Genomic DNA, 56,287 nt, shown 5'->3' on the forward strand with positions numbered 1-56,287 from the left:
TGTTTTTCGACGACGTGCGCGTGCCGCAGCGCAATCGTATCGGCCACGAAGGCGCCGGGTTCATGATGCAGATGTTGCAGTTTCAGGAAGAACGTCTGTTCGGCGCGGCGAACATGATCAAGGGCCTGGAATATTGCGTCGACAGCACCATCGAGTACTGCAAGGAGCGCAAGACCTTCGGCAATGCGCTGATCGACAACCAGGTGATCCACTTCCGCCTCGCCGAATTGCAGACCGAAATCGAATGCCTGCGCGCGCTGGTCTATCAGGCGACCGAGCAGTACGTGAAGGGTCAGGACGTCACGCGCCTGGCATCGATGGCCAAGCTCAAGGCCGGGCGCCTCGGCCGCGAAGTCAGCGACAGCTGCCTGCAATATTGGGGCGGCATGGGTTTCATGTGGGACAACCCGGTGGCCCGCGCCTATCGCGATGTGCGGCTGGTATCGATCGGCGGCGGTGCCGACGAAATCATGCTGGGGATCATCTGCAAACTGATGGGCATTCTGCCGGGGAAAAAGAAATGAGCAACCTGCCCGACTGCCAGACGCTGCTGCTGGAAACGCATGGCGGCGTGTTGCACATCACCCTCAATCGCCCGGACAGCCGCAATGCGATGAGCCTGCAAATGGTCGCCGAATTGCGCGCGGTGTTCGCGGCAGTACGTGACGACCGCACGGTTCGCGCCTTGGTCCTCAGCGGCGCCGGCGGGCATTTCTGCGCGGGTGGTGACATCAAGGACATGGCCAATGCGCGCGCGCAGGGCGCCGACGCCTACCGAGAGTTGAATCGCGCGTTCGGCGCCTTGCTCGAAGAAGCGCAGCACGCGCCGCAAGTATTGATCACGCTGTTGCAGGGCGCCGTGCTCGGTGGCGGCTTCGGTCTGGCGTGTGTCAGCGACATCGCCATCGCCGATCATCAGGCGCAATTCGGTTTGCCGGAAACCAGTCTTGGTCTGTTGCCGGCGCAGATCGCGCCATTTGTCGTGCAGCGCATCGGCCTGACCGAGACCCGCCGGCTGGCGCTCACCGCTGCGCGTTTCGATGGTCACCAGGCGCGGCGTCTGGACCTGGTGCATTTTGTCGAGCAGGATGCGCAGGCATTGGCCGAGCGCCTCGATGAGGTACTGCAACATGTGCTGTGTTGTGCGCCGGAGGCGAATGCAATGACCAAGAAATTGTTGTTGGCGAGTGCCGGGCAGCCGTCGAGTGAATTGCTCGATGAAGCGGCTCGATGGTTCAGCGAAGCGGTAACGGGGGACGAAGGAATCGAGGGCACGATGGCTTTTGTGCAAAAACGCAGACCGCGGTGGGCCACCTGAAAAGCTTCGCGAGCAAGCCCGCTCCCACATTGGATCTGTATCGTGCACAAATCTCCTGTGGGAGCGGGCTTGCTCGCGAAGAGGCCTGTAAATCCACCGCCAAAACCTCAGGAAACTCACCATGCCCGCCATCCAGAAAATCCTGATCGCCAACCGCGGTGAAATCGCCTGCCGCATCCAGCGCACCGCTCAGGCTCTCGGCTACCGCACCGTCGCCGTCTACAGCGATGCCGACGCCGATGCCCTGCACGTAAAAATGGCTGATCAAGCCGTGCACATCGGCCCGGCGCCCGTGCAAGAGTCCTACCTGAACATCCCGGCAATCCTCGATGCCGCCCGCCGCAGCGGTGCCGACGCGATCCATCCCGGTTACGGCTTTCTCTCGGAAAACGCCGGGTTCGCCCGCGCCTGCCAACAGGCCGGCCTGACGTTCATCGGCCCCAGCGCTGCAGCCATCGAACTGATGGGCAGCAAACGCCTGTCGAAAATCGCCATGCTCGACGCTGGCGTGCCGTGCATCGCCGGCTATCAAGGCGCCGAACAGGACGACGCAACCCTGTTGCGCGAAGCCGCACGCATCGGTTATCCGCTGATGATCAAGGCCAGCGCCGGCGGTGGTGGACGCGGCATGCGCCTGGTGCACGACGCATCCGAGTTGCCCGCGCAACTTCGCACTGCGCGCTCCGAAGCCCTGAACGGTTTTGGCAGCGACGAATTGATTCTCGAACAGGCATTGATCGAACCGCGCCACGTTGAAGTGCAACTGTTCGGCGATCAACACGGCAATCTGATTTACCTCGGCGAACGCGATTGCTCGATCCAGCGCCGCCACCAGAAGGTCATTGAAGAAGCGCCCTGCCCGGTGATGACTGCCGAACTGCGCCAGGCGATGGGCGAAGCGGCGTTGCAGGCCGGGCGCGCAGTGAACTACGTGGGCGCCGGCACCGTGGAGTTTCTGCTCGATGCGCGTGGACAGTTCTACTTTCTGGAGATGAATACCCGTCTGCAGGTCGAACACCCGGTGACTGAACTCATCACCGGGCTGGATCTGGTCGCCTGGCAACTGCTCGTTGCCGAAGGGCAGCCGTTGCCACTGACGCAAGATCAAGTGCAGCTCAGTGGCCATGCGATGGAGGTACGCCTTTACGCTGAAGATCCGGCGGCAGGTTTCCTCCCGCAAACCGGTCGCATACACGCCTGGGAACCCGCGCAGCAGCATGGTGTGCGCATCGACCATGGCTTGCTTGAAGGTCAGGCTGTCAGCCCGTTCTACGACCCGATGCTGGGAAAACTGATTGCCCATGGCGCGACCCGCGAGGAGGCGCGGCGCAAACTTCTGCGCGCAGTGCAGGACACGGTGTTGCTGGGTGTACAAAGCAATCAGCGTCTGTTGGTCAGCTTGTTGCAGCATCCGCAATTCGTCAGTGGCGAATTCAGTACAGCGTTCATCGCGCAACACTTCAGCGAGCATCCCTGCTTGCAGGCGCATGTGCCAAGTGCCGAGGCGCTGACCGTGGCGGCCATATTGTTCTACCAGACCGGCGCCCAGATGCATCGGCCCGCATTGAACGGATGGCGCAATAACGCCAGTGTTGCGCTGCATTATCGCCTCGGACTGGACGAACAGAATTGGCCCTTGCAACTGCTCGCGCGCGCCGATGGCAACGTTCAGGTGCAGGTGGCAGAACAACGTTTCGAAGTGCGGATCATCGACTGCAGCCCCTACGCGGTGACACTCGAAATCGACGGCCTGCGCCAGCGTCACGCCTACCGTATCGAAGGCGAGCAACTGTGGCTGTTCACCCATCCTGGCAACTTGCGGCTGGAGGACCGAACTCACGCCATCATCAGCAGTCAGACCAGCGTCAGTTCCGGCACCTTGAAAGCGCCAATGGACGGTGCCATCGTCGACGTGCTGGTCAGCGAAGGCAGCCCGGTCAGCAAAGGTCAGTTGCTGGTGGTACTGGAGGCAATGAAAATGGAGCACCCGCTCAAGGCCGGCATCGATGGCGTGCTCAAGCGGGTGCAGGTCAAGGTTGGCGATCAGGTAAAAAATCGTCAGGTTCTGTTGCAGGTCGAGTAGTCACCCACACACAAGCGCTGGGTTTGACTACGCTCTGAATAATCAGGACGCGGAAATCAGGAACCCTGCGATGCCACATTGGCTGGTCATAGATCTGGAAGCCACCACCGACGAGGGTGGCTGGCCGGTCACGGAAATGGAAATAATCGAGATCGGCGCGACGCTGGTCGATCGTGCCGGGCGCGAGCAGGATCACTTTCAACGCTTCGTCAAACCGACGCGGCGCCCATTGCTGACACCGTTTTGTCGTGAACTCACGCACATCACCCAGGCCAATATCGATTCGGCGCAGCCGTTGAGTGAGGTCTGGCCGGCGTTCGAGCGTTGGCTTGCCCAGCATCAGAGCCGCCTCGAAGGCTGGGCCAGTTGGGGCGATTACGATCGCAAGCAGTTGTTGCAGGAATGGCAACGCCTGCACATCGACAGCGGTTTGAGCAAAGTGGCGCACATGAATCTCAAGCAGCGCTTCGCCAAGGCCCGACGCCTGGAGCGACCGTTGGGGCTGAACGGCGCGTTGCAACTCGCCGGGATGCAATTCAGCGGTCAGCAACACCGGGCGCTGGAGGATGCGCGCAATACGGCGCGGTTACTGCCACTGGTTCTGCCACTTTAGGCGCGTGACGGCGCCAAAAGCCTTGTGCATACTGGCCGCCCCCTTTTTAGCCCTTTTCGAGGAATCGCCCATGTTTAAAGTCAACGAGTACTTCGACGGCACCGTCAAGTCGATCGCCTTTGGCACTGCTGAAGGCCCTGCGACCATCGGCGTCATGGCCCCGGGCGAATACGAATTCGGCACCAGCCAACGTGAAATCATGCACGTGGTGTCCGGCGCACTGACGGTCAAACTGCCGGACAGCAGCGACTGGGAAACCTTCGCCGCCGGCAGCCAGTTCAACGTTCCGGCCAACAGCAAGTTCCAGCTGAAAGTCGCGGTCGAAACCGCTTACCTGTGCGAATACCGCGGCTAAACCCGCGGGTTCCACAGCGCAAAAAAATGCCCGTGGCGTAAAGACACGGGCATTTTTTATGGCAACGACGTTTACTCGAGCACTTCCACCGACATGCCCACTTCAAGTCGGCCATTACTGTCATTCACCAGGTTCTGACCGAACATCGCGCCATCGGCCTGAGCACGGTACTTCTGCAGCGTCGCCAGCGGCTCGCGGTCAGCACTGCGCTCGCCGGTTTGCGGATCAATGGTGGTGAGAATGCAGCGCGAGCAGGATTTGACGATGCGGAACTCGACATCGCCAATGCGAATACGCTTCCAGCCATCTTCGGCGTAAGCCTCGCTGCCTTCGATCACCAGATTCGGTCGGAAACGCAGCATTTCCAACGGTCGCCCGACCTTTTGCGCAAGGTCCTGCAGTGACGCCTCGCCGATCAGAAGCAGCGGAAAGCCGTCGGCGAACGCGACCTGATCGTCATCCTTGCCGAAACCTGCCTGCGTCATCCGCGCGCGCGCCATCGGCACTTGAACCAGACGAGTTGGCTTGCCGATGAAATCACTGACCCAGCGCGCAGCCTCATCGCCAGCGTCTGGCACGCGCAGGGTGTCACGCCAAATGGTCACGCCGCGCAGTTCGGCGTCATCGCCGGGCAAGGCAATGTCGATGGCAGACTGTTCAGGAGCGCGCAGGGTCAGCCCACCCTGAGCATTCCACAGGGCCGACAACTGGCTCATTTTCGCTTCAGCGCGCTGGGTCAGGAAGCGGCCGCTGGCTTCATCCACGAGCATCCAGCGTCGGTCGCCATCAAGCCCCAGCTTGTCGAGATCGACGCTTTGCAGCACATCGACTTTGCCGGATTTCAACGGGTAACGATAAAGCGCGCTCAGACGCAGCATGGCCAGCTCCCTGGAGGATAAAGACGCCACCCTATACGAGCTGGTTCAGGGAATCAAAGAGCAAAGACTGTAGGAGTGAGCCCGCTCGCGATAGCGGTGTAGCAAGCAATGACTGGGGGCTGACACCCCGCTATCGCGAGCAGGCTCACTCCTGCACAGTGTGTGTCAGGCCGGGACTTCGTCGAGCATCAGGCGCTGGCGCACCACGTCGACCAGTTTGTCCGGCTGGAACTTGGAGAGGAAATTGTCGCAACCGACCTTCTTCACCATCGAGTCGTTGAAGCTGCCGGACAGCGAGGTATGCAACACCACATACAGGCCGCGCAGACGCGGATCGTTGCGAATTTCGGTGGTCAGACGGTAACCGTCCATTTCCGGCATTTCCGCGTCGGTGAAGATCATCAGCAGCTTGTCGGTCATGTTCACGCCGGTGTCGGCCCAGGCCTTGAGCATGTTCAACGCCTTCAGGCCGTCGCTGGCGATGTGCATTTTCACCCCGAGCTGGCCAAGGGTGTCGCGCAATTGCGAAAGCGCCACATTGGAATCGTCCACCAACAGCACTTCGCGGCCACGGGCACGCTCCAGCACTGGATCTTCGAGCTTTTCGCGGGAGACTTTGGCGTTGTACGGAACGATCTCGGCGAGAACTTTTTCGACGTCGATGATTTCCACCAGTTGATCGTCAACCTTGCTGATCGCGGTCAGGTAGTGCTGACGGCCAGCGCTGGTTGGCGGCGGCAGAATGGCTTCCCAGTTCATGTTGACGATGCGATCCACACCACCGACCAGGAAAGCCTGCACCGAGCGGTTGTATTCGGTGACGATGATCGTGCTGTTCGGCCCCGGCACCAGCGGGCGCATGCCGATCGCCTGAGACAGGTCAATCACCGGCAACGTCTGCCCGCGCAGATTGACCACACCACAGACAAACGGGTGCCGCTGAGGCATCAGGGTCAGTTTCGGCAACTGCAGCACTTCCTGCACCTTGAACACGTTGATCGCGAACAATTGGCGCCCGGCCAGTCGAAACATGAGAATTTCCAGGCGATTCTCACCCACCAGTTGCGTGCGTTGGTCTACCGTGTCGAGAATGCCGGCCATCAATGACTCCTGGGCTTGTTCTGTTGAATTCACTAAGAGGGTTTATCGGCTGCGTGCGGCGAATCTTGATGACTGCTAAATTCGCATAGCAAAATGCCACAACCGGCCATTGATGTCACATTAACATCATGGTTTACTGGCCCCCGTGATTTCATCTGCTACAGTCCTTGCGGCGCGACCTCGGTTTGCGTCCCAGGTTCCCGCGTCTAGGGGATTCCCCTACCCACAATCAGGCCCAACCTGATATTCGCGATATCCAATAGCCATTAATGTGACGCCATTCTCATTGCATGAACGGAGTCAGGCTATTGTGTGCGATCGCAGTTCAGTGGAAACACATCCTCTTGAAACCCCGAACTTGTGCACCTGCGCACCGGGGCGCGATCTCGCGACGGTTCATCATCGTCGACACACACGGCATTCCCTCATCAGACATGACGTGGTGGAGATAAGCATGCCAATCGACCGTAAAGAGTGGGCCCAGCGGTTCCCCGAATTTCTCGTCGAGGCTGAAACGCTGCTGGCCAAGTCCGAAGAGTGCCTCAGCCACCTGCAATTGATCAGCAACGACAAAGATGCCATCGATTGCATGCTTACTACCCTCCTCAAGCTCGCGGGCAGAGCCCAGGCCTTGGCCCTGGAAGCTGTTTCCGAGTTTTCCCTGCACATTTACGGCTTGCTCAACCTCGCGCAGGATCATGTCGACCTGCACGAACAGGCGCTCGCGGCCTTGAAAGACTGCTTCACGCTGATGGCCTGGCAGCTCGAACTGGTTGATCAGAACACCGGGCAACTGGGCCTGGATGACAGTGAACAGACCTCGTTGCTCGAGGCCTTTGCCTTTCAGGTCGGCCAGACTCGTTTTCAACCGGTACCCGCGTCACAGCCTTTGTCACTTATGTCCTATTCAGAGCGACAGGCCTGACGAACGCGCATGTCGTAATTGAAATGTTCATACCTGCCAGCGACAAGACCCATTAAATAACCCACCTGACCAGAGCGGATATTTTCCAGCAGGCCTCAGGGTTTTCCTGTGTCCAGGTAACCCAACTTCGGACACGTAACGATATCTATCGAACTCGATAAACTGACTTTTTCCATTATGGAACTTACGTCCAACATGTCGTATTTCCTGACTTATTGGACATATATGGCAAACGCGACCAACGGTATCTTAAGTGGTATTATGCCGACCGTTAGTTGCTTTCAATTTAATGGCACTGTGACTTCAGAGATCGACATCCAGCGAAGTTGACGGTCAATACCGCGCACTGAAGCCTGTTGAAATCAATAATATATTTGTCAGCATTTCCAGACAGAGACCCGTCAGCCTTCGGCAGGTCTACCCGCAGCGAACATCCATTGGCTCCATCCGTTATGTACGCCAGCCTCAAGTCAATCTCTACATGGCCACCCTCCCGGGAAAATGCCCGCCGGTTCACCCTCATATTGTGTGTGCTCGCGGCACTGGGCAGTCTGCTGACCTATGGTTTTTCCCTGCCACTTTACTTCGGGTTGCTGTCGCTCAACATCGCGGCCACGGCTTGTGTATGGGTGCAATATCGGCTGTCGCGCAAATCGATCAAGTTTCAGCCGCAAGAACTCGCTGATCGCTTGCTCGAAGTCCAGGAAAACGAGCGCCATCGCCTCAGCCGCGAATTGCACGACGACATTGGCCAGTTGCTGACCGCCGCCAAACTGCAAAGCGAGTGGCTCAAGCGGCGCCTGCCGGAAGATTTGCAAGAGCACTGCACAACGCTCTGCGACACGCTCGAAGAAACCCTCAACAAGGTGCGCGATGTTTCGGCGATCCTTAACCCGCGCCAATTGACCAGCCTTGGCCTGGAGGCCAGCCTGCGCGCGCACCTGCTCAAGACACTGGCCAACACCCCGGTGCACTGGAGCCTCGATTGCCAGCAGCGCCTCAACGGTATTCCTGAAGAAATGGCGGTCGCCGCGTTCCGTATCGCGCAGGAAGCCGTAACCAATATCCTGCGTCACGCCCAGGCGAAGAACCTGCTGATACGCGTGCAGCGACTGCCTCAGGGACTGACGCTGATGATCACCGATGATGGCCAGGGATTTGCGCCAGCCGCCAATCCGGGGCGAGAAGGACAACGGGGCATGGCCGGGATGGCCGAACGTATCGAGCAATTGGGTGGCACGCTGAGCGTCACCAGTGAGCCTGGCAATGGCACTCGGATCGAAGCACTTTTCCCCTGGGCGCCCCGGGCACTCGAGCGGGCCAGTACGAATAAGGTTATGCGTTGACTTGTAACTTACTTCTGGTGGATGACCACTCGCTGATCAGGGCCGGCGTTCGCGCTCTGGTATTGGATATTCCCGGTTACGCAGTAATCGGCGAAGCCAATGACGGCTCGCAACTGCTCGAAATGGTCGAGCAGTTGAGTCCCGACATCGTGCTTCTGGATATTTCCATGAAGGAAACCGGCGGCCTCGAAGCCCTGCAACGGCTCAAACGTGTGCGCCCACAAAGCAAAGTGCTGATCCTGTCGATGCACACCGATCCTGCGCTGATCATGCAGGCACTGGAGTCCGGCGCCCACGGTTATCTTCTGAAGGACACCACTGCCACCGAACTCGAACACGCGCTGGAAGCCTTGCGCAACGGCGAGCGTTATTTGAGTCCGGCGATCGCCCACACGGTGATCACCCAGGCGCTGACCCGGAATCAGAAGCAGCAACCGGAAGTGGCCGACTCGCATAATCTGACGGCGCGTCAGCTGGAAATTCTCCGGCTGATCGTGCGCGGCAAATCCACCCGGGAAATTGCCAACGGCCTCGGCCTGAGCATCAAGACTGTCGAGACCCACCGCTCGCAGATCATGAAACGCCTGCAAATCTACGATGTGGCGGGCCTGGTGCTGTTCGCCGTGCGCGAGCAGATCATCAGCCTTGATGATTGACCGACGGTTTGCCGCCCAACAGCGGTGAACCCTTGGGCAAATGCACCCGCAACGCCGCCCGACGCGCTTCAAAGCGCATGCTGTCGCCCTCCAGCGGTTCGCCGTCAAGATTGATATAAAGCCCCTCGGCCACCTTGATCTCGACCCACGGCAAGCGAGTGCGGACGAACATGTTGTCGATGCCGAAGCCGTCGCTGAGCAGGTTCTTCAATGTCCCGACCAACTCCTGTGGCGCCGGCAGGATACTGATATCGAGCATCCCGTCATCGACCAACGCCTGGGGACACAACACGTGCCCGCCACCGGCCTGGCGACCGTTACCGATGCCCAACGCCAGCAGGTCGCCACGCCAGTGGAAATCCGGCCCTTGCAGCTCACCATGGGCGGCGTGCAGCTCACTGAATCGCGACAATCCGGTGAACAGGTAGGCAGCGCCACCCAAGACCTTTTTCAGGTCTTCCGAGGTGTTGGCGGTGACCTGACTACCGAAACCGCCCGTGGCCATATTAAGGAAGATCTGCCCGCCCACTTCGCCCAGATCGATAGCCGATGGCGGTGTATCGAGCAGTTCAAGCGCCTCGGCCGGTTCCAGCGGAATACCCGCCGCACGAGAAAAATCGTTGGCCGTGCCCAGCGGCAATAGCACCAGGCTGGCCTTATGGGGTTGTTGCGCAAGGGCTTCGGCGATGTCGCGCAAGGTGCCATCACCGCCGCCGGCAATAATTTGCGTGTACCCCGCCTCCAGCGCCTCCGTCACCAGACGTTGCGCATCGCCGGCTTCCCAGGTCAGTCGAACCGCCAGCTCCCAGCCTTTCTCGCGCTTGGCCTCGACGGCGGCACGTACGGACTCGTTGAGTGCCTGCTTGCCATGCAGAATCAATAGCGCCCTTTGCTCACTCATAACAGTCACTCCGACAATGGTTGGGTCATGAGATATCCGACCCTCGAAGCGCACAAAAAAGTCGCGGGAGTCGCAATTAATTCAGGCGTCTGGCCGCGACGTCCTACAGGGTGGTATTTATTCTTACAAAAAATGCGGAAACGGCTTAATTGACCAGACTTTGTGTCTAGTCCACCGTGTGTCGGCGCTATCAATCTGCAACCCAACAATACACAAGGATGTGCATGTAATGAGTGGATACACCTTCACGACTATCGACAATCAATCGGGCGACATCCGTTGCCAACGTCAACTCGAAGCAGAAGGCGGATGCGCTCATGCAAAGCGTTGATGCCAGAAAGCCAGTGAGTCAGACCGTACCCGCCAGTGACTGTCACCTGTTGCATAAAACCGATACCAAAGACCGCGCCAAAACCACTGGAGACATTGCTATGGAACCTCGATTTGCCGAGCTTGAAACCCATCTCAAGTACATTCGACGCGACATGGACGAAGTCAGAGGTGACGTCAAATCGATCAAGCATCGTCTTGCCTATGCGGCAGGGGCAACCGCAGTGGTATTGGGTCTGCTGGGCTGGGTGGCCAACAGCCGTTTTGATCAGTTGGTGACGCTCGTGGGCTGAATGTCCGGAGTGCTGGCGCCGGTTGTTTGCAACCGGCACGGCACTCACAACAGCGAGTTTCAACCGAGAAGATCACTCAACGGGATGAAACTCACCTCATCACCGGCCACCAACGTTCTTCCTTCCAGCACCTCTACAAGACCATCGGCCCAGGCAGCACTGCGCAGAACACCGGAGCTTTGATTGCGGTAAATGATTGCCCGCCCCTGCTCAAGACGACCGCGCAAATATTCCCGCCGGTTGCCGGCTTGCGGCCAGTCGAAGCCCGCAGGCACCTTGAACTTCAGCGGTTCGAGATCCTGCACACCTTGCCGGCGCAACAGATAAGGGCGAGTCAGCAAGGCGAACGTCACCAGCGTCGACGCCGGATTCCCTGGCAAACCGATCACTGGCACATTGCGAAAATGGCCGACGGTCAATGGTTTGCCTGGCTTGATCGCGAGCTTCCACAACGCCAGCTCTCCCTCCTCCCGCAACGCGATGCCAAGAAAGTCGGCCTCGCCGACCGACACGCCACCGGTGGAAAGAATCAGGTCAACGTCCTGCAGTTCGCCCAGGCGGGTTCGGGTGGTGGCCAGATCATCCGGAAGAATGCCGGCATCGATCACCTCGCACCCAAGCCGCTGCAGCCAGCTGCACAGCACCACGCGATTGCTGTTGTAGATCTGCCCCGGGCCTAACGCCTGCCCCGGTTCGACCAGCTCATCCCCGGTCGAGAGCACCGCCACACGGACCTTGCGCACGACATTGAGTCCGGCACAACCCAACGATGCAGACAAGCCCTGCTCGATCGGGCCGAGCCGGGTTCCAGCCTCAAGGATCAATTCACCAACGGTGGTTTCCTGACCTTGCGGGCGGATGTTCTGTCCTGCGGCCATCGTCTCGATGAAACGTACCCGGCCATCGGCCTGGACCTCGGCGTTTTCTTGCATCTCGACGCAATCTGCACCCGCTGGAACCGGCGCACCGGTAAAAATCCGCGCGCAGGTTCCCCGCTGCAAAGGCTCGGGCGCCTGACCGGCAAAAACTTTCTGGCTGACCGGCAGCGGTGCGCCCGTCCAGTCCGCCAGATTCAGGGCATAGCCATCCATGGCGCTGTTCGGCCACGGTGGCAGATCAAGGGTCGAAATCAGATCCTCGGCCAGCACCCGTCCCTGAACCTCGGCCAGCGGCAAGTATTCACGCTCGCTGATGGGTGAGGCCGTGGCCAGTTCCAGCAAGCGCGCCAGCGCCGCCTCGACGGGCATCAGGCTAGCGGTCTTGCCCGGCTTACCCACGGGATTCACAAGGTGCCGCCTGTTTCAGATGCGTAACGAAATTGCACGGACGGTGCCGAGCATCGAGCTGTTCGCCAAGAATGCCGTCCCAACCTGTACGCACCGCGTTGGTCGAGCCCGGCAAGCAGCAAACCAGCGTACCGTTGGCCAGCCCGGCCAGTGCGCGCGATTGCACGGTCGAAGTGCCGATGTCGGCTACCGAAATCTGCCGGAACAGTTCGCCGAAACCATCCACTTGCTTGTCGAGCAGGCACGCTACCGCTTCCGGCGTGCTGTCGCGGCCGGTGAAACCGGTGCCGCCAGTGATCAGCACCACTTGCACGACATCGTCGGCAATCCAGTTGGCGACTTGCGCACGAATTTTGTAGAGATCATCTTTGAGCAAGACCCGCTCCGCCAGAAGGTGACCAGCCGCCGTCAAGCGGTCGACGAAGACCTGGCCTGAGGTGTCGGTTTCCAGGGTACGGGTATCACTGACAGTCAGTACCGCTATATTGAGCGGCACGAAAGGTACATCAGCCTTGGCTTTCATAGGCTCGTCCAGTTGTAGGAGAAACAGCCCGGTGTTATATCACAGCGCCCCATTTTTTCGCCGCCCCCGTGGAGAGCTGCCATGACCCTGAATACGCAATTGCCACCCTGCTCCATTCTGCTCCTGGCAGGCGGACGCGGCCAACGCATGGGCGGCCAGGACAAAGGACTGGTGGAGTGGCTGGGCGAACCGTTGATTGCCCATCTGCACCGCAAGGTGCGGGCGCTGACTGATGACCTGATCATCTCGTGCAACCGCAATAGTGAGCGTTATGCACCGTTTGCCGATCAGTTGGTCACAGATGACGAAGGCGATTTTCCCGGGCCGTTGGCCGGTATCCTTGCGGGCCTGAACGCCGCCCGCCATTCGCACCTGCTGGTGTTGCCGTGCGATGTTCCGCGGATTGACGCAGCACTGCTGCAAAGCATGCGCGAGACCGCCAGGCAGAATCCTGAAAAACCTTTAATGTTGCGCCATGACGGCCATTGGGAACCGCTGCTGTGTGTTATTCCGGCCGCCCTTTTGCCTGCATTCGAAGAGGCCTGGAACAGCGGTGAGCGCAGCCCTGGCCGGGTCATGCGCAACCTTGGCGCCTGTGCACTGGAATGCCCTGACAATGACTCGCGACTGGCCAACCTCAATACCCCCGAACTGTTAAATTCGCACAACACTGTGTCAGACTGACAGCACTCAAGGAACTCTCACGCCTTGTATACGTCTCAAGCTCAGTAACCAAAAGAATTCCCATTCGGAGACACACCCATGACTCAACGGACCCTCGCCACTTTCATGCTCGCACTGGGCCTGGCTACCCTCGCTGGTTGCTCGTCGCCTACAGTGATCACCTTGAATGACGGTCGCGAAATCCAGGCCGTCGACACCCCGAAATACGATGACGATTCGGGCTTCTACGAGTTCAAACAGCTGGACGGCAAAGAAACTCGCATCAACAAGGATCAGGTTCGTACCGTTAAAGAGCTGTAAGCTCTGGGTCGACACCGGATACAGAAAAGCCCGCATTATTGCGGGCTTTTTCATGGGCGCTGAAAAATGGACTCACCTCACCACTGCAAAGTGATCCGGCTCTCGAATTGCCGTTCTTCACCCGTCACCGGATCGATAAATCGTAGCCCCTGCGCCAATAGTTTGAGCGGATTGGCGTAGTCATCCTCGACGTCTTTCAGCACATCCGGATAAAACGGATCGTTGCAGATGCTCGCGCCAAGGGCGGTCATGTGCACACGCAGTTGATGCTTCTTGCCGGTCACCGGGAACAGCCCATAACGCCAGAGTTCACCGTTTTTTTCACGGACTTCCACCGCTGTTTCGGTATTGCTGACACCCGGCCCTTCCTGCATGCGAAAGAACGGCTGGCCATCGACCAGGCGGCTTTTGTGGATCAGTGGAAAATCAAGATCGGGCAAGGCCGGGGCAATCGCCTCGTAACGCTTGTCGATCTGCCGTGTCGGGAACAGCGACTGGTAGGCCGAGCGGGTTTGCGGATTGGCCGAGAAAATCACCAACCCCGCCGTGTGCCGATCGATCCGGTGCAGCGGCACCAGATGGGGGTTGTCCAACCGCCGAATCAAGCGCCGCAGCAGGGTTTGCTCGACATACTCGCCGGCGGGTGTCACCGGCAGAAAATGCGGCTTGTCGGCGACCACCAGATGTTCATCGGCATAGAGAATCGACTCGACCACCGGAATCGGTTTTTCGTCCGGCACTTCGCGGAAGTAGTGAATCCGCAGACCTTCCTTGTACGGCAGATCCAGCGCGATCGGCTGGCCCTGACCATCGAGTACCCGACCGCGGGCAATCCGGTCCAGCCATTGCTCGCGGCCAATCGCACTGAAATGCTCGCACAGGCAATCGAGTACGGTCAGCCAGGAACCGGGCGGCAGGTACAGCGTGCTGGCCTGATTGTGAGCAGCAGAGAAAGTAGAGGTGGACATACGCGAATTCGAATCCTCAAGACAGGGCGGCATTATCCAACACCGACGGAAACGAACCTAGCGCAGAATCCTCAGGCGGGAATCGATTTGAGCGCCGCGGCCTCGGTGAACTCCTTGAGCCAGCGCAGCACATCGACGGCCTCCCAGCGTCCCGGATCATACAAGGCGTACAGCAAACCCTGATAGCCGACCACATCGAGTTGCCGGTGGTAACCGGCACGCTGAAACAAGGCTTCGATCTCGGCAAAACAGGTGTTGAAATGCAGCTTGTTGAACGGCGTCTTGCCTTCCGTGACCAGCCCGTCCAGGCGCAATTCGAGGACGGCCTCGCGCACCACGTCAACCGACATCCGGTTCACGCTGTTCTTCAACTGTTCGACATTGACCACGGTTCATCCCTCTGACGCAATTACTGTATGAACATACAGTAACCGAATAAACCGCAAAGTGCCAAGGGATGGATGCACGGTGACGACCAGCGGGGCAACGTTGCGAAAATCGCTCAGCGCAGGAACGCCACGACTTGATCGGCGCTGAACGGCCAGTCCAGTTCCGCACCGGTATCGACCCGACGCAGTACCGGGATGCGCAGGCTGTAAGCCTCGAACCAGCGCTCGTCTTCAGCGATGTCTACCAGCTCGACCAGCAGACCATGCTCGACAAAAGGCATCAGCTCGGCTTCAGCCACTTCACAGAGATGGCACCCCAGGGTGCCGAACAGCTGACATTCAGGAGGCATGTGCGCTCAACCAACAATTAATTCGCCCATTCTAGGCCCCCCTCCAAAAGCCGTCGACCCGCTACTGCCCAAAGGCTCGAGCGCTGCACGCGCAAAACCCTGACGCACATCAGTTGGCAGAAATGGCAATTACGCGATCCTCCCGGACTTTTTGCCTCTACGCTTGAGAAGCTTGAGCCTGACATCGGAGTGTCCCGTGTTTGCCAATCTGTTGATCATCCTCGCCTCGTCCCTCGTGGTGATTGCCCTGTTCCGGCGCCTGCGCCTGCCACCGGTTCTGGGTTACCTGTGCGTCGGATTACTGGTCGGGCCGAGTGCCTTCGACTGGGTCAATGAGAGTGAACACCTGCCCGATGTGGCTGAACTGGGCGTGGTGTTCCTGCTGTTTTCGCTGGGGTTGGAGTTCTCCCTGTCGAAGATGATTGCACTGCGTCAGGTGGTGTTTCGTCTGGGCAGTCAGCAGGTGTTGATCAGCACCGCGTTGCTGGGTTCGCTGCTGATGCTGCTGGGCATGCCGCTGACGCCTGCGCTGTTGCTGGGCGCAGGGCTGTCGTTGTCGTCCACGGCCATCGTCACCAAGGAATTGGGTAGCCTTGGTGAGGTGTTCAGCAGTCACGGCCAGAATGCGGTCGGCGTTTTACTGTTTCAGGATGTCGTCGCCGTGTTGCTGCTGACGCTGGTCCCGGTATTCGCCGGCAGCAGCGACCAGGCCTGGTATTGGGCTTTACCGCTGACCCTGGCAAAAACCGTGGTGCTGTTTGTCGGGCTGCTGCTGGCCAGTCGCTGGTTGCTACCACGGCTGTTCCATGAAGTTGCCGCGTCGCGCTCGGCGGAGTTGTTCGTGCTGCTGGCGTTGGTGATCGTACTGCTGACAGCATGGCTCACGCATTTGCTGGGTTTGTCGCCTGCTCTGGGGGCCTTCCTCGCTGGCATGTTGCTGGGTGAAAGCCACTATCGGCATCAGATCGAGGCGGACATTCGGCCGTTCCGCGACATTCTGCTCGGGGTGTTTTTTGTCAGCATCGGCATGCTGATCGATCTGCAATTGTTCGTCAGCCACAGTCTGTTGATCCTCGGCCTCACGCTGGGACTGATGATCATCAAGGGCATCGTCGTCGCGCTGCTGGTGAAGTGGCGCGGCAGTGACAGTGAAACGGCATGGCGCAGTGGCCTGGCGTTGGCGCAGGGTGGCGAATTCTGTTTTGCCTTGATGGCACAGATGCAGCAGAACAGCCTGATGCCCAATGAACTGGGCGCGCTGCTGCTCGCAGCGACATTCTGCTCGATGCTGCTGACCCCGCTGTTATTGCGCGCCGCGCCACGCCTCGCTGCGGCCTTGCACCGCAAGCCCAATCAGGAAGCGCAGATCGAGGAGATCAGCGCGCTCAATGCTGGCCTCGATAAACATGTGGTTATTTGCGGGTACGGCCGGGTCGGCCAATCCATCGGCCGTTTCATGCGCAACGCCAGCCAACCTTTCATTGCGCTGGACAATGATCCGGTACGAATACAGGAAGCCGCCTCGGGCGAAAGCGACGTGCACTACGGCGACTCATCGCGCGGCGATCTGTTGACCGCCGTCGGCCTGTTGCGCGCGAGGTTACTGGTGATCGCCGTCGACCAGAGTGATGTGGCCCTGCGCATCCTCAAGGAGGCGCGCCGGCTCAACGCGCACGTGCCGATTCTGGTGCGCACCCGCGACGACAGCCAATGGGCTGAACTGAAAGCCGCCGGCGCCACCGAAGTGGTGCCGGAGCTGCTGGAATCGAGCCTGATGCTCGCCTCTCACGCGCTGATCATGCTCGGACTGCCGGCGCATCAGGTGCAGGAGAAAGTCGATCAGGTGCGTATCGATCGCTATCGCCTGCTGCACGGCTTCTACCCGGGAGCCGTCGATGAGGAGACTTAATCCTGGCTCACCGCGCCGATCTTGTGCAGTGAAAGATCGGCGCCGTAATACTCTTGTTCCTGACTCAGGCGCAGCCCGTGCAGCGCCTTGATCGCGCCGTAGACCACGAACCCGCCGAGCAGCGCCACGGCGACACCCAGCGCGGTGCCGAGCAACTGGCTGATGAGGCTGACGCCGCCGATGCCACCCAGCGCAGTCTGGCCGAAGATACCGCAGGCAATCCCGCCCCACACGCCACACAAACCGTGCAATGGCCAGACACCCAGCACATCGTCGATGCGCCATTTGACCTGCGCAGCGGTAAAGCACCAGACGAACAATGCACCGGCAATCGCTCCGGTCACCAAGGCGCCGACCGGGTGCATCAAATCAGAACCGGCACAGATCGCCACCAGGCCAGCCAACGGGCCGTTGTGCAGAAAACCCGGGTCATTGCGCCCGACGAGCAATGCCGCCATGGTGCCGCCGACCATCGCCATCAACGAGTTGACCGCGACCAGACCACTGACGCCTTGCAACGTCTGCGCACTCATCACGTTGAAACCGAACCAGCCGACAATCAGAATCCACGAACCGAGCGCCAGAAACGGAATGCTCGACGGCGCGAATGCGACCAGTCGTCCATCGCGATAGCGGCCATTGCGCGGGCCCAGCAACAGCACGGCAGCCAGCGCCAGCCAGCCGCCCATGGCGTGCACCACCACCGATCCGGCGAAATCATGGAAGGCAGCACCGAACTGCAACGTCAGCCAGGCTTGCAGGCCATAGTTGCCATTCCAGATCATGCCTTCGAAAAACGGGTAGATGAAGGCCACGATCAATGCCGTGGCGCACAGCTGCGGAACGAAGCGCGCTCGTTCGGCAATGCCGCCGGAAATGATCGCCGGAATCGCCGCAGCAAAGGTCAGCAGGAAGAAAAACTTCACCAACCCGTAACCATGATCGGCACTCAGTACAGCCGCCGGCTGCATGAACGTCACGCCGTAGGAGATCCAATAGCCTATAAAGAAATAGGCCAGCGTCGAGACGGCGAAATCACTGAGGATTTTCGACAATGCGTTGACCTGGTTCTTCTGCCGGACGGTTCCGACCTCGAGAAAGGCGAAGCCGGCATGCATGGCCAGGACCATCACCGCGCCGATCAGAATGAACAACGTATTGGAGCTGTGAACCAGCGTGTCCACAGCGCTTTGCAGATTTTCCATGAATAGGCAGACCTGAAGGCTAAAAAGGCACCAAAGCGGTTCGTGCGCACATTTCATGCACCAAGTTGCGACCGCGCGGTCACCGAATGGAATTTCGGCTGAACCGTTTTGGCGCACGAGGTCGATGTGCTGACACCCACCGGGATTATTTGAGTTAAGGTTTTCCTGCATGCGCGCCCGGCAACAGCGCACGACTTGCGAGCGACGCACCACGACACAGCAAAAGTTGTACCAGTCATTTCTACTGAACCTTCGCGCAAGGCTCATACTCGAACGCTTCAGACGTCACTTACGGAGATCCACCCATGGCCAGCATCAAGGCAAAGACTGCTCAAGAAATCCTCATGAACGACTTCCAGACCCTGGTCGCCGACACCGAACGGTTGCTCGAGCACACCGCCACCCTGGCCGGCGATCAGGCGGATGAACTGCGCGAACAGATTCACGACAGCCTGCTGCGTGCCCGGGAAACTTTGAAGTTGACCGAAGACACCTTGCGCGAACGCGGTCAGGCTGCTGTCAGCGCCACTGAAGATTATGTCTCGGCCAATCCATGGCAATCGGTGGGCATCGCGGCCGGTGTCGGCTTTCTGATTGGCCTGCTGGCCACGCGGCGCTGATCATGTCGATCGGTGAATCCGGCCCGACTGCGGGCACCGCCTCCTCCACCCGGCGCCTGGGCGCAGCCGTTCTCGGTCTGCTGCACAGCCATGTCGAATTGTTCGGCATCGAATTACAGGAGCAAAAATCACGCACCGTCAGCCTGTTGCTGTTCGCAGGCCTGGCGCTGGTGTTTGCTCTGCTGTTGCTGGTGGGTTTATCGACACTGGTCATGATCATCTTCTGGGACACTTATCGCCTTGCCGCGATCATCGGCCTGTGCGTGTTTTATACCCTGGCTTCGATCTTCTGCGGGCTGCGCCTCAAGGCTGCGATTTTCGATGAGTCCTCGCCCTTCCACGGCACGCTCGAAGAGCTCGCCAACGACCGGGAGCGCCTGCTGCCATGAGCCTGCCTGAACTTCCACACAACAGCTCACGCCGGGAAATGCGCAAGGCACTGATTCGCTTGCGCATGGAAATGCATCGCCAGGAAATCCGTCATGAAGTCGGGCAAGTGCTGCAGCCATTGCAGCGCGTGCGCGGCATGACGCAGAACCTGCACGACGGTTTTGGTATCAAGCACGCGCCGTTGTGGGGCGTGGCCGCTGTCACGCTACTGGGCTTTCTCACCGGCAAAGGCGCAAAAAGCGGCGGCGTCGGTGGTCTGACCCGGTTGGTTCGACTGGGCACCAGCCTTGGCCCGTTGATCAAACTGGTGATGCAGAGTTCAAGCAAACGCTAAGCCGATACATCTGGCTACATTCTTGCACTGTCGCTGGGATGAACCTCTTTACCCGGAGGTTCAATCCCGCGCGCCTACCCGGTCGGCGGGGTTCAACCAGAACAAGAACGACTAAGGAGGCCTCGTGATCGACGGGCAACCGCTCGCCTGCTTTCAGCCTTTCATCGATACCGCCACCGGACGTATTGCAGGCGTCGAAGCATTGGGCCGCCTGCGCCAGCCTGATGGTCAACTGACGTCGGTCGGGCCGCTGTTCGCCGACCCGCGCATGCCAGCCATCGCCTTACGCCGCCTCGACCGGCAGATCCGCGCCAATGCCATAAGCCGTCTGCATGAAGCGCCGGCAGACTGGTTTCTCAGCCTCAACATGTCGCCGCGCTGGATCAGCCGTCTGCGCCCGGACCAGGCCCTGCCCAGTCTCAAGCAACTGGCGCGACACAACGTCGATCCGCAACGCATCGTGTTCGAAATCACTGAACTGGGCGGCAACGGCCAACGTCTGGCCGAGGTCGTTGCGCGTTATCGCGATGCTGGCGCGAGAATCGCCATTGACGATTTTGGTGCCGGCTATTCACAACTTGATCGCGTACTGGCGCTGCAACCGGACATCCTCAAACTCGACATGCGCCTGTTCCAGGCCGCCGCCCTTGGCGGGCCGAGCAGTGAGGTGGTCAAGGCACTCGCGCAGATGGCCGAGAAAACCGGCTGCTGGATCATCGCCGAAGGGGTAGAGACCGAAGCGCAACTGAATTTCGCCCTCGAATGCGGATCACGTTACGTGCAGGGTTTTCTCTTCGCCCGCGCGCAGGAAGCGTTCTTTGCCACCGATGCTTTCGTGCCGCGCTTCGCCGAACTGCGCCAGCGCTATGTGCAACAGAAACTCGCCGAGCGCGGACGTTTGATGCAGATGCGCCAGCAACTCGGCGAATTGATGGCCATCCTGCAAGGCTGGGCCGGGGCGCATGCACCGCTCAGTGCACTGCCGCAACTGGAAGCCTTTCCCTGGCTGCTGCGCTTTTACCAGTGCGACCGCCACGGCACGCAACTGACCCCAAACCTGGAGTGGCGACACAACGGCTGGGTCGCCGATAACCGCTATCTGGGCCACAACTGGTCATGGCGTCCGTACTTCTATCACCTGCTCGCCGAGGGCTGGGAGGAGCGGCGCCTGACGCTGTCCAACACCTACCGCGACGCCACCAGCAATCAGTATTGCCTGACGGCCGGGCAGTTTTTCGATAACGGCGAGCGGCTGCTGTTGATCGACATTGACGCCGCAGGGTTGTAGTTCCGCTTGCAGGCATGCGCACGAACCGGGAAGCTAGGGCAACAGTCATCCTGACGGAGAGAATCAGCCTTGGATTGGCAAACCCTGCTCAACCGCGAACGCCTCGGCAAGCCGCTGCACAGCCCGCAAGAACTCGGCCGCAGCCCTTTTCACAAAGACCACGACCGCATCATCTTCTCCGGTGCCTTCCGCCGCCTGGGCCGCAAGACCCAAGTGCACCCGGTGTCGAGCAACGACCATATTCACACGCGTCTGACCCACTCGCTGGAAGTCAGTTGCGTGGGTCGTTCGCTGGGCATGCGGGTCGGCGAAACCCTGCGCAGCGCCCTGCCCGACTGGTGCGACCCGAGTGATCTGGGCATGGTGGTGCAATCGGCGTGTCTGGCCCACGACATCGGCAACCCGCCCTTCGGTCACTCCGGTGAAGATGCCATTCGCCACTGGTTCCAACAGGCGGCCGGGCGTGGCTGGCTCGATGCAATGAGCGAAGCCGAGCGCGGTGACTTCCTCAATTTCGAAGGCAACGCTCAAGGCTTTCGGGTACTGACTCAACTGGAATATCACCAGTTCGACGGTGGCACTCGCCTGACCTACGCGACCCTCGGCACGTATTTGAAGTATCCGTGGACGGCACGTCACGCTGACTCGCTCGGTTACAAGAAGCACAAGTTCGGCTGCTACCAGAGCGAGCTGCCGCTGCTCGAACAGATCGCCCACAAACTGGGTCTGCCGCAACTGGAAGATCAACGTTGGGCACGCCATCCGCTGGTTTATCTGATGGAGGCCGCCGACGACATCTGCTATGCGCTGATCGATCTGGAAGACGGTCTGGAAATGGAGTTGCTCGAGTACGCCGAAGTCGAGTCGCTGCTGCTCGGGCTGGTCGGCGATGACCTGCCGGAGACTTACCGTCAGCTCGGCCCGCAGGATTCCCGCCGGCGCAAACTGGCGATTCTGCGCGGCAAGGCCATCGAGCATTTGACCAATGCGGCGGCGCGAGCATTCGTCGAGCAACAAGACGCACTGCTCGCCGGTACTCTGCACGGCGATCTGGTCGAACACATGCACGGTCCGGCCAAACGCTGCGTGTTGAACGCCAAGGACATTGCCCGCAAGAAGATCTTTCAGGATAAACGCAAGACGCTGCATGAAATCGGCGCCTACACCACGCTGGAGATCCTCCTCAACGCGTTTTGCGGTGCGGCACTCGAGCAGCACAATGGTCGTACGCCGTCGTTCAAGAGCCGCCGCATCCTCGACCTGCTGGGAAACAACGCACCTGACCCGCATGGGCCGCTGCACGCGTCGTTCCTGCGCATGATCGATTTCATCGCCGGCATGACCGACAGTTACGCCAGCGACATGGCGCTGGAAATGACCGGTCGCTCCAGTCACTGACAATGTTCGTCTCGACCGTCCAGCCTGCGCTGGTCGGTTGAGTGCGGGTGTCGTGAGTAGTCATCGCCCGCCCAGGAACCCATGTGTCTCTCAAAAAGCTTTCAAAAACTTTCCTGAAACATTAATAAACATCTACCCGATATCTTTAAACAATTTAGAACAGCCCTATAAACATACAAACCCCACACTTCCTAATGCTACACCTAGTTCAACCGTAGTCGAATTCCCTTAAGTGTGTAGGAATAATCCTATATTGCCGCTAGAGCCACCTCAGTTCATGCGAGCGCTCATTCATCTGAGCTAAGGTGCGCGCTTTATTCGCGTACGTATGGGATTTGATTATGAACTCCGTTTTTATTGTCGATGATCACCCCGTCATCCGACTTGCCGTTCGAATGCTGCTGGAGCACGAAGGCTACAAGGTCGTTGGCGAAACCGATAATGGGGTCGATGCCATGCAAATGGTCCGCGAATGCATGCCCGATCTGGTCATTCTCGACATCAGTATCCCCAAGCTCGATGGGCTGGAGGTTCTCGCTCGTTTCAACGCCATGAGCACCCCGCTCAAGACCCTCGTACTGACCGCCCAGTGCCCGACTCTCTTCGGTATTCGCTGCATGCAGTCCGGCGCATCCGGTTACGTGTGCAAGGAAGAAGACCTCAGTGAACTGGTCAGCGCCATCAAGGCAGTTCTTTCCGGTTACAACTATTTCCCCAGCCAGGCACTCAATCCGGTACGCAGCGACGATATACGTTATGCCGAACTTGAACTGTTCAAATCCGTCAATGACCGCGAACTTATGGTCTTGCAGTTATTTGCCCAAGGCCGTACTAACAAGGAAATTGCCAAAGGCATGTTCCTCAGTAACAAGACCGTCAGCACTTACAAAAAACGCCTGATGCAAAAACTCAAAGCCAAGTCTCTGGTGGAACTTATCGAGATGGCCAAACGTAACGCATTAGTGTGAGAGCCCGCATGCCCATTCGCTTTGTCCATCTTGCCGGACTGATTGCAGGCCTGTTTCTGAGTACACAGGTTCTGGCCTCCCTCCTCACCCCGCACAGCTATGTCCTGCGGAGCCGGTCGACGTTCGAATTGATGCCAGTGCCCCTCGATGCCTCACAACGGCAATGGTTGCAGGGACGGCATGAACTGATCCTGGGCACCTCCGCCCCGGATTATCCACCGTTCGACATGACATCAAGCGGGCGCGACTACGAGGGCTTCACCGCGGACTACGCCGGTTTCCTCGGCCAGGCCACCGGCCTGCCGATCCGCATCGAGCGCTTCGCCTCCCGGGATGCGGCCCTGGAGGCGCTGCTGGCGGGCCAGGTCGACATGCTCGGCAGCGCCAACGGATTCGAAGCGAGCAACCCCGACATCGTCCTTTCCATCCCCTACGCCATCGATCAACCGGTGCTGGTGACCCGGGAAGACGAGACCCGTTCGCTGACCGAAGGGCTGGCCGGATTGCGTCTGAGCATGGTCTATCACTACTTGCCGCAAGAAGAAGTCAAAGCCCTGTACCCGAAGGCCATTCTCACTTCCTACCCGTCCTATCAGAATGCGATCAACGCGGTAGCATTTGACCAGGCCGACGTGTTTCTCGGCGACACCATTTCCACCCACTACATGATCAACAAGGGTTACCTGAACAACATTCGCATGGCCAACTTCGGCAAACAGGAAGCCCATGGCTTCAGCTTTGCCGTACACACTGGCAACGGGCAACTGCTGAACATCATCAACACCGTACTCAATGCTGTTCCGCGCAGTGAACGCGACAGTATTGCGAAACGCTGGAGTGCCGGCAGCGATATCCTGCTGACCGACCAGAAGTTGCAATTGACCCGTAATGAAGAAGAATGGCTCAAACAGCACCCGGTGATTCGAGTGGTGGTGAACGACGCCCTCGCTCCGCTGACATTTTTCGACAGCGACGGCAATTTCCGGGGCATCACCGCCGACCTGCTCGAACTGCTGCGCCTGCGCACCGGACTACGCTTCGACATTCGCCGCAGTCGCAGCGACGACGCAATGATCGAGCAGGTCAGGCTGCATCAAGCCGATCTGATCGCTGCCCTGCTACCGAGTCCGCAACGTGAGAAGCGCCTGCAATTCAGCCGCCCCTACCTGGAAAACTCCTATGTTTTACTGACGCGCAAAGCCGCTGACAGCCCTTCGCATCTGAGTCAGCTCAAGGATAAGTACCTGGCGATCGCCCAGGGCAGTCCCTTGACCGATTACCTGCGCCGCGAGTTTCCACACATCGAAGTCATTGAAACGTCCGATACCTTCAGCGCCGCGACCTTGCTTGCCGAGGGCAAGGTTGATGGCGCCGTCAGTTCGCTGGTGATTGCCAACTATCTGATTTCATCGCGCATCTTCGAACACCCCTTGCAGATCACTACCACCCTTGGCACACGTCAGGCAGCGTTTTCACTGGCCATCGCGCGAGGCAATACCGAGCTGGGATCGATCCTCGACAAGGCACTGCTGAGCATCACGCCCGAAGAACTGGGCGTGATCAACAGTCGCTGGCGGGGTTTCTCGACAGCGGCGCAAAGTAACTGGCGGCATTACCAGCGCCTGTTCTATCAAGTGATTGGTGGTGCCTGCCTGCTGCTGTTGTTGTCATTGCTCTGGAACGCTTACATGCGTCGACAGATCAAGCAACGCAAGATGGCCGAACGGGCCTTGAATGATCAATTCGAATTCATGAGTTCGCTGGTCAACGGCACGCCCCATCCCATCTATGTGCGTGATTGCCAGGGTTTGCTGCAGAGCTGCAACGACAGCTACCTTGATGCGTTCAATGCCAAACGCGAAGACGTCATCGGCAAAAATGTCATGCAAGGCACGCTGAGCAACGCGTTCGAAGCCCAGACATATCAGGCGGACTACCAACGGGTGGTAGCTGAAGGTACGCCGCTGGTACTTGATCGTCCGTTGCATATCGGTACCCGACGCTTGACGATCTATCACTGGATATTGCCCTACCGCGACTCCAGCGGCGAAGTCAAAGGCATCATCGGTGGCTGGATCGACATCAGCGAGCGCCGCCAACTGTTCGATGAACTGCGCCTGGCCAAGGAACAGGCGGATGACGCCAATCGCGCCAAAAGCACCTTTCTGGCGACCATGAGCCACGAGATCCGCACGCCGATGAATGCGGTGATCGGCATGCTCGAACTGACCCTCAAGCGCATGGACCAACAGCACCCGGACCGATCGTCAATCGATACCGCCTACCACTCGGCCAAGGATCTGCTGGGACTGATCGGCGATATCCTCGATATCGCCAGAATCGAGTCTGGCCGCCTGAGCCTGAGCCCGGAACGGGTCAACCTGGTTGAAACGGTGGCGTCGGTGGCGAGAATCTTCGATGGCCTCGCCCGACAGAAAAACCTCCCCCTGACACTGACCGTCAATCCACCCGAACTGGACGTCGACGTTCATCTGGACCCGATGCGCTTCAAGCAGGTGCTGTCGAACCTGATCAGCAACGCCATCAAGTTCACCGAACACGGACGCATCCGTATCGACCTCGACATACTGCCCGGCGGCACACCCGAACTCTCACTGATCCAGTTGACGATTCAGGACACCGGCGTCGGTATCAGCGCCGAAGACCAGCAACGACTGTTCGAACCTTTTTCCCAGGCCGACAACGCTCAACAGCAAAGCCGTGGCGGCGCAGGCCTCGGCCTGTTCATCAGTCGCAGCCTCTGCGAAATGATGGGTGGCCGGTTGCAATTGTGCAGTCAGCCCGGCATCGGCACCCAGGTCTGCCTGTCCATGCCGCTACAGACGCTACCCAGCGAAGTGAGCACCGCACGGCGCGAGCCGCCGATCCGGGTGACTTTCGCGCCGTTGAACATATTGGTGGTCGATGACCATCCGGCCAATCGCCTATTGATGTGCCAGCAACTGGAGTACCTGGGGCACCGCTTCAGCCTGGCCGAAGAGGGTCGAAGCGGTCTGGAGAAATGGCAGACCGGCAATTTCGATCTGGTCATCGCCGACTGCAATATGCCGGTAATGAACGGCTATGAGCTGACCCGAGCGATTCGCCAGCAGGAGCAACTGACCGGGAAACCACCGTGTACCGTGCTGGGTTTCACGGCCAACGCGCAACCCGAGGAAATCCAGCGCTGCAAACAGGCCGGCATGAACGACTGCCTGTTCAAACCGCTGAGCCTTAGCGCGCTGAGCCACTGGGTCAACGAACTCAAGCCGGCCTTCCCGGCACCAACCTTCAACCTTGAAGGCTTCAGTCAGCTCACGGGGGATAACCCGGTGCAGATCCAGCGTCTGCTCCGCGAACTGCTCAACAGCAGCCGGCTTGATCGCCAGGAACTGCTGGCCTTGTCGCCGCACTCCGACCGCGAGGCGTTGATCGTGACGGCGCACAAGATCAAGGGCGCCGCGCGGATCGCCCAGGCCTCGCGCCTGATCGCCTGTTGCGAAGCACTGGAGCAAGCCTGCGTACAAGTGCAGTCCGCAGCCACCATCGCTCAACACTGCAAAACCACCGACGCGGCGATACTTGAACTGGAGCAGGCATTGCAGCAACAGCTGGAGCAGAACCATAAAAGCAGAATGACCGAGCCTTAACTATGCTTGGGCGCTGAGCAGTGTGTTTATCCCCCATGGAGAGTCAGCAATGCCCAGCCCACTGCGCACGGATCAACGCCGGTTCCCTCTGCACGTGCATATCAGCGTGATGTTCACCTTCCTGATGTTGCTGACCGCAGTGGTGCTGGGGCTGTTCAATTACAGCCAGACGACCCGCATCATTCTTTCGAGCAGTGAGCATCTGTTCAATCGCATCGAACAGGATGTGCGCCTGGATCTGCACGCCACGTACCAGCCGATCCGCCACTTGTTGAGCCTTTTGGCCGACTACCCCGCGGCCCAGGCAACTGATCTGCAACAGCGTCTGACTCTGCTCAAACCCTTCAGCCAGTCGCTCAAGGACAACCCTGACCTCGCCTCGCTTTACCTCGGCTATGGCAATGGCGACTTCTTCATGGTGCGGGCCTTGCGCAGCGAGGCCTTGAAGACCCAGCTCAAGGCGCCGCCGGCAGCGGTGTATCAAGTCTGGAGCATCGAGCACGACGGCAGCGCCGGCACCCGCTCGCAGTCATTGTTTTTCGATCAGGGCCTGTCGCTCCTCGCCCGCCAGGACAACCCCGATGACAGTTACGATCCACGCAGCCGCGATTGGTACAGCAACGCCCGGGAAAGTGGCGACCAGATCACCACCGAACCCTATGTGTTTTTCTCCACTCACAATGTCGGTACCACCCTGGCCCGGCGCAGCGCTGACACGACGGTCATCGGCGCCGACCTGACCCTCGCCGCGCTCTCGGCGACGCTGATCAAGCACGTGGTGACGCCGAACACCGAGATCATCCTGTTCGACGCCGAAGGCAATGCCGTGGCCTGGCCGGACAGCAGCCGACTGATCGTCGACGACCGCACCGCGCGCCTGGCCAAGGCTGCCGACTTGAGCCCGCGCCTGCGTGCCTTGTTGTCCGGCGAGCAGCACGGCAATCGCATAAAAGTCGATGGCCGCCCCTGGATCGTCGCCCGCAGCAGCTTGCAGGAGGGCGGGCCGCAAGGCCTGCAAATGGCCTTGCTGGTGCCGGAGGATGAATTGCTCGTCGACGCTTATCGCATGCGCTGGCAAGGCGCGCTGATAACCCTGGCAACGTTGCTGTTGTGCCTGCCGTTGGGCTGGCTGATTTCGCGCACACTGGTCAAACCCTTGCACGCTCTGGTCAAGGAAGCCGATGCGATTCGCAGTTTCGACTTCAATTTCCCGGTGACCCGGCGCTCGCCCGTGCTGGAAGTTGACCAACTGAGTCTGTCGATGGCGCGCATGAAGGACACCCTGGCGAGCTTCTTCCGCATCACCGACAGTCTGTGCGCCGAAACCCGCTTCGCGCCGTTGCTGCAACGGGTGCTGTTCGAGACGGTGCAGATCGCCCAGGCACAGGCGGGCCTGATTTATTTGCGCGAGAGCGATGGCAGCCGCATGGAGCCTTACGGATTGGTGATCGATGACACCCCGCAAACCCTGGAAACTTTCGACATTCAGGGCCACGACCTGCAAACGAGCCAGGGCCCGGCATGGTTCGAGGAACTGGTGCACGCCGACAATGTGGTCACCAACCTCGGTTTCGAGCAGGCCAGAGACCTGCAAAAAGTATTGCTCGCGATGACGTCCCCGCGCGTGCATCTGATCGGCATACGCCTGCGCAACCGCCACAACGAAACGATTGGCCTGTTGATTTTGCTGGTCAATGACAGCGGCACGCCTGCCGATCTGGAAAAACTGCGCCCCGACCGTATCGCCTTCCTGCAAGCGGTATCCGGCGCGGCGGCAGTGAGTATCGAAAGCCAGCGCCTGCAAGCGAAACAGAAACAGTTGCTGGACGCTTTCATTCAATTGCTCGCCGGCGCTATCGATGCCAAAAGTCCGTACACCGGCGGCCACTGTCAGCGCGTGCCGGAGCTGACCCTGATGCTCGCCCAGGCTGCGGCGGCCAGCCAGGCACCGGCGTTCAGCACCTACCAGCCCACCGAGGATGACTGGGAAGCCTTGCACATTGCGGCGTGGCTGCACGATTGCGGCAAGGTCACGACGCCGGAATACGTGGTCGACAAAGCCACCAAGCTGGAAACCATCAACGACCGCATCCACGAGATTCGCACCCGCTTCGAGGTGCTCAAGCGCGATGCCTGGATCGATTACTGGCAAGCGCTGGCCAAGGGCGCAGACGAGGTGGCATTGCGCGACCTGCGGGATGCCACACTGGCTGCGCTGGACGCAGACTTCGCCTTTGTCGCCCGTTGCAATCTGGGCGGCGAAGCCATGGCCGAAGCCGATCTGCAACGCCTCGATAAGCTTGCCCGACGGACCTGGACGCGCACGCTGGATGATCGATTGGGCGTGTCGTGGGACGAAAACCGCCGTCAGGCCCGCACGCCTGCGCCGACCCTGCCGGTCAGCGAATCGCTGCTGGCAGACAAGCCCGAACATCTGCTTGAACGAGACAAGAACGAGTTGATACCCGAAGACAATCCATGGGGTTTCAAACTGGATGTACCGCGCTACAAATACAATCGTGGCGAGCTGTACAACCTGAGCATCACCCGTGGCACGCTGACCCGCGAAGAGCGCTACATCATCAATCACCACATGGTGCAGACGATCATGATGCTCAGTCACTTGCCCTTCCCCGGCCACCTCGAGAGCATCGCCGAAATCGCCGGCGGCCATCATGAAAAGATGGACGGCAGTGGTTACCCGAAACGCTTGAAACGCGAAGAAATGAGCCTGCCGGCAAGGATGATGGCGATCGCCGATATTTTCGAAGCGCTGACCGCAGCCGATCGGCCCTACAAGAAGGCCAAGTCGCTGAGCGAAGCGTTAGGGATCATGGCGACGATGTGCCGCGAGGCGCACATCGATGCACAACTGTTCGGCTTGTTCGTCAACGAGGGTGTGTACCTGCAATACGCCGCACGTTTTCTCGACCCACAGCAAATCGACGCAGTGGATCCGGCCAGCCTGTTGCACAAGGCTGGCCTCACCGCATGATCAGCAGTCGGTCAGACGCAGGAAGATCGACGCCAGTTGTTCGATGCCGGCCTGATCGTCGGCGCCGAAACGCGCCAGTTTCGGGCTGTCCAGATCGAGAACAGCGACCAGGCGGCCGTCCTTGACCAACGGCACGACCAACTCACTGTTCGACGCGCTGTCGCAGGCGATGTGCCCGGGAAACGCGTGCACATCTTCGACCCGCTGGGTTTGCCGAGTGGCCGCCGCCGCGCCGCACACGCCACGACCGAATGGAATGCGCACGCAGGCGATTTGCCCCTGAAACGGGCCGAGCACCAGTTCTTCGTTGCGATTGAGGTAGAAACCGGCCCAGTTCAGATCATCGAGCTGGTTGAACAGGAACGCCGAAAACTGCGCAGCGTTGGCGATAAAATCGCGCTCGTCAGCCAGCAGCGACTCCAGTTGAGCGGCCAACATGCCATAGCCTTCGAGGCCCTGGCCGCTTTGTTGCAAATCAATCATGCCTTGTGCTCCAACAATTTCAGTCCCACCCAGTATCGGGCGAATTGATACGCGCAACGTCCGTTGCGATTACCGCGGCCGGTGGCCCAACGCACGGCAAGGATGTCCAGCTCTTCGTCGCGCTGCCAGCTCAGGCCGGCCTTGGCGGCCAGTTGGCCGATCCAGTGTTCGACGACGTCGAGGAAGTGTTCTTGAGTAAACGGGTAAAACGACAGCCACAAGCCGAATCGATCCGACAGGGCGATCTTGTCTTCGACGGCTTCGCTTGGGTGCAGCTCGCCATCTACACGTTTCCAGTTTTCGTTGTCGCTTTCCTTTTCCGGCACCAGATGGCGGCGGTTGGAGGTCGCGTAGAGCAAAACGTTATCCGGCGCCTGCTCGAGCGAACCGTCGAGCACGCTTTTCAGGACGCGGTAATCGCCTTCACCGGACTCGAACGACAAGTCATCGCAAAACAGCACGAAGCGTTGTGGCAGTTTACCGATCTGCTCGACCACGCGGGGCAGGTCAGCCAGATGGTCGCGCTCGATTTCGATCAGGCGCAGGCCGGATTTGGCGTGTTCGGCGAGCAGCGCCCGTACCAGCGAGGATTTGCCGGTACCGCGCGAGCCCCAGAGCAATGCGTGGTTGGCCGGCATGCCGTCAAGGAATTGCTGAGTGTTGCGGCCCAATTGCTCAAGTTGACGGTCGACACCAATCAGGTCGGACAGACGCATGTCGAGGCTGACTTCCAGCGGCAGCAGATACCCGCTGCGCCCGTCACGCTGCCAGCGCGCAGCCAGGCAGGTGCCCCAGTCAATGACGGGACGCGATGCCGGCAACAGCGGTTCGATTCGCGCCAGAACCGATTCGGCGCGCTCAAGAAAAGCATTCAATCGGGAATCCACGTCTTCTCCTCGGGCATTTTCAAAGTGATGATGGTAACCCTGCGACGGCAAACGGATTTAAACCCCCGCGCCGGGCCTTGTTACAAGGCGATTCGGGAACCTCGGTATCCATACATGATCGACTATGCTTGAGCAGCGAAGGGAAACGGAAGTGGTTCAACACCCCATGGATATCAAATTCACCCACCGGCTGTCTTACAAGCAAGCCAGGCTTACTGTGCTGGTCGGGTTCATTTTGGGCACGCTGCTCAGCCTGCTGCAAATCGGCATCGATTATGCCAGTGAAGACGCCTCCATCAATCGTGAAATCCTGTCTTTGCTGGAAATCAGCCATAACCCGGCATCGCGCATTGCCTACAACATCGACGCCGAACTGGCACAGGAACTCACGCTGGGTTTGCTACGTTCGCCGGCGATCATCTCTGCGCAACTGACCGACAACAACGGTACGGTGCTGGCCAGTGTCAAACGCCCCGAACTGCAGAGCAGCTATCGGGTGATCAGCGACTTCCTGTTTGGCGCCAAGCGGCAGTTCGAAGACCGCCTCTATCTTGATCACTTGCCCAACGAATCTCTGGGTGTCTTGAGCCTTGAAGTCGACACTTATGCTTTCGGCAGCCGTTTTCTGCGCCGCGCGGAAATCACCCTCCTCAACGGTTTTGCCCGCAGCCTGATCCTGACCGGAATCCTGCTCGCGCTGTTTTACGTCATGTTGACCAAACCACTGGTGCGGGTGATCCGCGAACTCAGCGGGCGTGACCCTCGCTCCGCCGAGCCAACAACTCTGGAGTGTCCGGCCGGGCACGGCAATGACGAGATCGGCGTGCTGGTCAAAGTTGCCAACCAGCAGTTCGAAAACATTGCCACCGAGATCCAGCAACGCCGCAACGCCGAAAATCGCCTGACCGACTATCTCGGCCAACTGGAAAACATCGTCTCGGCGCGCACCGCTGAACTCAAGGCGATCAACGCCCGGCTCAGCCAGTCCAACCAGGAACTCGAAGTTGCGCGCAGCACCGCGCTGGAAATGGCCGAAGCGCGCTCGGCCTTCCTCGCCAACATGAGCCATGAAATCCGCACGCCGCTCAACGGTTTACTGGGGATGATCGCGCTGTCGCTCGACGGCCCGCTGAACGCCGAGCAACAGCAACAGCTGTCGATTGCCCATGACTCCGGCAAGGTGCTGGTGGAGTTGCTCAACGATATTCTCGACCTGTCCAAGTTCGACGCCGGGCAACTGGAGCTGGAAAATATTCCGTTCGATCTCGGCTCACTGATCGAAGACACGGCCAACCTGCTGTCGCAGAATGCCGCGCCGAGCGTTGAGCTGACTTGCCTGATCGATCCGCACTTCCCCGCTCTGGTACTGGGCGATCCGACCCGGGTTCGGCAGATTGTCAGCAACCTGCTGTCCAACGCGCTGAAGTTCACCCGTTTCGGCCGCGTCGATGTGCGCCTGTCGGCATACAAGGACGGCGTGCGCATCGAAGTCTGCGACACCGGGATCGGCATCGCCCAGGATGCGCAGGTGAAAATATTCCAGCCGTTCACCCAGGCCGGCGCCGGGATTACCCGCCAGTACGGCGGCACCGGGCTGGGACTGGCGCTGACCTACAACCTCTGCGAGGCCATGCAGGGACGTCTGACCATCAGCTCCGAGACCGGTTTTGGCAGTCAGTTCTGCGCCGAGTTGCCACTTCCCTGCCACACCCGCGCGCTGGCCCCGGCGCCACTGCACGGCAAAGTACTGGCAATCACGGCGGGCAGCAGCGGCCTGGCCGAGTTGCTGCAAAGCGTGCTGCCGGTTTGGGGCCTCGAGTATGAACAGCGGACCATCGACGATTCGCTCCTGGGCCTGACGCCAGACGTGCTGATTACCGACTGTCCGGAATGTCTGTTCGGCTTGCGACCGACCCTCGTCGCGCCGATTCTGCTGGTGACCGCCTACGGCAGTTTCCTGCCCAGCGAAGAGGCTGCCGCCCTCGCGCCTTTGCAGCAACAGGCACGACCGTTGGCGCGTAATGCGCTCTATCAGAATCTGCGTCGCACCCTGCAACCGGACACCACCACGATCAACGATGCGCGTCTGGAGTCTTCACCCAGCGTGCGGCGTGGGCGGGTGTTGCTGGTCGAGGACAACCCGGTCAATCAATTGGTGGCCAAGGGCATGCTCGGCAAGCTCGGCTGCGAGGTCGTGGTCGCCGCGCATGGCGCCGAAGCGCTGGATCAGTTGGAGTATCACGAGTTCGACATGGTCCTGATGGACTGCAACATGCCGGTCATGGACGGCTACGAAGCCAGCCGGCAGATTCGCCAGAGCGGACGCTGGCCGAGTCTGCCGATTGTCGCCCTGACCGCCAACGCCATGTCCGAAGAGCGCGAACGCTGCCGGGCGGCGGGCATGAGCGACTATCTGGCGAAACCGTTCCGCCGCGAGGAACTGGCGGCACTGCTGGATCAATGGATTCCGTCTACGACAGCGCTTTGATCTGCCCCAACAGTTGATCGAGGCCGTTGCGCAGGTCATTGAGCCGGTCCAGATCCACACCGCTGTCGCACAGCAGCCGGGCTTTCAGCGGCCCGACCTGCTCGCGCAACGCCTGGCCGGCAGACGTCAGACTCAAATGCACTTCCCGCTCATCACGGGCCGAGCGCCGCCGTTGCACCAGTTGCAACTGCTCAAGGCGCTTGAGCAATGGCGTCAGTGTGCCGGAGTCGAGCGCCAGGCGTTCGCCCAAAGCCTTGACCGTCGGTTGCTCCGGCGCGGCGTCCTGCCACTCCCACAACACCAGCATCGCCAGATATTGCGGATAGGTCAGGCCGAGTTGATCGAGCATCGGCTTGTACGCACGAATCACTGCCCGGGACGCGGCATACAATTTGAAGCACAACTGACTGTCGAGCTTCAGCGAATCGACCGACAGATTGTTCATTTGAGCAGGGCTTCGATCTCGCGGCTCAGGTCCTGCGGCTTGGTTGCCGGGGCGAAGCGCTTGACCAACTGGCCGTCCTTGCCGATCAGGAACTTGGTGAAATTCCACTTGATGCCTTGAGAGCCGAGTACGCCCGGCGCACGTTTCTTCAACTGCACGAACAGCGGATGGGCTCCGGCACCGTTGACGTCGATCTTCTTGAACAGCGGGAAGCTGACACCGAAGTTCAACTCGCAGAATTCGCTGATTGCGCCTTCGTTGCCCGGCTCCTGCTTGCCGAACTGGTTGCAAGGAAAGCCCAGCACCACCAGACCCTGATCCTTGTAGGTCTGCCAGAGTTGTTCAAGGCCTTTGTACTGTGGGGTGAAACCGCATTTGCTCGCCGTGTTGACCACCAGCACGGCTTTGCCGGCGAAATCGGCCAGGGTCTTTTGCTCGCCTTTGATGGTGGTGCACGGAATATTCAGCAGGTTGTCGCTCATGAGACAGGCTCCGCAGATAATCGGGAAAGGCCAAACATAGCGAGCAATTAAATTGTGTGCAATTTAATTAATAGGAACACCCTCGTGTAGGAGCTGCCGAAGGCTGCGATCTTTTGATCCTGTCTTTAAAAAGCAAATCAAAAGATCGCAGCCTTCGGCAGCTCCTACAGGGGTCGATCGAACGGTCCGACAGGCGTGCGATCGTCGAATTGATCGCACCGTCCGAAAGGCGTGCGATCGTGGAGTTGATCGCACCGTCCGGCGGAATGCGATGGTGGGATTGATCGGACCGCCCGACAGGCGTGCGATTGTGGGTTTATTCGCGCGGTTCGAGGTTCAGGCACACCGAGTTGATGCAATAACGCAGGCCGGTGGGCGGCGGGCCGTCCGGGAACACATGACCCAGATGCGCGTCGCAGCGGGCGCACTTCACTTCGGTACGGATCATGCCGTGGCTGACATCGCGGATTTCGGTCATCGCGCTTTTGCCGATCGGCTCATAAAAGCTCGGCCAGCCACAACCGGAGTCGAATTTGGCTTTGGAGTCGAACAATGCTTCGTTGCAGCAGACGCAGTGGTAAACACCGTCGGTTTTGGTGGCGTTGTATTTGCCGGAGAACGGTCGCTCGGTCGCACTGAGGCGGCAAACCTCGTACTGCTGCGGATCGAGCATGGCTTTCCATTCTTCCAGGGTTTTTTCCAACTTTTCCATCATCACACCTCAGCGGCTGAAAAAGCCCGATCTGTACCTTTTCCACGGATCGGGTGGCACGTATGATTGCGCCTTGTTTTGACGCCAGTCTGGCAGCCACGTTACACGCACTCAAACGGATTTTTTGCAGCGTTGAGTGCCGGCAACCGATTGGCGTGCATATGCAGGATTCCCAGTACGGTAGTTCATACAGCGTCTGGATCGTTCATTTTCGGGATCACATCGCCATGCAGTTCAGCAAATCGAACAAGCTCGCCAACGTCTGCTACGACATTCGCGGCCCGGTGCTCAAGCACGCCAAACGACTGGAAGAGGAAGGCCAGCGCATCCTCAAGCTGAACATCGGCAACCCGGCGCCGTTTGGTTTCGAGGCGCCGGACGAAATTCTTCAGGATGTGATCCGCAACCTGCCGACCGCGCAAGGCTACAGCGACTCCAAAGGTCTGTTCAGCGCGCGCAAGGCGGTGATGCAGTATTACCAGCAAAAGAATGTTGAAGGTGTCGGCATCGAAGACATCTATCTGGGCAACGGCGTGTCCGAGCTGATCGTGATGTCGTTGCAGGCGCTGCTCAACAACGGCGACGAAGTGCTGGTTCCGGCGCCGGATTATCCACTGTGGACCGCCGCCGTCAGTCTGGCCGGTGGTAATGCCGTGCATTACCTGTGCGACGAAGGCGCCGACTGGTTCCCGGATCTGGCCGACATCAAGGCCAAGATCACCCCGAACACCAAAGCCATGGTGATCATCAACCCGAACAACCCGACCGGTGCGGTGTATTCCAAGGAAGTGCTGCTGGGCATGCTGGAAATCGCCCGTGCGCACAACCTGGTGGTGTTCTCCGACGAGATCTACGACAAGATCCTCTATGACGATGCCGTGCACATCTGCACCGCGTCGTTGGCGCCCGACCTGCTCTGCCTGACCTTCAACGGTCTGTCGAAGTCCTACCGTGTGGCCGGTTTCCGCTCCGGCTGGATCGCCATCTCCGGGCCGAAACACAACGCCCAGAGCTACATCGAAGGCATCGACATGCTAGCCAACATGCGCCTGTGCGCCAACGTGCCAAGCCAGCATGCCATCCAGACCGCACTCGGTGGCTATCAGAGCATCAACGATCTGGTGCTGCCGCAAGGTCGTTTGCTGGAACAGCGCAACCGTACTTGGGAGCTGCTCAACGACATTCCGGGCGTCAGCTGCGTCAAGCCGATGGGTGCGCTCTACGCCTTCCCGCGCATTGACCCGAAGGTCTGCCCGATCCACAACGACGAGAAGTTCGTTCTCGACCTGCTGCTTTCCGAGAAGCTGCTGGTCGTTCAGGGCACCGCGTTCAACTGGCCGTGGCCGGATCACTTCCGTGTGGTCACCCTGCCCCGCGTCGACGACCTGGAAATGGCCATCGGCCGCATCGGCAACTTCCTCAAGTCCTACCGCCAGTAACTGGCCAGCAGTGCGCGACGTCCCGAACGTCGCGCACTGTCTGATTCAGCAACACTTCTGTGATCCGCGCCTGCACAGGCCTTCTACACTTGCGATTCGAACCGGTCACCCGCGTCTGAGGTAATGGCGACGGGTCGCCGCCATGCGTCATCGGTAGCAATATTGGCAGTGGGAATTGTCCTGCACGCCTGCGAATTCGCTGTAGGACACAGTTTGAAATAGTCACTCGGTTGAATAGCCCCGTGCCGCACCTTATATACCCCGCAGTACGCTACATCTTTAGCTTGAGGAGATTTCTACAACCATGATGCGCATCCTGCTGTTTTTGGCCACTAACCTGGCGGTCGTGCTGATAGCCAGCATCACCCTGAGCCTTTTCGGCTTCAACGGGTTCATGGCGGCCAACGGGGTTGATCTCAACCTTAGTCAGCTGCTGGTTTTCTGTGCGGTCTTTGGTTTCGCCGGTTCGCTGTTCTCGCTGTTCATCTCCAAGTGGATGGCAAAGATGAGCACCGGTACCCAGATCATCAGCCAGCCACGTACCCGTCATGAGCAATGGCTGCTGCAAACCGTCGAGCAACTGTCCCGTGAAGCCGGGATCAAGATGCCCGAAGTCGGTATTTTCCCGGCCTACGAAGCGAACGCTTTCGCCACCGGCTGGAACAAGAACGACGCGCTGGTCGCGGTCAGCCAGGGTTTGCTGGAGCGTTTTTCGCCCGATGAAGTGAAAGCCGTACTGGCCCACGAAATCGGCCACGTTGCCAACGGCGACATGGTCACCCTGGCACTGATCCAGGGCGTGGTGAACACCTTTGTGATGTTCTTCGCGCGGATCATCGGCAACTTCGTCGACAAAGTGATCTTCAAGAACGAAGAAGGCCAGGGCATTGCCTACTACGTGGCAACCATCTTCGCCGAACTGGTTCTGGGCATTCTCGCCAGCTCGATCGTCATGTGGTTCTCGCGCAAGCGCGAATTCCGTGCCGACGAAGCCGGTGCGCGCCTGGCCGGTACCAGCGCGATGATTGGCGCCCTGCAACGCCTTCGTGCCGAACAGGGCTTGCCGGTGCACATGCCGGACACCCTGAACGCCTTTGGTATCAACGGTGGCATCAAACAGGGCTTTGCCCGCATGTTCATGAGCCACCCGCCGCTGGAAGAGCGTATTGACGCACTGCGTCGTCGCGGCTGATCAGATTGGCGTAAAAACAAAAGGCCCGCAGTGATGCGGGCCTTTTTTTGTTGCCTGACAAATGGGTTGCTCCCAATGGCCTCATCGCTGGCAAGCCAGCTCCCACAATGATTTGTGGGCGCTGAAGATTTTGATGAACACCCGAAACCCTGTGGGAGCTGGCTTGCCAGCGATGGGGCCAGCCCTACTGGCGCAGAACTATTGGCTGGAAATCCGGTACACCCGCTCCTCCAGGCGCGTCACCCCCGCCTGCAAGAACTTCCAGCTCTCGCGCAACACATCCTGCTCTTCCAGCATCTGCACCTGCCAGACATCCCCCAGCAACCGCTGCACTTCATCATCCGCCACCGCAAATGGCGGCCCCGGCATCTGCGCTTGATCGTAATCCAGCGTAATCAACAGCCCTTGCACACCCTGCGCAAGGATCTGCTGAAGATGCGCCGCATAACGCTCACGCATCGGCGGCGGCAAGGCGATCAGTGCCGCCCGGTCGTACAGCGCCGTGCAGTCAGCCACATCGTTCGCCGTCAACGCGAAGAAGTCACCACACCACAACTCGATGGCATCACCGCGATAGACCTTGAACGCGCCCTTCTGACTGATCTGCGGCTGAATCTGATGCTCGGTGAAGAAGTCTTCGATCGCCTTTTCCGACAGTTCGATCCCGAGCACCGAATGACCGCGCCCAGCAAGCCACGCCAGATCCAGACTTTTCCCGCACAAAGGTACGAGCACCCGCGCCGATGCCGGGACCGCCCAGTGCCGCTGCAAATACGGGTTCACGTCAGGCAGATGAAAACCGATCTGGCCCGACGCCCATTTCTTGTGCCAAAACTCAGGCTGCATGTATCACTCCCAAAAAATCGATCAAAAAGCGCTAAAACTTATATTAGATTTAGATCAAACAACTGACTGAAGATGGCTCATCTTAACGCTCAGGATCCTTTCCATGTTTCCCAGCCTGTATATCTCCCATGGCTCGCCCATGCTCGCGCTCGAACCCGGTGCCAGTGGCCCGGCACTGGCGCGACTGGCAGCCGAACTGCCCCGGCCGAAAGCCATCGTGATCGTCTCCGCACACTGGGAGAGCCACGAATTGCTGGTCAGCAGCCATCCGCAACCGGAAACCTGGCACGACTTCGGCGGCTTCCCCCGTGCACTGTTTGAAGTGCAGTACCCGGCGCCCGGCGACCCACAACTGGCCGCCGAAGTCGCCGCGCTGCTGAACAGTCACAACCTGCCCGCGCGCCTTGATTCACAACGTCCGTTTGATCACGGGGTGTGGGTACCGTTGTCGCTGATGTATCCGCAAGCCGATATTCCGGTAGTGCAGGTCTCGCTGCCAAGCCGCGCCGGCCCGGCGTTACAGACCCGCGTCGGCCGAGCGCTGGCCAGCTTGCGTGATCAGGGTATTTTGCTGATCGGCTCCGGCAGCATCACTCACAACCTGCGCGAACTGGACTGGCATGCCGGCCCGGAAAGTGTCGAACCGTGGGCGCGGGATTTCCGTGACTGGATGATCGACAAGCTGGCGGCCGACGATGAGCCGGCGCTGCATGACTACCGTCAACAGGCGCCAAATGCCGTGCGCAACCACCCGAGTGATGAGCATTTGTTGCCGTTGTATTTTGCACGGGGTGCGGGGGGTGAGTTCAGCGTGGCGCACAAGGGCTTCACGATGGGTGCGCTGGGGATGGATATTTATCGTTTTGGTTGACGCCTTCGCAAGCAGACTCGCTCCCACAAAGGCAAAAAGCAGGCAAAAAAAATCCCCGAACCAGTCGGGGATTTTTTATCTGCGATCAATCAGCTCAGGGGCCGATCAATCTTCGCGATAGCGACGCAGTTTCAGCTGCTTACCGGCAACGCGAGTGTCCTTCAGTTTGGTCAGGAGTTTGTCCAGACCATCTTCCGGCAGCTCGACGAGGCTGAAGCTGTCACGCACCTGGATGCGACCGATCGCTTCACGGGCCAGACCGCCTTCGTTGAGGATGGCGCCCAGCAGGTTTTTCGCAGCGATACCGTCACGCGCACCCAGCGCGGTACGGCAACGAGCACGGCCTTCGCCCAAAGGCATTGGCGCGCGACGCTCGCGGTCACCACGATCAGGACGATCACCGGTGCGCTCAGGACGGTCGCCACGCGGTGCGTTGTTCGGCACCAGTGGACGTTCCTTCTCGATCGCTGCCAGGGTCAGCGCTTGGCCATTGGTAGCCTTGCGCAGCAGCGCAGCAGCCAGAGCACGCGGAGTGCAACCGATGTCAGCAGTCAGACGATCGAGCAGCTCACCGTGAGTCGATTCGGCATCAGCAACCAGCGGCGACAGGCTGTTGGTCAGTTTCTTGATGCGTGCATCGAGAACAGCTTGAGCGTCCGGCAGGCGTACTTCAGCCACTTTCTGACCAGTTACACGCTCGATCACTTGCAGCATGCGGCGCTCACGTGGAGTCACCAGCAGCAGTGCACGACCTTCGCGACCGGCACGGCCAGTACGGCCGATACGGTGAACGTAGGATTCCGGATCGTACGGCATGTCAACGTTGAATACGTGAGTGATGCGCGGAACATCCAGACCACGAGCAGCAACGTCGGTCGCAACAACGATGTCCAGACGGCCATCTTTCAGCGAGTCGATGACACGCTCACGCTGGTTCTGGGCGATGTCACCGTTCAGCGCCGCGGCTTTGTAGCCTTTGGCGTCGAGGGCACTTGCCAGATCCAGGGTCGCTTGCTTGGTGCGTACGAACATGATCAGGGCGTCGAAATCTTCCACTTCCAGCAAGCTGAGAACGGCCGAAGTCTTCTGGTCAGCGTGAACCAACAGGTGAGCCTGTTCGATCGCGGTAACGGTCTGGGTCTTGGTCTGGATCTTCACGTGTTGCGGATCGCGCAGATGGCGTTCGGCAATGGCACGGATCGACTGCGGCAGGGTAGCCGAGAACAAAACGGTCTGACGGGTAGCTGGCAGAGCCTTGAAGATGACTTCCAGGTCATCCATGAAGCCCAGCTTCAACATTTCGTCAGCTTCGTCGAGAACCAGGTGGTTCACGGTCGACAGAACTTTTTCGTCACGACGCAGGTGGTCGCACAGACGGCCCGGAGTGGCGACAACGATCTGTGCACCATTACGGATTGCTTTCAGTTGCGGGCCCATCGGCGCGCCGCCGTAAACGGCCACAACAGTAACGCCCGGCATTTGCTTGGCGTAGGTTTCGAAAGCGGTTGCTACTTGCAGCGCCAACTCACGAGTTGGCGCCAGGATCAGGGCTTGCGGTTCGCGCTTGGCAGGATCGATGCGGTGCAGGATAGGCAGTGCGAACGCGGCGGTTTTACCGGTACCGGTTTGCGCCTGGCCAATCATGTCCTGGCCGGCCATGATGATCGGGATCGATTGCTGCTGAATCGCCGAAGGCTCTTCGTAGCCAGTCGCTGCGACGGCTGCAAGAATATTCGGGTTAAGATTAAAAGCGGCGAATCCGCCGGTTTCCTGGGTCATGGGTCTGCCTCTAAGTGCATCCGCAAAGACCCATGCTCCAAAGCTGCGCATGCCGTGTTGAGACTCAAGAGTCGCCCTGGCAGCTTTGTCGGCGGGGATTTGCGAAAACGAATGAATGAAAAAAAAGAATCGTCCGGGAAGAGCCCGCAATGCGGACGTGCAGCCGAAGCTGACTTCGGGAAATTGCGCTACCTAAACGCGGCCCGGTTAAAGGCCGGCGCGCACTATACCGGATTTTGCCCAAAAAGGGAGCTTTTTTTATCGGCAAAATACCTGTGTCACCGCTGTGTAACGGGGTTTTGCGGATAATCGCGCCAAGGTCTATTTTTCAAAGGCCCGGCCCTGCGGGCGATGACGCTTAAACGATTCATCGACATGCGGCATTCCGTCGCTGCACCCGCCCTTCCCGCCCGAGGATCCAGCCATGAATCAGCCCTGCCCCGGCCGCGTCAGCCGAGAACGCCGTGGTCACGTCCACCTGATCGGCCTCGATCGGGCGGCCAAACGCAATGCTTTCGACCTCGACCTGCTGAATGACCTGAGCCTGGCCTATGGCGAGTTCGAGGCCGACAGCGAGGCACGAGTCGCGGTGGTGTTCGGCCATGGCGAACACTTTACCGCCGGTCTGGATCTGGTGAATGCAAGCAGCGCACTTGCCGAAGGCTGGCAGGTTCCGACCGGCGGTTGCGATCCGTGGGGCGTTTTCGTCGGACCACGGGTGAGCAAACCGGTGATTGTCGCCGCCCAGGGCTATTGCCTGACCATTGGCATCGAGTTGATGCTGGCCGCCGACATCAACCTGTGCGCGAGCAATACGCGCTTCGCGCAAATGGAAGTGCAGCGTGGGATCTTTCCTTTTGGTGGCGCGACTTTACGTTTTCATCAAGTCGCCGGCTGGGGCAATGCGATGCGCTGGTTGCTGACCGGCGATGAGTTTGATGCGCACGATGCGTTGCACCTGGGATTGGTGCAGGAAGTGATGGCCAGTGAAGACCTGCTGCCACGGGCGATTGAACTGGCCGAGCGAATTGCCCGGCAGGCGCCGCTGGGGGTGCAGGCGACGCTGATGTCGGCGCGACAGGCACGGTATGAAGGTGAGACGGCGGCGGCGCAAGGGTTGCCGGCGTTGGTGAAGAAGTTGCTGGCCAGCGAGGATGCCAAGGAGGGCGTGCGGTCTTTGGTTGAGCGCCGACCTGGCATCTTCAAAGGAATCTAACCCCCCCTGTAGGAACTGCCGAAGGCTGCGATCTTTTGATGTTGTTTTTCATAGGATCAAGATCAAAAGATCGCAGCCTGCGGCAGCTCCTACAGGGGGCGGTGATCAGGTCGCCGGGCGGATGGCGTTGATCAACGACTGCAACGAATAGCCCAACCGTGGCGCCAGCGCTGCGGCCCGCGCGGTCAACGCTTGCATGTCCAGCTCCTGATCGAGGTCTGCCGGCACCAGCAGAATCACATTGCCCTCCTTCACCGGCAGCTCCCAATAATGCCGGTGATAGAGCCCGCGCAACAGCGCCGCGCCCAGCGGCTGACCATCATCGGTGGCCCACTGATTGATCACCAGCCAGCCACCCGGATTCAGACGCTTCTGGCAATCACCGAGAAAACCCCAGGCCAGATGCCCGACACCCGGGCCGACGTCAGTGTAGAGGTCGACGAAGATCAGATCCGCAGGCTCTGCGGTCGGCAACAACTCCAGCGCATCGCCGACACGGATGTACAGGCGAGGATCATCATCCAGCCCAAGGTATTCGATAGCCAGACGCGGCACGTCCGGGCGCAGCTCGATCGCTTCAACGTCTTCCAGCGGCAGAAACTTGAGGCATGCCTGGGTCAACGTGCCCGCACCAAGCCCTAGAAACAGCGCACTTTCCGGCAGCTCATGGCACAACGCGCCAATCAGCATCGCGCGGGTATAGTCGTACTCCAGCCAGCTCGGATCAGCGGTGAACACACAGCTCTGCTCGATGGCATCGCCGAATTCGAGAAACCGGTAGTCAGCCACTTCCAGCACGCGAATCACGCCGAACTCATCCTGTACTTCGGCGAGCAGATGCTCGACGCGCTCCTCAGTCATTTCGTCTCCTGATGGTCACCGGGCGCGGTGACGCGATGGCACCGCTGTGGCGCCGTGGCAAAGCGGCGATTGTCGGCGATGGGGCGGGAGCAGGTCACGCACTAATTGCTGCTAACATGGCCTTCCGTGCGTAGAACCTTAGAGACCGTGATGAGCCAACCGTGGAGCCCTGATAGCTGGCGCGCCTTGCCGATCCAGCAACAACCCCAATACCCCGACGCCGCGCACCTGCGCCAGGTCGAGCAAACCCTGGCCAGTTATCCGCCACTGGTGTTTGCCGGTGAAGCGCGCGAACTGCGTCGGCAGTTTGCCGAAGTCACTCAGGGCCGGGCATTCCTGCTGCAGGGCGGCGATTGCGCGGAAAGCTTCGCCGAGTTCTCCGCCGCGAAGATTCGCGACACCTTTAAAGTGTTGCTGCAAATGGCGATCGTCATGACCTTCGCGGCCGGTTGCCCGGTGGTCAAGGTCGGGCGCATGGCCGGTCAGTTCGCCAAGCCGCGTTCGGCCAACGACGAGACCATCGATGGCGTGACACTGCCGGCTTATCGCGGCGACATCGTCAACGGCATCGGCTTTGACGAAAAGAGCCGCGTGCCGGATCCGGAGCGTCTGCTGCAGTCCTATCATCAATCCACCGCGACGCTGAACCTGTTGCGCGCCTTCGCCCAGGGCGGCTTTGCCGATCTGCACCAGGTGCACAAATGGAACCTCGATTTCATCGCCAACTCGGCGCTGGCCGAGAAGTACAGCCACCTCGCCGACCGCATCGATGAAACCCTGGCGTTCATGCGCGCCTGCGGCATGGACAGCTCGCCGCAACTGCGCGAAACCAGTTTCTTCACCGCCCACGAAGCGTTGCTGCTGAACTACGAAGAAGCCTTCGTGCGCCGCGACAGCCTGACCAACGATTACTACGATTGCTCAGCGCACATGCTGTGGATCGGCGACCGTACCCGTCAGCTCGACGGCGCGCATGTAGAATTCCTCCGTGGCGTGAACAACCCGATCGGGGTGAAAGTCGGCCCGAGCATGAACCCGGACGATCTGATCCGCCTGATCGACGTGCTCAACCCGGACAACGATCCGGGTCGCCTCAACCTGATCGCACGGATGGGCGCTAACAAGGTCGGCGACCACCTGCCGGCGCTGATTCGCGCGGTGCAGCGTGAAGGCAAGCAAGTGCTGTGGAGTTCCGACCCGATGCACGGCAACACCATCAAGGCGAGCAGCGGCTACAAGACCCGCGACTTTGCGCAGATTCTTGGCGAGGTGAAGCAGTTCTTCCAGGTGCACGAAGCGGAAGGCAGCTACGCCGGCGGGATTCACATCGAGATGACCGGGCAGAACGTCACCGAGTGTATCGGTGGCGCGCGGCCGATTACTGAAGATGGCTTGTCGGATCGCTATCACACGCATTGTGATCCGCGGATGAATGCTGATCAGTCGCTGGAGTTGGCGTTCCTGATTGCTGAAACCCTGAAGCAAGTCCGCCGCTAAGGTTCGACATCTCTATCGCTTGAACGGGCCTCATCGCTGGCAAGCCAGGCTCCCACAGTGATCGCGTCGGTCACAAGACCCGTGTACGACACGGACACTGTAGGAGCTGCCGAAGGCTGCGATCTTTTGATCTTGATCTGATAAAAACAACATCAAAAGATCGCAGCCTGCGGCAGCTCCTACAGGGGTCAGTCCAGTTGCGCCAATGCGACTCGCAACCGTGCGGCACTCTCGCGCTGACAATTAAGCTGCACCCGCGCAAGCCCGAGCCAATCCGCCATCCGCCGCAAATTCAGCGCCAGCGCCACCATCCCGTCCTCATCCAGCCCCGGCACCTCTTCGTGCAGCGCATGCACCGCCAACCGCCCCGCCGCTCGCTCGGCACGCACATCCACCCGCGCCGCAATCCGCTCGTTGTGCAAGAACGGCAGCACGTAATAGCCGTAAACCCGTTTGTCCTGCGGCGTATAGATTTCCAGCCGATAGCGGAAGTCGAACAACCGCTCGGTGCGGCTGCGCTCCCAGATCAACGAGTCGAACGGCGACAACAACGCACTGGCAACCACCTTGCGCGGGACTTTTGGCTCCGGCAGGCAATAAGCAATCTGCCGCCAACCGGCGACTTCGCACTTCTGCAACTGCCCGGCCTCGACCAGTTCTGCCAGACGTGGTCGCGCATCCGCCGGGTTCAGCCGAAAGTAATCACGCAGGTCTTTTTCCGTGCCGAGGCCCAACGCGTGCGCCGCATGCAAGAGCAATCCACGCTGCGCCTCGGCCTCATCAGGCAACGCCTGTTGCAGAATCGATGACGGAATCACCCGCTCCGGCAAGTCATACAAACGTTCAAACCCACGCCGCCCCGCCACCGTCACTTCACCGGCGGCGAACAACCACTCCAGTGCATGTTTTTCAGCGCTCCAGTCCCACCACGGCCCGGCTTTGTCTTCACGGGTTGAAAGGCTGCCGGCACCCAGCGCGCCCTGCTCTTCAACCGAACTCAATACTCGACGAACTACGTCCTGCTGCTCACGGCCGAACTTTGCCAGTTGCTGATAGATGTCCTCGCCACGTTTGGCCCGCTGCATGCGCCAGCCCATCAACGGGAACATCGACAGCGGCAACAACGACGCCTCATGGCCCCAATATTCAAACAATGAACGACGACGCCCCGAACTCCAGGCAGCCTGGTCGAGCAAATCAGCGGAATAGGAACCGAGACGGGAAAACAGCGGCAGGTAGTGCGAGCGCACCACGGCGTTGACGGAGTCGATCTGCAACAGACCCAGCCGTTCGATCAGCCGGTTGAGGTGTGGCGCCTTGACGGTCGGCGGCTGGCGCCCGTTGAACCCTTGGGCAGCCAGCGCCAGACGTCGTGCCTGTTTGAGGGAAAAGGATACTGTTGCGGGCATGAGCATCTCCTTGTCTGCTCGCAACCTACCTCACCTGAAAGTGGTTTGTGTAGCACTGGCGCCATCATTTATGCATCGGGTCATCCCAGAACGGCCGCACGGCTTCGTGTTCGACGTCGGCACGACTGACCCCGATGTCCTTCAACGCTTCGTCACTCAGACTGGCGAGCAACTCGCGTTCACGGTGCAATTCATACCAGCGGCTAAACTTGTGCAGCAGATCGGAAACGATATGGCCGTGGCCGGAAAATTTGTCTTCGTCTACATACTCTCTTTGACCTTTCATCGTCTTGCCCTCCTTGTGGATGGCTCAAGTCTCGCCCTGGCGTTAAGATCAATCCAACGAATGTTTCTGATGGCATGCATCACGGAGATTCATCAATTGTCGGCCTACCCCAGTATCGATACCGATGTTCTGCGCACCTTTGTCGCGATTGCCGATCAGGGCGGTTTCACCCGCGCCGGCGAGATGGTCAACCGCACGCAGTCGGCGGTGAGCATGCAGATGAAACGTCTGGAAGAAGACGTGTTGCAGCGCCAGTTGTTCGAGCGCGACGGGCGCCAGGTGCGCCTGACTGCCGAAGGCCAGGTGCTGCTCGGTTACGCGCGGCGCATCCTCAAGTTACACAGCGAAGTGTTCAACACCCTGCGCGAGCCACACATGGTCGGCACGGTGCGCATCGGTACGCCGGACGATTACGTCATGCGCTTTCTGCCAGGGATCCTTTCGCGATTCGCGCAGTTCTATCCGCTGATCCAGATCGAAGTGCATTGCGAGTCGACCAAGCAGCTGTTGCAGCGCACCGATCTCGATCTGTCGATCGTCACCCGCGAGCCGGGCAACGAGATCGGCCAGTTGTTGCGCAAGGAGCGTTTCGTCTGGGCCGAGGCGCAGAATTTCAGCGCCCATGAGCAAACGCCGCTGCCGCTGGCGATGTTCAACAGTGATTGTTTCTGCCGTTTGTGGGCGTGCAATGCGCTGGATGCCATGGGCCGCGATTACCGCATTGCCTACAACAGCACCAGTTTGTCGGCGCTGATGGCCGTGGTCAGCGCTGGTCTGGCGATCACCGCGCAACTTGAAAGCCTGATCACCCCGGACATGCGCATCCTCGGTGCCGATGAAGACCTGCCGCTGTTGCCGGAAGCCAGCATCATGCTGATCCGCAACCTCAACAACCCTTCGCCGATTACCGAATGCCTGGCCGAGCATATTGTCGAAGGCTTCAAACTTTAAACGCGAGCATCACCGCACACAGCACCAGAAAACCGCAGAACAGCCCACGCAGCAGCCGTTCCGGCATGGCGTGGGCGACCTTGACGCCCCAACTGATGCTGACCAGACCACCGATGGCCAGCGGCAGACCGATCATCCAGTCAACTTCGTGATGCACGGCGTAGGTCACCAGGGTCACGCCGGTACTTGGCAGCGCCAGCGCCAGCGACAAGCCTTGCGCGACGACCTGCGTGGTGCCGAACAGGCTGGTCAGCACGGGCGTCGCCACCACCGCCCCGCCGACCCCGAACAAACCGCCCATGGTCCCGGACGCCGCACCGAGCACACCCAGCCACGGCCATGAATAACGCATCTCGGACGTCGCTGCCGGTTGGCGGCCGAACATCTTCAACAGGTTGTACGCCGACAACACCACAAGGAACGCGACGAAACCGATACGCATGGTTTGCGCATCGATGCCGACCGCCCAGATCGAACCGATCCAGGCAAAGCAGAACCCCATCAGCGCCAGCGGCAGCGCGTGACGCAACTCGATGCGATTGCGCTGGTGATACCGCCACAGCGCCAGCATCACGTTAGGCACGACCATGACCAGCGCGGTGCCTTGGGCGATCTGTTGATCCAGGCCGAACCACACGCCCAGCAACGGAATGGCGATCAAGCCGCCGCCGATACCGAAGATGCCACCGAGTGTGCCGAGCGCAGCGCCGAACAACAGGTACAACAAAAACTCCATCACAGCCGAATTCCTCTCACGTCAGGCGACTCATCCTACGCAGTCATGGCTGGCGGGGAAACGCACAGCAACGCACAATGGCTATGCCAATTTCGCACAAGCGCAGAACTCAACATGAACCCTACTCAGTTGACCGATCAACTCGGGCTGTTTCTCGATGTTTTGGAGAGTGGCAGCTTTTCCGCCGCTTCGCGCCGTCATCCGCTGACACCTTCGGCGGTCGCGCGACGTATCGATAGCCTGGAAAGCGCGGTCGGCAGCCAGTTGTTCATTCGCAGCACTCACGCCGTGCTCGCCACGCCGGCCGGTCTCGCGTTTGCCGAGCGGGCACGACGCATCGTTGCCGAACTGCAACTGGCCCGCGCTGAAGCGGTGTCGCTGAGTAGTGCGCCGGAGGGCCTGATTCGCATCGATGCTCCGGCAGCATTCGGGCGGCGACATTTGGCGCCGGTGATTGCCGATTTCCTCGTTCTGTATCCGGGCCTGGATGTGCAATTGCACTTGATCGATAGCTTCGTCGATATGGCCGGTTCCAATCTTGGCAAAGTCGATCTGGTCCTGCGCGCAGGGCAAATGGCCGACACCCGGTTGGTCGCGACACCGCTGGCAAGCATGGTGCGGATCGCTTGCGCCAGCCCCGACTACCTCAAGCGCCGTGGTGTGCCGGTCCATCCTGCGCAATTGAGTGAACACGACGGTCTCGACTGGGACGGACTCGCCCCACCGTTCGCCTGGCGTTTTGAATTGAACGGGCAAATGCAACTGCATCGCCCGGCGCGGATCCGCATGAGCGCCAATAACGCCGAAGCACTGGTCTGCGGCGCTCTCGCCGGATTGGGCATTGCGCATCTGCCGACGTGGCTGGCCAGTGAATACCTGTTACGCGGCGAACTGCTGCCGCTGTTTTGCGAAAGCGGCCTGCCCAACCCGGAGTCCACCGGTATTTATGCATTGCGCATGGAACAGCAGACGAATTCGCGCAGCCGCTTGTTGCTCGAGTATCTGAAAAGCCGTTTCAGCCCGGTGCCGCCGTGGGATCTGGCGCTACAGCGAGATTTGGGCCGGCACTGACGCTGGAGAATTATCTGGCGCATTAAACATTCGGGCGCTAGATTCATGACCATCACCGATCAAGGCTTTGCTATGACCTCCGAACGCAACACCCCCGACATTTGCGAAGAACTGCTGCTGGACAACCAGGCTTGCTTCGCCCTGCATTCCACTTCGCTGATGATGACCAAAGTCTACAAGCCGCTGTTGCAGGCGCTGGGCCTGACGTATCCGCAGTACCTGGCGATGATGGTGTTGTGGGAAAAGGATGGTTTGACGGTCGGAGAGATCAGCACAAAGCTGCTGACTGATCCGGGTTCGCTGACGCCGCTGCTGAAACGCCTGGAAGCTGAAGGTTTGCTGAGCCGCACGCGCAGTCGCGAGGATGAGCGGGTAGTCATCGTCGAATTGACCGAACAGGGCCGAGCGCTAAAAGACCAGGCGCGCACTGTTCCCCCTTGCATCCTCGGCGCCAGCGGTTTCTCCATCGAGCGCCTGCAAAACCTGCAAGCAGAACTCCAGGCACTGCGCAGCCACCTGCAAAACAGCCTTACCTGAATCCACCCTCTCCTCTGTAGGAGCTGCGGCACGCTGCGATCTTTTGATTTTGGCTTCTTCAAGATCAAAAGATCGCAGCGTGCCGCAGCTCCTACAAGTGTTTCAGTGCACCTATCACGAATCATTTTTCAAAATTTATCTTGCGCACTAAATATTGGCGCGATACATTTGCCTCGTACTTACTTAGCGCGCAAACAGTTAGCGCGAAATATGACACTCAACGAGGCTCACACCATGCAAACTCTCTACACCGCAATCGCAACCTCCACCGGTGGCCGTGATGGTCGTGCGATCTCCAGCGACAACATTCTCGACGTCAAACTCGCCACTCCCAAAGAACTCGGCGGTGCTGGCGGCGCGGCGACCAACCCAGAGCAGCTGTTCGCAGCCGGTTACTCGGCCTGCTTCATCGGCGCGCTGAAATTCGTTGCCAGCCAGACCCAACGCAAAATCCCCGACAATGCCTCGATCACCGCCCACGTCGGGATTGGTCAAATCCCTGGCGGCTTTGGTCTGGACATCGATCTGCACATCAGCCTGCCTGGCCTGGAACAAGCCGACGCGCAGTCGCTGGTCGACGCCGCTCACCAGGTTTGCCCGTACTCCAACGCCACCCGTGGCAACGTCGACGTACGCCTGCACGTCACCGTTTAAAGTCACACCCAAATCCCCTGTGGGAGCGGGCTTGCTCGCGAAAGCGGTGGTTCAGTCAGCGATGATGTCGGCTGACATGACGCCTTCGCGAGCAAGCCCGCTCCCACAAGGGGTCGGTGTTGAATGTGAAATCACAGGTACAAAAAAGCCCGACTCAATGGTCGGGCTTTTTCTTTCCGCAAAAAGCAGTGCTTATTTGGCACGGCCTTTGTAGGAACCGCCTTCGCGGGTGTCGATTTCGATCTTGTCACCGATTTCGATGAAGTCAGCAACTTGCAGCTCAGTACCGTTGGCCAGCTTGGCTGGCTTCATGACTTTGCCGGAAGTGTCGCCGCGAGCCGAACCTTCGGTGTAGTCAACTACGCGCACGATGGTGGTCGGCAGCTCTACGGAAACCAGACGCTCTTCGAAGAAGATCGCTTCGCAAACATCGGTCATGCCTTCTTCAACGAAAGGCAGAACGGCTTCGATGTCTTCAGCGTTCAGCTCGTACATGGTGTAGTCGGTGGTGTCCATGAACGTGTAGGTGTCGCCGCTGATGAAGGACAGGGTCGCTTCTTTGCGGTCGAGGATCACGTCGTCCAGTTTGTCGTCAGCGCTGTAAACGATCTCGGTCTTGTAACCGGTCAGCAGGTTTTTCAGCTTGGTCTTCATGATCGCGCTGTTACGGCCCGACTTGGTGAATTCAGCTTTCTGAACCAGCCAAGGATCGTTCTCGAGACGGATCACGGTACCGGGTTTCAGTTCTTTACCAGTTTTCATTGCGAATATCCGAATTTGGATGGGATTTACAAAAATCTAGGCCGCGTATCATATCCAATTTAGGTAAAACTGTACCAGCGCTGCGGCAAGATCGGCCTGCAAGCCTTGTTCCAGACACCATGCTTCGGCATTTTTGTGCAGTTCTGGCCAATGATTACGGGCTGCGAGCCATTGTTCAGCAATCGGCAGACCGGCATTCCATGCGCGCCACAAACCGTTCGTCGCCTCGGCAGCGGCCGGGGACAGGCCTTTTGTGTAAAGCGCGAGGAACGCGTCGAGCTTGTCCAGATGGATGTCTTCGTCCTGCTGATAGATGTGCCAGAGCATCGGCCGCCCTGCCCACTGCGCGCGGACAAACGAATCTTCGCCGCGCACCGCGTTGAAATCGCAGCACCAGAGCAAATGATCGTATTGATCCTGTCGGACGAACGGCAGCACTTGCACGGTCAATGCCTGACGCACATGAAGCGCCCCGACGCTCAGGGTTTCCACCCCGAGCCACCGCGCTACATCACCGAGGATCCGCCCTTCCGGCACCAGCAGGTGAGTCGGCATGGCATCCGCCGCCAAGACATCCAGCCAACTGGCCAGCCCGGCATTCTCGTAGGCAAACAGCGAAATCAGCTGTGCATTGGCCGCGCGATCGATCCCCAGCCCTTGCAGGAATTGTCGCTGCGCTGCGGGATCGCGCTGAAACTGCCGACGCTGATCGAGCAATCCTCGCTCGCGCAGCAGGCCTCCGGTACCCGGCTGGAATCCCGGGAAGAAGAAAAACTTCTGCACCGATTTGTATTTGACCGACGGCAAACCGTGACAACCAATCACCCAGTCTTCGGCACTCAGGTAGTCAAGGTTCATCCACAGCGGCGGTTTTTCCCGCTCGGCCATGACGTCCATGTAATCACTCGGCAACTGACAGGCAAATGCAGCAATCACCACATCAGCAGCCTCGGTGTGCACCCAGTCACTTGGCCAATGGCGAACTTCAACGCCCTGCTGCCATTGTTGCGCGACATCGATGTCGATCTCGGGGCAGAGACGCTCGAATGCGCGCAGGTCATCGACCCACAAACGCACCTCCAGTGCGTGTTCGGCGACCAGTTGCCGGGCCAGGCGCCAGGTCACACCGATGTCGCCGTAGTTGTCGACCACCGTGCAGAAAATATCCCAGCGGGTTTTCGGTTGCAGCATTCAAGACTCCCGTTGGCAAAAGCACCGATTGTCCGCATAAATGACCTCGTGCAGAAGAGCCGACGAGGATTAATCTTCGTGCGACAATCGCCACTTGCCCGCAATCATCCGCCAGGAGGCAGCCATGCCCTACCGTCCCAATCCGCGTCGCCCCTTGCCTGTTCAGCTTAGCGCGCTGCACCTGACCGGCAGCATTGCCTTGGGCATGTGGCTGGGTTTCCTCGCCATCGCGCTGACCTGCTGGCTGCTTTCCCGCTTTCTGTTCACTGAACAACTGGCGCCTGTCGCTCAGGCGGTGCAACAACTGGCCAAGCCGCCGGCGGCCGCGCAAGTGCAGCCGGACATTCCGCCGCAGAGCCCGCTGTTCGATCAGTACGAAGAAAACCTGCGCAAGAACGAACAACAGGCTCGACTCGATCAGGCGCGCAGCAGCTCGCGCAATCAGTCGAACCCGAAATGCCAGTTCTGGTTGCAACAGGATCAGACGGCTCCGAGCGAAAAAAGCCGCGCCAACGTTTTACAATTCTGCGATTGATCATGAACAAGCACAGCGTCCACCAACTGATTCTCGACAAACTGCGCGTTGACCTCGACATCGCCGAGCGTGCCGCGCAGACCGCCTACGAAACCGCGACTCACGAAGAGAACATTGCCGAAAACAAATACGACACGCTGGGCCTGGAAGCGTCTTATCTGGCAGCGGGGCAAGCAAAACGGGTCGAGGAAATTCGGCAGTCACTGGCGCTGTGCCAGAACCTGACGCTGCGCGCCTATGACGAAAACCGCGGAATCGAGATCGGCGCCCTGCTCGGTCTTGAAGACGAAAAGGGTCGCGAGCAATGGCTGTTTCTGGCGCCGGATGCGGCAGGCCTGAAAGTCGATGTGGTGGGTCAGCCGATTACCGTCATCACCCCACGCTCGCCGCTGGGCAAAAGCCTGCTGGGCAAGTTCGAAGGCGATGAGGTGGAGATTCTGGTGGCAGGCACCCGGCAACAGTTCGCTGTCACCGAGGTGCTCTGAAACAAGTGCTTAGTGAACCGGCAGTTCGACGCCGTCGAACAGCTCTTCCAGCTCTTGCTTGTTGTGGCACTGAATGGCTTTGGCCATCACTTCGCGGGTCAGGTGCGGGGCGAACTTCTCGATGAAGTCGCACATGAAACCACGCAGGAAGGTGCCGCGACGGAAACCGATCTTGGTGATGCTCGACTCGAACAGTTCGCTGGCATCCAGCACCACCAGGTCGCTATCGAGTTTGGTGTCGACTGCCATTTTCGCCACGATGCCCACACCCAGGCCCAGGCGCACGTAGGTTTTGATTACGTCGGCGTCGGCGGCGGTGAACACCACTTTCGGCGTCAGGCCGCGATGGCTGAAGGCTTCGTCGAGTTTCGAGCGGCCGGTAAAACCGAACACGTAAGTCACGATCGGGTATTCGGCCAGCGCTTCGAGGGTCAGCTTCGGCAACTTGGTCAGCGGATGCCCCTGCGGCACGACCACGCAGCGGTTCCAGCGGTAGCACGGCATCATCACCAGATCGCCGAACAGTTCCAGCGCTTCGGTGGCGATGGCGAAATCGACGGTGCCATCAGCGGCCATTTCAGCGATCTGCATCGGCGAACCCTGGTGCATGTGCAGCGCGACGTCAGGGTATTGCTTGATGAAATTGCTGATCACCGGCGGCAATGCATAACGCGCCTGGGTATGCGTGGTGGCGATCGACAGGGTGCCTTTCTTCTCGTTGGAGAATTCCTGGGCGATCTGCTTGATGCTTTCGACCTTGCGCAGAATCTCGCCAGCGGTGGTGATGATGCGCTCGCCGGCCGGCGTGACGCGGGTCAGGTGCTTGCCGCTGCGGGCAAATACTTCGACGCCGAGTTCGTCTTCGAGCAGACGGATTTGTTTACTGATGCCCGGTTGCGAGGTGTAAAGGCTTTGGGCTGTAGCGGAAACGTTGAGGTCGTGGTGCGCCACTTCCCAGATGTAGCGCAATTGTTGAAGCTTCATATGAATCCCTCAAAGCAGGTAGACGCCACGGGCATCAGCGACGGTATATAACTATATTAATGGTTTGAAGAATAAATCTAGAACTTTTTTATCAAAGTGCCATTATTCTGCTTCAGCGATCCTCACTGCGCCGACGCTCAATCAGTGGCACCAGATAAACCGGCACCTTCGATAACTGCAGAACCCGCGCCGCCGTACGCCCCAACGGCGTTTCCGCGCCCACCCCGTGGCTATGACTGCCAACGATCAGCAAGTCGACAGAGAGCTTCTGCACCTGGTCGAGAATCACCTGCGACGGATCGCCCTGCAGCACGCGCACCGCGCGAATGCGCTGCAAGTCTTGTTCGCCTTCATCACCCAATTCTTCACGAAAGCTTTCCAGCACCCGTTGCTCAATATTGGCGATGACTGTTTTCAGACCCTGGCTATGAAATTCGTTCAATGCCTGCTCATCGAGATAGCTCTGCAACACCGATTCGGCGAACAGCCCCATCGGCTCCACCGCGTGCACCACGTACAGGTCAGCATTGAACGTTCGCGCCAACGCCAAGGCATGCTGCATCACTAACGGTGCGTACAGACCGAGGTCAGTGGCATACAGCATCGAACGAATCATATGACCTCCTCGCAAGCCAACATGGCGGAGATTTGATTCAGCTTAGCAGTGCCTTGGCGAGTACGACGTGCGGCGCAACGTCTTGAACCACAGGGCTTTAGACCGACGGTTCGTTGCTGATGCCGTGCGGTACATGACCCGTGGCGACCACTTCACGCGCCAGTTCGCAGTGGCCGGCCTGATCATCGAAGAACACGTCAGCGGCGAACGCTTCGAGAAACGCCGATTTGGTCAGGCCGCCAAGGAACAGTGACTCGTCGAGACGGATGTCCCACTCGCGCAAGGTGCGGATCACCCGCTCATGTGCCGGTGCCGAACGCGCGGTGACCAGCGCCGTGCGGATCGGGCAGTCATCGTCGGGGAATTCGCGCTGCAACAGATTAAGTGCTGCGAGAAAGCCTTTGAACGGCCCACCACGCAACGGCTCGCGCGCCGCTTCACGCTCCTTGGCCTGGAACGCTTCGAGCCCGCCTGACTGATAGACACGCTCCGACTCGTCGGAAAAAATCACCGCATCACCGTCGAAAGCGATACGCAATTCGTCACTCGCGGCACGGCTGGCGCCACCGGAGAGAATGGTTGCCGCAGCGAAGCCGGCGTCCAGCGCCGCGCGCACATCTTCCGCATGGGTGGAAAGAAACAGGTCGCAACCAAAGGCTTTCAAATAAGGATAAGGACTGCGCCCGCCAACGAACGCCGCACGGGAAATCGCCAGGCCGTAATGGTGAATCGAGTTGAACACGCGCAGCCCGGTGTCGGCGCTGTTGCGCGAGACCAAAATCACTTCGACCCGCGCGCGACCGAGGCGACTGTTAA

57 protein-coding genes (2 of these 57 only partly in view) are annotated in these 56,287 nt (G+C 59.5%); 32 read left to right on the top strand and 25 right to left on the bottom strand.

Annotated elements, in window-relative coordinates:
• The 5 genes from atuD to C2E19_RS20750 all read left to right on the top strand — a co-directional run.
• Window positions 1-524 carry the 3' portion of a citronellyl-CoA dehydrogenase gene (gene atuD, locus C2E19_RS20730; RefSeq protein ID WP_129394869.1) on the top strand. Its footprint begins 634 nt before the window's first position, so the window shows 524 of its 1,158 coding nt (coding positions 635-1,158); the start codon falls outside the window, past its left edge; it ends in the stop codon at window positions 522-524.
• Window positions 521-1,318 (top strand): enoyl-CoA hydratase/isomerase family protein, encoded by a 798-nt coding sequence (locus C2E19_RS20735; protein ID WP_129394870.1) that lies wholly within the window; start codon window positions 521-523, stop codon window positions 1,316-1,318. Before atuD ends, C2E19_RS20735 begins: the two co-directional genes overlap by 4 nt.
• 121 nt (window positions 1,319-1,439) lie before the next feature.
• Window positions 1,440-3,401: an acetyl/propionyl/methylcrotonyl-CoA carboxylase subunit alpha gene (locus C2E19_RS20740; RefSeq protein ID WP_129394871.1), complete on the top strand. Its 1,962-nt coding sequence runs from the start codon at window positions 1,440-1,442 to the stop codon at window positions 3,399-3,401.
• A 70-nt stretch (window positions 3,402-3,471) separates the two neighbouring features.
• A complete protein-coding gene (locus C2E19_RS20745) occupies window positions 3,472-4,014 on the top strand; it encodes an exonuclease domain-containing protein (protein ID WP_129394872.1) in 543 nt (180 codons plus the stop codon).
• 70 nt (window positions 4,015-4,084) lie between these two features.
• On the top strand, window positions 4,085-4,369 hold the full coding sequence (locus C2E19_RS20750; RefSeq protein WP_129394873.1) for a pyrimidine/purine nucleoside phosphorylase: 285 nt from the start codon (window positions 4,085-4,087) through the stop codon (window positions 4,367-4,369).
• A 71-nt stretch (window positions 4,370-4,440) separates the two neighbouring features.
• On the opposite strand, the gene C2E19_RS20755 is transcribed toward C2E19_RS20750, so the two are convergent.
• Window positions 4,441-5,247, bottom strand: coding sequence for an MOSC domain-containing protein (locus tag C2E19_RS20755; protein ID WP_129394874.1), 807 nt, complete (start codon window positions 5,245-5,247; stop codon window positions 4,441-4,443).
• 165 nt (window positions 5,248-5,412) lie between these two features.
• Window positions 5,413-6,348, bottom strand: coding sequence for a chemotaxis protein CheV (locus C2E19_RS20760; protein ID WP_007908676.1), 936 nt, complete (start codon window positions 6,346-6,348; stop codon window positions 5,413-5,415).
• A gap of 454 nt (window positions 6,349-6,802) precedes the next feature.
• Here C2E19_RS20760 and C2E19_RS20765 point away from each other — a divergent pair, with 454 nt between their 5' ends.
• The 3 genes from C2E19_RS20765 to C2E19_RS20775 all read left to right on the top strand — a co-directional run bounded on the left by C2E19_RS20765 (window position 6,803) and on the right by C2E19_RS20775 (window position 9,275).
• Window positions 6,803-7,273 carry a hypothetical protein gene (locus tag C2E19_RS20765; protein ID WP_129394875.1) on the top strand — a complete coding sequence of 157 codons (471 nt, stop codon included), beginning with the start codon at window positions 6,803-6,805 and terminating at the stop codon, window positions 7,271-7,273.
• 452 nt (window positions 7,274-7,725) lie between these two features.
• Window positions 7,726-8,619 (top strand): sensor histidine kinase, encoded by an 894-nt coding sequence (locus C2E19_RS20770; protein WP_129396158.1) that lies wholly within the window; start codon window positions 7,726-7,728, stop codon window positions 8,617-8,619.
• On the top strand, window positions 8,616-9,275 hold the full coding sequence (locus C2E19_RS20775) for a response regulator transcription factor (RefSeq protein ID WP_129394876.1): 660 nt from the start codon (window positions 8,616-8,618) through the stop codon (window positions 9,273-9,275). Before C2E19_RS20770 ends, C2E19_RS20775 begins: the two co-directional genes overlap by 4 nt.
• Here the strand turns inward: C2E19_RS20775 and yegS are convergent.
• Complete coding sequence (gene yegS / locus C2E19_RS20780) at window positions 9,259-10,176, bottom strand: lipid kinase YegS (protein WP_129394877.1); 918 nt, start codon at window positions 10,174-10,176, stop codon at window positions 9,259-9,261. The two genes, C2E19_RS20775 and yegS, sit on opposite strands and share 17 nt — an antisense overlap.
• A gap of 317 nt (window positions 10,177-10,493) precedes the next feature.
• Between yegS and C2E19_RS29080 the strand changes: the two genes are divergently transcribed.
• The gene (locus C2E19_RS29080) at window positions 10,494-10,799 is read left to right on the top strand and encodes a hypothetical protein (protein ID WP_174823943.1); all 306 of its coding nucleotides are present in this window, start codon (window positions 10,494-10,496) and stop codon (window positions 10,797-10,799) included.
• 59 nt (window positions 10,800-10,858) lie between these two features.
• On the opposite strand, the gene glp is transcribed toward C2E19_RS29080, so the two are convergent.
• Together glp and moaB are read right to left on the bottom strand one after the other, a co-directional pair.
• The gene (glp, locus tag C2E19_RS20790) at window positions 10,859-12,085 is read right to left on the bottom strand and encodes a gephyrin-like molybdotransferase Glp (RefSeq protein WP_129394878.1); all 1,227 of its coding nucleotides are present in this window, start codon (window positions 12,083-12,085) and stop codon (window positions 10,859-10,861) included.
• The gene (moaB, locus tag C2E19_RS20795) at window positions 12,069-12,608 is read right to left on the bottom strand and encodes a molybdenum cofactor biosynthesis protein B (protein WP_123466480.1); all 540 of its coding nucleotides are present in this window, start codon (window positions 12,606-12,608) and stop codon (window positions 12,069-12,071) included. The genes glp and moaB overlap by 17 nt, the downstream gene beginning before the upstream one ends.
• 81 nt (window positions 12,609-12,689) lie before the next feature.
• On the opposite strand from moaB, the gene mobA reads away from it, so the two are divergent.
• Both mobA and C2E19_RS20805 read left to right on the top strand, forming a co-directional pair.
• Window positions 12,690-13,292 carry a molybdenum cofactor guanylyltransferase MobA gene (mobA, locus tag C2E19_RS20800; RefSeq protein ID WP_129394879.1) on the top strand — a complete coding sequence of 201 codons (603 nt, stop codon included), beginning with the start codon at window positions 12,690-12,692 and terminating at the stop codon, window positions 13,290-13,292.
• A gap of 78 nt (window positions 13,293-13,370) precedes the next feature.
• Window positions 13,371-13,592, top strand: coding sequence for a YgdI/YgdR family lipoprotein (locus C2E19_RS20805; protein WP_007908660.1), 222 nt, complete (start codon window positions 13,371-13,373; stop codon window positions 13,590-13,592).
• Between the two features lie 77 nt (window positions 13,593-13,669).
• Here C2E19_RS20805 and C2E19_RS20810 read toward each other — a convergent pair whose 3' ends face one another.
• The 3 genes from C2E19_RS20810 to C2E19_RS20820 form a co-directional block, all read right to left on the bottom strand.
• Entirely contained in the window at window positions 13,670-14,560 is an 891-nt protein-coding gene (locus C2E19_RS20810; RefSeq protein WP_129394880.1) for a pseudouridine synthase, read from the bottom strand.
• A 71-nt stretch (window positions 14,561-14,631) separates the two neighbouring features.
• Window positions 14,632-14,949 (bottom strand): transcriptional regulator, encoded by a 318-nt coding sequence (locus C2E19_RS20815; protein WP_095189592.1) that lies wholly within the window; start codon window positions 14,947-14,949, stop codon window positions 14,632-14,634.
• Between the two features lie 113 nt (window positions 14,950-15,062).
• Window positions 15,063-15,299, bottom strand: coding sequence for a glutaredoxin family protein (locus C2E19_RS20820; protein ID WP_129394881.1), 237 nt, complete (start codon window positions 15,297-15,299; stop codon window positions 15,063-15,065).
• Window positions 15,300-15,495: 196 nt separating this feature from the next.
• On the opposite strand from C2E19_RS20820, the gene C2E19_RS20825 reads away from it, so the two are divergent.
• Window positions 15,496-17,208, top strand: coding sequence for a monovalent cation:proton antiporter-2 (CPA2) family protein (locus tag C2E19_RS20825; RefSeq protein ID WP_129394882.1), 1,713 nt, complete (start codon window positions 15,496-15,498; stop codon window positions 17,206-17,208).
• Here the strand turns inward: C2E19_RS20825 and C2E19_RS20830 are convergent.
• Window positions 17,205-18,413 carry an ammonium transporter gene (locus C2E19_RS20830; RefSeq protein WP_129394883.1) on the bottom strand — a complete coding sequence of 403 codons (1,209 nt, stop codon included), beginning with the start codon at window positions 18,411-18,413 and terminating at the stop codon, window positions 17,205-17,207. The two genes, C2E19_RS20825 and C2E19_RS20830, sit on opposite strands and share 4 nt — an antisense overlap.
• Window positions 18,414-18,718: 305 nt before the next feature.
• Here C2E19_RS20830 and C2E19_RS20835 point away from each other — a divergent pair, with 305 nt between their 5' ends.
• The 8 genes from C2E19_RS20835 to C2E19_RS20870 all read left to right on the top strand — a co-directional run bounded on the left by C2E19_RS20835 (window position 18,719) and on the right by C2E19_RS20870 (window position 30,056).
• Window positions 18,719-19,033, top strand: coding sequence for a YqjD family protein (locus C2E19_RS20835; RefSeq protein WP_053122315.1), 315 nt, complete (start codon window positions 18,719-18,721; stop codon window positions 19,031-19,033).
• A gap of 2 nt (window positions 19,034-19,035) precedes the next feature.
• Entirely contained in the window at window positions 19,036-19,422 is a 387-nt protein-coding gene (locus C2E19_RS20840) for a phage holin family protein (RefSeq protein ID WP_008079909.1), read from the top strand.
• On the top strand, window positions 19,419-19,757 hold the full coding sequence (locus tag C2E19_RS20845) for a hypothetical protein (protein WP_129394884.1): 339 nt from the start codon (window positions 19,419-19,421) through the stop codon (window positions 19,755-19,757). The genes C2E19_RS20840 and C2E19_RS20845 overlap by 4 nt, the downstream gene beginning before the upstream one ends.
• A gap of 124 nt (window positions 19,758-19,881) precedes the next feature.
• The gene (locus C2E19_RS20850) at window positions 19,882-21,045 is read left to right on the top strand and encodes an EAL domain-containing protein (protein WP_129394885.1); all 1,164 of its coding nucleotides are present in this window, start codon (window positions 19,882-19,884) and stop codon (window positions 21,043-21,045) included.
• Window positions 21,046-21,114: 69 nt separating this feature from the next.
• Window positions 21,115-22,443 (top strand): deoxyguanosinetriphosphate triphosphohydrolase, encoded by a 1,329-nt coding sequence (locus tag C2E19_RS20855; RefSeq protein ID WP_129394886.1) that lies wholly within the window; start codon window positions 21,115-21,117, stop codon window positions 22,441-22,443.
• Between the two features lie 341 nt (window positions 22,444-22,784).
• The gene (locus C2E19_RS20860; protein WP_064391377.1) at window positions 22,785-23,411 is read left to right on the top strand and encodes a response regulator transcription factor; all 627 of its coding nucleotides are present in this window, start codon (window positions 22,785-22,787) and stop codon (window positions 23,409-23,411) included.
• An 8-nt stretch (window positions 23,412-23,419) separates the two neighbouring features.
• Window positions 23,420-27,061, top strand: coding sequence for a transporter substrate-binding domain-containing protein (locus C2E19_RS20865; protein WP_129394887.1), 3,642 nt, complete (start codon window positions 23,420-23,422; stop codon window positions 27,059-27,061).
• Between the two features lie 49 nt (window positions 27,062-27,110).
• Window positions 27,111-30,056 carry an HD domain-containing phosphohydrolase gene (locus tag C2E19_RS20870; RefSeq protein ID WP_129394888.1) on the top strand — a complete coding sequence of 982 codons (2,946 nt, stop codon included), beginning with the start codon at window positions 27,111-27,113 and terminating at the stop codon, window positions 30,054-30,056.
• Here the strand turns inward: C2E19_RS20870 and C2E19_RS20875 are convergent, their stop codons facing one another.
• Window positions 30,057-30,539, bottom strand: a complete 483-nt coding sequence (locus tag C2E19_RS20875; RefSeq protein WP_129394889.1) for a GAF domain-containing protein — start codon at window positions 30,537-30,539, stop codon at window positions 30,057-30,059. It lies immediately after the preceding gene.
• Window positions 30,536-31,426, bottom strand: coding sequence for an ATP-binding protein (locus C2E19_RS20880; protein ID WP_129394890.1), 891 nt, complete (start codon window positions 31,424-31,426; stop codon window positions 30,536-30,538). Before C2E19_RS20880 ends, C2E19_RS20875 begins: the two co-directional genes overlap by 4 nt.
• 166 nt (window positions 31,427-31,592) lie before the next feature.
• On the opposite strand from C2E19_RS20880, the gene C2E19_RS20885 reads away from it, so the two are divergent.
• Window positions 31,593-33,914: a response regulator gene (locus tag C2E19_RS20885; RefSeq protein WP_129394891.1), complete on the top strand. Its 2,322-nt coding sequence runs from the start codon at window positions 31,593-31,595 to the stop codon at window positions 33,912-33,914.
• On the opposite strand, the gene C2E19_RS20890 is transcribed toward C2E19_RS20885, so the two are convergent.
• The 3 genes from C2E19_RS20890 to msrB all read right to left on the bottom strand — a co-directional run bounded on the left by C2E19_RS20890 (window position 33,898) and on the right by msrB (window position 35,553).
• Window positions 33,898-34,359: a MarR family winged helix-turn-helix transcriptional regulator gene (locus tag C2E19_RS20890; RefSeq protein ID WP_129394892.1), complete on the bottom strand. Its 462-nt coding sequence runs from the start codon at window positions 34,357-34,359 to the stop codon at window positions 33,898-33,900. The two genes, C2E19_RS20885 and C2E19_RS20890, sit on opposite strands and share 17 nt — an antisense overlap.
• A complete protein-coding gene (locus C2E19_RS20895) occupies window positions 34,356-34,841 on the bottom strand; it encodes a glutathione peroxidase (RefSeq protein WP_129394893.1) in 486 nt (161 codons plus the stop codon). Before C2E19_RS20895 ends, C2E19_RS20890 begins: the two co-directional genes overlap by 4 nt.
• 316 nt (window positions 34,842-35,157) lie before the next feature.
• Complete coding sequence (msrB, locus tag C2E19_RS20900) at window positions 35,158-35,553, bottom strand: peptide-methionine (R)-S-oxide reductase MsrB (protein WP_129394894.1); 396 nt, start codon at window positions 35,551-35,553, stop codon at window positions 35,158-35,160.
• Window positions 35,554-35,780: 227 nt separating this feature from the next.
• Here msrB and C2E19_RS20905 point away from each other — a divergent pair, with 227 nt between their 5' ends.
• Complete coding sequence (locus C2E19_RS20905) at window positions 35,781-36,992, top strand: pyridoxal phosphate-dependent aminotransferase (protein ID WP_003226761.1); 1,212 nt, start codon at window positions 35,781-35,783, stop codon at window positions 36,990-36,992.
• A gap of 304 nt (window positions 36,993-37,296) precedes the next feature.
• Complete coding sequence (gene htpX, locus C2E19_RS20910) at window positions 37,297-38,184, top strand: protease HtpX (protein WP_129394895.1); 888 nt, start codon at window positions 37,297-37,299, stop codon at window positions 38,182-38,184.
• A 198-nt stretch (window positions 38,185-38,382) separates the two neighbouring features.
• On the opposite strand, the gene C2E19_RS20915 is transcribed toward htpX, so the two are convergent.
• Complete coding sequence (locus tag C2E19_RS20915; RefSeq protein ID WP_129394896.1) at window positions 38,383-39,030, bottom strand: thiopurine S-methyltransferase; 648 nt, start codon at window positions 39,028-39,030, stop codon at window positions 38,383-38,385.
• A gap of 103 nt (window positions 39,031-39,133) precedes the next feature.
• On the opposite strand from C2E19_RS20915, the gene C2E19_RS20920 reads away from it, so the two are divergent.
• Window positions 39,134-39,901, top strand: a complete 768-nt coding sequence (locus C2E19_RS20920; protein WP_129394897.1) for a class III extradiol ring-cleavage dioxygenase — start codon at window positions 39,134-39,136, stop codon at window positions 39,899-39,901.
• A 105-nt stretch (window positions 39,902-40,006) separates the two neighbouring features.
• Here the strand turns inward: C2E19_RS20920 and C2E19_RS20925 are convergent, their stop codons facing one another.
• On the bottom strand, window positions 40,007-41,680 hold the full coding sequence (locus tag C2E19_RS20925; protein WP_129394898.1) for a DEAD/DEAH box helicase: 1,674 nt from the start codon (window positions 41,678-41,680) through the stop codon (window positions 40,007-40,009).
• Window positions 41,681-42,104: 424 nt separating this feature from the next.
• On the opposite strand from C2E19_RS20925, the gene C2E19_RS20930 reads away from it, so the two are divergent.
• A complete protein-coding gene (locus C2E19_RS20930) occupies window positions 42,105-42,896 on the top strand; it encodes a crotonase/enoyl-CoA hydratase family protein (RefSeq protein ID WP_129394899.1) in 792 nt (263 codons plus the stop codon).
• Window positions 42,897-43,001: 105 nt separating this feature from the next.
• Here the strand turns inward: C2E19_RS20930 and C2E19_RS20935 are convergent, their stop codons facing one another.
• Window positions 43,002-43,757, bottom strand: coding sequence for a spermidine synthase (locus C2E19_RS20935; RefSeq protein WP_129394900.1), 756 nt, complete (start codon window positions 43,755-43,757; stop codon window positions 43,002-43,004).
• Window positions 43,758-43,907: 150 nt separating this feature from the next.
• Here C2E19_RS20935 and C2E19_RS20940 point away from each other — a divergent pair, with 150 nt between their 5' ends.
• The gene (locus C2E19_RS20940; protein WP_003226774.1) at window positions 43,908-45,254 is read left to right on the top strand and encodes a class II 3-deoxy-7-phosphoheptulonate synthase; all 1,347 of its coding nucleotides are present in this window, start codon (window positions 43,908-43,910) and stop codon (window positions 45,252-45,254) included.
• A 188-nt stretch (window positions 45,255-45,442) separates the two neighbouring features.
• Here C2E19_RS20940 and C2E19_RS20945 read toward each other — a convergent pair whose 3' ends face one another.
• Complete coding sequence (locus C2E19_RS20945; protein WP_129394901.1) at window positions 45,443-46,663, bottom strand: winged helix-turn-helix domain-containing protein; 1,221 nt, start codon at window positions 46,661-46,663, stop codon at window positions 45,443-45,445.
• 64 nt (window positions 46,664-46,727) lie between these two features.
• Complete coding sequence (locus tag C2E19_RS20950) at window positions 46,728-46,949, bottom strand: DUF1127 domain-containing protein (protein ID WP_129394902.1); 222 nt, start codon at window positions 46,947-46,949, stop codon at window positions 46,728-46,730.
• Between the two features lie 96 nt (window positions 46,950-47,045).
• On the opposite strand from C2E19_RS20950, the gene C2E19_RS20955 reads away from it, so the two are divergent.
• Complete coding sequence (locus tag C2E19_RS20955; RefSeq protein ID WP_174823975.1) at window positions 47,046-47,900, top strand: LysR substrate-binding domain-containing protein; 855 nt, start codon at window positions 47,046-47,048, stop codon at window positions 47,898-47,900.
• On the opposite strand, the gene C2E19_RS20960 is transcribed toward C2E19_RS20955, so the two are convergent.
• Window positions 47,890-48,639 (bottom strand): sulfite exporter TauE/SafE family protein, encoded by a 750-nt coding sequence (locus tag C2E19_RS20960; protein WP_174823944.1) that lies wholly within the window; start codon window positions 48,637-48,639, stop codon window positions 47,890-47,892. The two genes, C2E19_RS20955 and C2E19_RS20960, sit on opposite strands and share 11 nt — an antisense overlap.
• 111 nt (window positions 48,640-48,750) lie before the next feature.
• On the opposite strand from C2E19_RS20960, the gene C2E19_RS20965 reads away from it, so the two are divergent.
• From C2E19_RS20965 to C2E19_RS20975, 3 genes are all read left to right on the top strand, one after another.
• On the top strand, window positions 48,751-49,707 hold the full coding sequence (locus C2E19_RS20965; RefSeq protein WP_129394905.1) for a LysR family transcriptional regulator: 957 nt from the start codon (window positions 48,751-48,753) through the stop codon (window positions 49,705-49,707).
• A gap of 72 nt (window positions 49,708-49,779) precedes the next feature.
• Window positions 49,780-50,244, top strand: coding sequence for a MarR family winged helix-turn-helix transcriptional regulator (locus C2E19_RS20970; protein ID WP_129396160.1), 465 nt, complete (start codon window positions 49,780-49,782; stop codon window positions 50,242-50,244).
• A 234-nt stretch (window positions 50,245-50,478) separates the two neighbouring features.
• Window positions 50,479-50,898, top strand: coding sequence for an organic hydroperoxide resistance protein (locus tag C2E19_RS20975; RefSeq protein WP_008079954.1), 420 nt, complete (start codon window positions 50,479-50,481; stop codon window positions 50,896-50,898).
• Between the two features lie 192 nt (window positions 50,899-51,090).
• On the opposite strand, the gene C2E19_RS20980 is transcribed toward C2E19_RS20975, so the two are convergent.
• Window positions 51,091-51,660, bottom strand: a complete 570-nt coding sequence (locus C2E19_RS20980; protein WP_007908599.1) for an elongation factor P — start codon at window positions 51,658-51,660, stop codon at window positions 51,091-51,093.
• Between the two features lie 48 nt (window positions 51,661-51,708).
• A complete protein-coding gene (gene earP, locus C2E19_RS20985; protein WP_129394906.1) occupies window positions 51,709-52,851 on the bottom strand; it encodes an elongation factor P maturation arginine rhamnosyltransferase EarP in 1,143 nt (380 codons plus the stop codon).
• Between the two features lie 124 nt (window positions 52,852-52,975).
• On the opposite strand from earP, the gene C2E19_RS20990 reads away from it, so the two are divergent.
• Both C2E19_RS20990 and C2E19_RS20995 read left to right on the top strand, forming a co-directional pair.
• Window positions 52,976-53,386 (top strand): hypothetical protein, encoded by a 411-nt coding sequence (locus C2E19_RS20990; RefSeq protein WP_129394907.1) that lies wholly within the window; start codon window positions 52,976-52,978, stop codon window positions 53,384-53,386.
• 2 nt (window positions 53,387-53,388) lie between these two features.
• On the top strand, window positions 53,389-53,871 hold the full coding sequence (locus tag C2E19_RS20995; protein WP_129394908.1) for a GreA/GreB family elongation factor: 483 nt from the start codon (window positions 53,389-53,391) through the stop codon (window positions 53,869-53,871).
• Window positions 53,872-53,880: 9 nt separating this feature from the next.
• Here the strand turns inward: C2E19_RS20995 and cysB are convergent, their stop codons facing one another.
• The 3 genes from cysB to C2E19_RS21010 all read right to left on the bottom strand — a co-directional run.
• Window positions 53,881-54,855, bottom strand: coding sequence for an HTH-type transcriptional regulator CysB (gene cysB / locus C2E19_RS21000; protein WP_008079948.1), 975 nt, complete (start codon window positions 54,853-54,855; stop codon window positions 53,881-53,883).
• Window positions 54,856-54,967: 112 nt separating this feature from the next.
• Window positions 54,968-55,471: a universal stress protein gene (locus C2E19_RS21005; RefSeq protein ID WP_129394909.1), complete on the bottom strand. Its 504-nt coding sequence runs from the start codon at window positions 55,469-55,471 to the stop codon at window positions 54,968-54,970.
• Window positions 55,472-55,568: 97 nt separating this feature from the next.
• Window positions 55,569-56,287 carry the 3' portion of a 5'-nucleotidase gene (locus C2E19_RS21010; RefSeq protein ID WP_007908587.1) on the bottom strand. The gene runs 187 nt beyond the window's last position, so only the last 719 of its 906 coding nucleotides appear in the window; the start codon falls outside the window, past its right edge; the stop codon is at window positions 55,569-55,571.

Source organism: Pseudomonas sp. DTU12.3 (assembly GCF_004124275.1).
GTDB classification, from domain to species: domain Bacteria; phylum Pseudomonadota; class Gammaproteobacteria; order Pseudomonadales; family Pseudomonadaceae; genus Aquipseudomonas; species Aquipseudomonas helmanticensis.

Coding starts and splice junctions, on each gene's coding strand:
- C2E19_RS20810 (WP_129394880.1), bottom strand. CDS start 14,560: ATGTCCACCTCTACTTTCTCTGCTGCTCACAATCAGGCCAGCACGCTG.
- C2E19_RS20870 (WP_129394888.1), top strand. CDS start 27,111: ATGCCCAGCCCACTGCGCACGGATCAACGCCGGTTCCCTCTGCACGTG.
- C2E19_RS20885 (WP_129394891.1), top strand. CDS start 31,593: ATGGATATCAAATTCACCCACCGGCTGTCTTACAAGCAAGCCAGGCTT.
- C2E19_RS20845 (WP_129394884.1), top strand. CDS start 19,419: ATGAGCCTGCCTGAACTTCCACACAACAGCTCACGCCGGGAAATGCGC.
- C2E19_RS20930 (WP_129394899.1), top strand. CDS start 42,105: ATGAATCAGCCCTGCCCCGGCCGCGTCAGCCGAGAACGCCGTGGTCAC.
- C2E19_RS20805 (WP_007908660.1), top strand. CDS start 13,371: ATGACTCAACGGACCCTCGCCACTTTCATGCTCGCACTGGGCCTGGCT.
- C2E19_RS20735 (WP_129394870.1), top strand. CDS start 521: ATGAGCAACCTGCCCGACTGCCAGACGCTGCTGCTGGAAACGCATGGC.
- C2E19_RS20915 (WP_129394896.1), bottom strand. CDS start 39,030: ATGCAGCCTGAGTTTTGGCACAAGAAATGGGCGTCGGGCCAGATCGGT.
- C2E19_RS20995 (WP_129394908.1), top strand. CDS start 53,389: ATGAACAAGCACAGCGTCCACCAACTGATTCTCGACAAACTGCGCGTT.
- C2E19_RS29080 (WP_174823943.1), top strand. CDS start 10,494: ATGCAAAGCGTTGATGCCAGAAAGCCAGTGAGTCAGACCGTACCCGCC.
- C2E19_RS20760 (WP_007908676.1), bottom strand. CDS start 6,348: ATGGCCGGCATTCTCGACACGGTAGACCAACGCACGCAACTGGTGGGT.
- earP (WP_129394906.1), bottom strand. CDS start 52,851: ATGCTGCAACCGAAAACCCGCTGGGATATTTTCTGCACGGTGGTCGAC.
- C2E19_RS20905 (WP_003226761.1), top strand. CDS start 35,781: ATGCAGTTCAGCAAATCGAACAAGCTCGCCAACGTCTGCTACGACATT.
- C2E19_RS20935 (WP_129394900.1), bottom strand. CDS start 43,757: ATGACTGAGGAGCGCGTCGAGCATCTGCTCGCCGAAGTACAGGATGAG.
- C2E19_RS20745 (WP_129394872.1), top strand. CDS start 3,472: ATGCCACATTGGCTGGTCATAGATCTGGAAGCCACCACCGACGAGGGT.
- C2E19_RS20765 (WP_129394875.1), top strand. CDS start 6,803: ATGCCAATCGACCGTAAAGAGTGGGCCCAGCGGTTCCCCGAATTTCTC.
- C2E19_RS20980 (WP_007908599.1), bottom strand. CDS start 51,660: ATGAAAACTGGTAAAGAACTGAAACCCGGTACCGTGATCCGTCTCGAG.
- C2E19_RS20965 (WP_129394905.1), top strand. CDS start 48,751: ATGAACCCTACTCAGTTGACCGATCAACTCGGGCTGTTTCTCGATGTT.
- C2E19_RS20860 (WP_064391377.1), top strand. CDS start 22,785: ATGAACTCCGTTTTTATTGTCGATGATCACCCCGTCATCCGACTTGCC.
- C2E19_RS20755 (WP_129394874.1), bottom strand. CDS start 5,247: ATGCTGCGTCTGAGCGCGCTTTATCGTTACCCGTTGAAATCCGGCAAA.
- C2E19_RS21005 (WP_129394909.1), bottom strand. CDS start 55,471: ATGATTCGTTCGATGCTGTATGCCACTGACCTCGGTCTGTACGCACCG.
- C2E19_RS20830 (WP_129394883.1), bottom strand. CDS start 18,413: ATGGAAAATCTGCAAAGCGCTGTGGACACGCTGGTTCACAGCTCCAAT.
- moaB (WP_123466480.1), bottom strand. CDS start 12,608: ATGAAAGCCAAGGCTGATGTACCTTTCGTGCCGCTCAATATAGCGGTA.
- C2E19_RS20895 (WP_129394893.1), bottom strand. CDS start 34,841: ATGAGCGACAACCTGCTGAATATTCCGTGCACCACCATCAAAGGCGAG.
- C2E19_RS20875 (WP_129394889.1), bottom strand. CDS start 30,539: ATGATTGATTTGCAACAAAGCGGCCAGGGCCTCGAAGGCTATGGCATG.
- C2E19_RS20865 (WP_129394887.1), top strand. CDS start 23,420: ATGCCCATTCGCTTTGTCCATCTTGCCGGACTGATTGCAGGCCTGTTT.
- cysB (WP_008079948.1), bottom strand. CDS start 54,855: ATGAAGCTTCAACAATTGCGCTACATCTGGGAAGTGGCGCACCACGAC.
- htpX (WP_129394895.1), top strand. CDS start 37,297: ATGATGCGCATCCTGCTGTTTTTGGCCACTAACCTGGCGGTCGTGCTG.
- C2E19_RS20820 (WP_129394881.1), bottom strand. CDS start 15,299: ATGCCTCCTGAATGTCAGCTGTTCGGCACCCTGGGGTGCCATCTCTGT.
- C2E19_RS20940 (WP_003226774.1), top strand. CDS start 43,908: ATGAGCCAACCGTGGAGCCCTGATAGCTGGCGCGCCTTGCCGATCCAG.
- C2E19_RS20925 (WP_129394898.1), bottom strand. CDS start 41,680: ATGACCCAGGAAACCGGCGGATTCGCCGCTTTTAATCTTAACCCGAAT.
- C2E19_RS20975 (WP_008079954.1), top strand. CDS start 50,479: ATGCAAACTCTCTACACCGCAATCGCAACCTCCACCGGTGGCCGTGAT.
- mobA (WP_129394879.1), top strand. CDS start 12,690: ATGACCCTGAATACGCAATTGCCACCCTGCTCCATTCTGCTCCTGGCA.
- C2E19_RS20835 (WP_053122315.1), top strand. CDS start 18,719: ATGGCCAGCATCAAGGCAAAGACTGCTCAAGAAATCCTCATGAACGAC.
- C2E19_RS20950 (WP_129394902.1), bottom strand. CDS start 46,949: ATGAAAGGTCAAAGAGAGTATGTAGACGAAGACAAATTTTCCGGCCAC.
- C2E19_RS20740 (WP_129394871.1), top strand. CDS start 1,440: ATGCCCGCCATCCAGAAAATCCTGATCGCCAACCGCGGTGAAATCGCC.
- C2E19_RS20840 (WP_008079909.1), top strand. CDS start 19,036: ATGTCGATCGGTGAATCCGGCCCGACTGCGGGCACCGCCTCCTCCACC.
- yegS (WP_129394877.1), bottom strand. CDS start 10,176: ATGAGTGAGCAAAGGGCGCTATTGATTCTGCATGGCAAGCAGGCACTC.
- msrB (WP_129394894.1), bottom strand. CDS start 35,553: ATGGAAAAGTTGGAAAAAACCCTGGAAGAATGGAAAGCCATGCTCGAT.
- C2E19_RS20945 (WP_129394901.1), bottom strand. CDS start 46,663: ATGCCCGCAACAGTATCCTTTTCCCTCAAACAGGCACGACGTCTGGCG.
- C2E19_RS20990 (WP_129394907.1), top strand. CDS start 52,976: ATGCCCTACCGTCCCAATCCGCGTCGCCCCTTGCCTGTTCAGCTTAGC.
- C2E19_RS20970 (WP_129396160.1), top strand. CDS start 49,780: ATGACCTCCGAACGCAACACCCCCGACATTTGCGAAGAACTGCTGCTG.
- C2E19_RS20770 (WP_129396158.1), top strand. CDS start 7,726: ATGTACGCCAGCCTCAAGTCAATCTCTACATGGCCACCCTCCCGGGAA.
- C2E19_RS20890 (WP_129394892.1), bottom strand. CDS start 34,359: ATGAACAATCTGTCGGTCGATTCGCTGAAGCTCGACAGTCAGTTGTGC.
- C2E19_RS20920 (WP_129394897.1), top strand. CDS start 39,134: ATGTTTCCCAGCCTGTATATCTCCCATGGCTCGCCCATGCTCGCGCTC.
- C2E19_RS20750 (WP_129394873.1), top strand. CDS start 4,085: ATGTTTAAAGTCAACGAGTACTTCGACGGCACCGTCAAGTCGATCGCC.